Here is a 57671-nt window from a genome sequence, read left to right on the forward strand (position 1 = left end):
CTGCCAAGGGCTACGGGGATATTTCGCTAAATTTCAATTTACAATATAATTACATTCGCGCATTTCACATCATTGGCGAGGTCGTACACTTTGCCGGTGGTGAGACCCAGAACTTTGGGGCGCAGCACCGCATTGGGAACGTTCTCCACAATACGGGCGGTCTCTCCGTTGCTCAATGCCACATCTGTGCCTACCGGATAGAGAATAACGCTCTCCAGGAAGCACCGCATAACTGTAATATCCAGCTCTTCCGTCATGGACATGATCATTTCCACGGCATCTCTGGGAGAAAACGGCTTCTTATACGGCCGCTCCGTCACCAATGCATCATAAATATCCGACACAGAGATCAGTCTGGCAAACAGGTCGATCTTGTCCCCTGTGATCCCCATAGGATATCCTTTTCCGTTCATTTTTTCATGATGCTGTAACACACCCAGCTTGATCTCCATGGACAGATCTTCCTTAGACTGCAGAATACGATATCCGTACACGGAATGCTGCTTCATAATGGCAAACTCTTCATCCGTCAGCCGCGCCGCCTTATTCAGGATCTCATTGGGTATTTTTGATTTTCCGATATCATGTAAAAGTCCTGCGATTCCGATCTCGTAGACCTGCTTGTCATCCAGTCCGTATTTCTGCGCCACGATCATGGACATCGTTGCCACATCCACACTATGTTTGAAAGTGTACTCATCACTGATCTTCAATGCACCGATATCCACGGCTACTGCATCATTATCCTCAATAGCCCGCAGCAGGTCATCCGTAATACTCCGGGAAGCATTGGTAAAATCCGGTGACTGCGTATCCTGATACAAATACTGCACTCCCTGTGCCACGCGGCTTCGCACGCTCTCTGAGATCTGTACCTTGGCAGGATCCTTCACCTTCACCTGTTCATATTTTTTCTGTAATGGTTCCGGCAGTTCCTGCGGCTTGTCCGCATCCGCCGGCTTCACATCCTCTGTACCCTCACAGGTATAGATTCCTGTAACCCCCATTTTCTTCAGCGCATCGATATGGAAATCCTCCAGTCGGGTACGTCTGGCGATCAGTACACGGCCTGCACGGTCTATGATTGCCTGATCGATCATCATCCCCGGCTGCACAATGCGCAGCGGAACATATTTTCTCCTGATCATCGGTCTCTTCCCCTTTCCGAATGATTTTGGTCCATGCTTTATTGTAACATATCTTCATGAATTCTTAAAGATATCTGTCAAAAAGCTTAAAACTGCTTAAAAGACTTTTTATGGGACAATCCTTTATACTCTTCTATAGAAAAGACGGTTATTTTGTCAAAAAAGGTTCTAACGGGAGGGATTTCTATGAATGCAAATGCAGCTTATCAGGTTCCGGTGCAACAACGCCGCCGCAGAATTTCCAGGCAGGAGATGCTCCGCAGGAAGCGGGCGATCCGCAGAAGAAAACGCATAGTCTGCTTCCTCCGGGTCTCATTTGCCATCGTGTTGCTCCTGACCGCAGTCTCTTTCTGGCAGGATTACGGCCATGAGATTCTTCCTGCCGTCAATCATCTGTATTATCAGCTGACTGCCCGGTATGATCTGCCGGTTGTCCAATATGATTTTGCTGCACTGCGGGAAGAAAATGAATCTGACGCTGCCGGAAGTCTCTCTACCACCGCAGATACCGTAAGCATCACGGAAGCACTGGCCGATCTTGCCCAAAATAATGCCGAAGCCGCGGATTTCGTAGCAGACTACCCCAACAGACAAAATTATCTGGGACGGTCCATCGATCTTGCTTCCGATGTTCTCATTGGACAGGTGCCTCTGCTCCTGCAATGGGACAAGCGCTGGGGCTACGAGTCCTACGGTGATAGCATCATCGGTCTCGCCGGCTGTGGTCCCACCTGTCTGTCCATGGCCTATGTTTATTTCACCCACGATTTGAACGGCACCCCGAGAGAGATTGCCTCCTACTGTGAAAAGAACGGTTATTATACGGAAAATGGCACCAGCTGGTCCCTGTGGACCGAAGGGCTTCCTGCCCTCGGCCTGTCCGGCAAGGAACTTCCCCTGGGTGAAAACAACATGAAAACAGCCCTGGATCAGGGCAAACTTATCGTATGCAGCATGCGACCGGGGGATTTCACCACCTCCGGCCACTATATCCTGCTCTATGATTATGATGACACAGGCTTTTGCGTCAAAGATCCCAATCGGGTAAGCAATTCTTCCCGCACCTGGGATTATGACACGCTGTCTCCGCAGATCAAAAATCTGTGGGCCGTCAGCCCCACTGGTTTTTAACAATGTCTGCCAGAATCTTTGCTGTGCCGTCGATGCCGAATCGGCTGCTGTCGATCATGAGATCCTTATGGTCGAAAACGCTCTGCCAGCCGGGAATATAGGCTTTGTGGTAACGATTTCTGGCAGCATCCACATCCCGCATCATTTTCTTTGCCGTCTGGGGATCCATCTGCAGGTTCTCCACACAGTTTTTCAGCCTTGCCTCATCGGGGGCATAGACATACACATTCAGATGATTCGGGATATCCTCCAGAATATAGTCCGCACAGCGTCCCACAATGATGCAGGATCCCTTGGCTGCGAAATCCCGGATGATATTTTTCTGGGTAAGAAAGATCTCATCCTTGAGGCTGGACATTCCCATTCCGAGCGGATACTGCCTCCGGAAGAAAGTAGACTTCATACTCTCTTCTTCATCGCTGATGACAGATACCGGAAGGCCCATGCGCTTCGCCGTAGCCTCCACAATATCTCTGTCCAGGAATTCTATTCCCAGTATTTCGGACAGTTCCCTGGCAATGGAACGTCCCATACTTCCGAATTGTCTTGAAATCGTGATCACATACTGTTCCATGGATATCCTCTTTTCTTTTCTCGTTTAATCTGCGGTCACACGTACCGGTCTCTTCCGCCGTTTCTGCATGGTACGTACCACGCAGGACAGTGTGTAGTTGATGATAAAATAGATCAATGCAGCTACACCAAACAGCACAAATACATCCGATACGTTTACATTGCCAGTACCATTGTAACGGCTGGCTGCGGAAAGCAGCTGTTTGGTCCGGGCCATCAGTTCGATGGTCGCCACATTTGCCAGATAGGAAGAGTCCTTGATGGTGGTGATTACCTGACTCAACAGGGTAGGAATGACATTGCGGTAAGCCTGCGGCAGAATAATATAGATCATGACCTGTACCACATTGAATCCCTGTGCGTGACCGGCTTCAAACTGTCCATGTGCGATGGAATTCAGTCCTCCGCGGATGATCTCCGCAATAACGGAAGAGGTAAACAGGATCAGAGCAACTGCTGCCTTGAACAACAGCTTGGTCTCTACTGTGGTCAGCCCGAACAGTTTCCGGTTGAACAGCTCCGGACAGGGGCAGAATACCAGGCATATGAAGATCCACAGCAGCAACGGTGTATTTCGAAATACTTCTATGTATACGGTGGCAATCGTGCCAAATATTTTCGTCTTTTTGCTTGTGCAGTAGTTTCTGCACAGGGCCAGTACCGAACCGATGACGATTCCCAGCACAACAGCGATCAGGGCAATGATCAGAGTGAATACCGTACCTTTGAGAATGTAGGCCATAACACCTTTCTGTCCCAGTATGGAAAAGCTTGCTTCCAGGTTACTCATTGTCCGTCACCGTCCCTTCTGTTCTCTGAAATGTCACCCGCTGGTCTCTTTTCTTCAGATGGATCTCCCAGACACTGGCTGTCTTGGAGAGGGGATAACATATAACGAAAAATAACAGTCCACTGACCAGATAGGCCGGAGCATAGGCTCCACCGGTATTTTCACCGGTGACAAAGCTGTAAGTCAGCGAGATCAGATCCGCTCCGCCGATAATATACAGGCAGGAGGTATTTTTGATCAGGTTTACGATCTGGTTCACCATGGGCGGCAGAATGATCTTGATGCTCTGGGGCAGGATAATATAATACATCCGCTCCACATAAGTGAATCCCTGGGACACAGCCGCCTCGAACTGTCCCTTAGGGACGGCCTCGATGCCCGCGCGCACCACCTCGGCCATATAGGCTCCGGTGTATACGCCCAGTGCAACGATACCTGTCGGCAGGATTCCGATACTGTGACCGGAAAAAGCCAGCGCATAGTAGAAGAAACACAGCTGAAGCAAAATCGGTGTATTCTGCATGATCTCCACATAGACTCTGCTGATGATCTGCAATACCTTTTTTCCGCTGGTAGCCATCAGGCCAAAGATCACACCCAGTGCCAGCGATAACAGGATCGCAAAAAATGCTGTCTCCACAGTATTCAGAAGTCCTAACAGGAATGTGCTCCTGTACGCCCAGACCTTGCCCCAGGCTCTTGCTGAAATAATACCAGACATAGTGTTTCCTCCCAGTTACTTTTTTCTTTTTTACTCTAATCCGTTCTCTGTAATCAGGCTGTCAATGGTACCGTCTGCCAGCCATCCCTGTACCAGTTCATCCACGTATGCAGAGAAGCCGGAACCCTTGGTGGTAGCCACGCCATATTCCTGAGGGGAGAACTTGTCGTCGATGTAGGAACGTCCGTCAGTCTTGTAAATAGCCAGAATGGACTTGTCTACACAGAAGGCATCTACTTCACCGGCACTCAGTGCGGTGGAGATTGCAGGGTAGTCATCATACTGCTGGAAAGAGATTCCGGTAGTCCACAGTGCGGGATCAAAGGTATCTGCATCAAAGCCGCTGCCATCGATCAGGCCTGCATCGATCATAGCCTTTACCAGTGCCTTTGCGGAAGTGGATCCGGAGGATACACCGACCTTCTTGTCTACCAGGTCTGCCAGGGAGCTGATGCCGCTCTTATCCTCTACCAGTACGGTTACATAGTCTGTAAAATAAGGAGTGGAGAAATCCCAGCTCTGCTTTCTCTCATCGGTGATGGTGAAAGTAGCCAGTACACAGTCAATATCGCCGGAATCCAGAAGCTCGGTTCTTGTAGCTGCGGTTACGGCGGTGAACTCTACATCCACGCCAAGGCTCTCTGCGATCTTCTCAGCCAGGCTGATCTCCAGTCCGGAATACTCACCGGTCAGGGTATCCTGGAAGCCAAAGCCTACTACTGCATTTTTAACGCCGACTCTCAATACACCACGGTCTACGATTGCCTGTACGTCTGCTGCCAGCTCGCCGTCTGCTGCAGGAGCTTCCGCTCCTGTTTCTGTGGTTGCTGCTGCGGTACTTTCCGCTGCAGGTGCTGTTGCCCCGGAAGCGGGGGCATCAGTGCTGCCGCATCCGGTAAATAAAGTTGCAGTCATTGCCATGACTGCTGCCAATGCAGTCCATTTCTTAAGATTTTTCATAACATTCTCCTCCTTTTATTTTGCATGATCTCTAACTATTCCCGCCGGATCTGTAAAAAGCATCCGTGATGGCTGTATCGCTCTGAATAGTTATATATCTAAACACGAAGCCTTCTGACTGACACGCTGCGAATTTTGGCTCCGTGGTCAGACCGTTGAAAATGAATACGGGAAGCTTCCCGCTGTCCCTTCCGGATGTCCTAACGAATGATCTTACCCAGAAACTGTTTTACACGTTCGTTGGAAGGATTGTCGAAGAAATGATCCGGCGTGCCTTCCTCAATGATCTGTCCGTCTGCCATGAATACGATACGGTCTGCCACCTGTCTGGCAAATCCCATCTCGTGAGTAACCACTACCATGGTGATGTTTTCCTTAGCCAGCTTGATCATAACATCCAGTACTTCCTGGATTGTCTCCGGATCCAGTGCGGAAGTCGGTTCATCGAAGAGAATAATCTTCGTCTGTGCACACAGGGCTCTCGCTATGGCGATTCTCTGCTGCTGTCCACCGGAAAGTGTTGTGGGATACACATGAGCCTTATCCCTAAGTCCTACCACATCCAGATAATGATAAGCCAGATCCTCGGCTTCCTTTTTGCTCTTGTGATGCAGCTTCATGGGTGCTATGGTCAGATTCTTCAATACCGTCATATGCGGATACAGGTTGAACTGCTGGAATACCATGGATATGGACTCCCGGATGATCTTGGTCTTGTTCGCATGGGTCAGCTTCTGTCCGTCTATGTACACATTTCCGCTAGTGGGCTCCTCCAGGAAATTCATGCATCGCACGGTGGTGGATTTACCGGAACCGGAGGGTCCGATGATAACCAGTTTCTCGCCTTCTTTTACTTCCAGATTTACATTTTTCAGTACCTGGAGATCTCCGAAATTCTTACATACATTTTCCAGTCTGATCATTTTGCTCCTCCATTCTACGTTCCGGGCAGGAATTTTTGATAATAGAAAAAGGCGCTTTTACCGATCCGGTAAAAACGCCTTTGTTTTTATGGGTTACATATTATACAGTTTTGTGCGCTTTGTCAAGACTTTTATTTCATTAATTCTTTCAGGACCTCTTTTGCCTTCTCCAGCTGATTGTCCACCGGATCATCACTGTTGTAGTATGCTTCCCCGTCAAACTCGCATTCCACATCCGGTTCAATACCGGTTCCGTGGATATTGCGGCCATTGGGAGTATAGTAAGCGCTGATGGTGATCTTGATGGCGGATCCGTCGGTGAAGGGCATGATCTGCTGTACGATTCCTTTACCGAAGGTCGTGGTACCTACCAGGGTTCCAACGCCGTAGTCCTGGATTGCTCCGGCCAGAATCTCGGAGGCACTGGCACTGTTCATATCCACCAGTACCACCAGAGGTACTTCCAGAGGAGTCTTGCCGTCACAGGTATACTCTGTGCGCTTGCCTGCCTTGTCCTCGGTATATACGATCATGCCTTCCGGGAGCAGCTTTCTGGCAATTTTAACCACTGCATCCAGACTTCCACCGGGATTGCCCCGCAGATCCAGGATCAGGCCTTCCATGCCGGAGCCCTTCACGGTTGCCAGTGCATCGGTAAACTGGTCTATGGTCACATCGTCGAATTCCACGATCTGGATATATGCCATATTGTCATCCAACATTTCGTATTTTACGGTGGGACTCTCTACCTTGGCTCTCTCCACGGTGACGTGCAGATAATCCCCGGCGCCCTGTCTGACAATGGTCAGATCCACTGTGGTCCCGGCTTCTCCGCGGATCATATTCACCGCTTCCGTCAACGTCTTACCTGCAGTGGAGACACCGTCCACTTCATAGATAATATCGTTGGCACGCAAATCCACATCAGCTGCCGGTGCTCCTTCGATCACGCCGCTGATCTTGGGCAGATTGGTCTCGGAATCCATGCTGACATAGGCACCGATGCCAAAGTAAATGCCCTGTGTCTGTTCCGTCAGTTCATTCAGCTCCTCTGCGGTATAGTACTCGGAATACGGGTCATCCAGAGAGTCCATCAGGCCACGGAACATACCGTCTTCCAGCTGTTCATTGGTGACCTCACTCAGATAAAAGTTCTCCTTCACAGTGTCTTCCAGCAATTGCAGTTTTTTAATGGTCTGTGCATTGACCGCGGAATCTTCTCCATAGAATACCTGTGCTGCCACATCATCCTTCATGGTCATGATGTTGTGGATCTGAAAAGCGATAAAGATACCGCCCACGATCAGCAACGTGGCCGCAAAGCCAACGATAAGGCCACTGAGAAATAAGCCTTTTTTCTCGCCATTATTTGCCGCCGGAGTTACAGAAGCCTGTTCTTCGGTGGTGGTTTCCAGTTCCTTATTTTCCTCCATAAATGCTCTCCTTTATTTCCAAGATATTGTCGCAACACGTCCTGCTTCTTGTCGCAACACGCATTTCTCCGTGCTTCGCACTCTCGAAATGCTGCATACATTCGCATTCCGGGCTATCGACGCTTCTCCACATTGGTTTGCCGCAACACGCATTTCTCCGTGCTTCGCACTCTCGAAATGCTGCATACATTCGCATTCCGGGCTATCGACGCTTCTCCACATTGGTTTGTCGCAACACGCATTTCTCCGTGCTCCGCACTCCCGAAATGCTGCATACATTCGCATTCCGGGCTATCGACGCTTCTCCACATTGGTTTGTCGCAACACGCATTTCTCCGTGCTCCGCACTCCCGAAATGCTGCATACATTCGCATTCCGGGCTATCGCCCTACTTGCTCATGTATGTTTGATTGTCTAATAGACAGATCACTTAGCCTGCAAGCAGTCACGTGATTCTGTCTATTGACAATCTATTGCGACAGGTAGTTCCAGGGGGATGTGTAAGCTCCATCCTTACGCACGCTGAAGTGCAGATGGTTGCCGGTGGAACGTCCGGTGGAGCCCACTGCGGCTATCGTCTCTCCTCTGACCACAATATCGTCCTTGGATACATATAATGCCGAGGCATGCATATAGATCGTATACAGTCCACCACCATGGTCGATCATCACGTAGTTGCCCATGGTGTTGCTGTAAGTGGCTGCCACCACCTGTCCGTCATAGGCCGCATAAATAGCCGTGCCCTTGGGCGCCGCGAAATCCACGCCGTTGTGGAACTGTTCGATTCCCAGTGTCGGATGGATACGGTTGCCGTAATCATCCGAGATCCGGGTATAGGTTGCCAGCGGGAACTTAAAGGTACCGCCATCGTAAGTCAGCACAGTACCACTGGCCTCCAGGATCTTTTTTTTCTCTGCGGCAATGGCAGCCTCCAGGGCTGCAATCTCCGCATCCTGATCCGCAATGGACTGCTTGTATTCCTTGATGGCCTGTTCCTTGTTGGTAATATCGGATTCGTAAGCGGTGATATCCCGGTTCTTCTGGTCGATCAGAGCCTCCATATTGGCCTGCTCCTGTTCCACGCCGGCCTTGGCCTCATCCAGAATGGCTTTCTCCGCTTCCAGTTCCTCTTTGCAGAGTTCAATATATTTGCGGTTCTCCATGAAGTCTTTCCATTGCTGTCTGTCATAAGCCATGATCAGATCCATGAAATCCGCCCGGTTCAGGAAATCGCTGAAGCTTTCTGCTTTCAACATCATATCGAGGATGTAGGAATCCCCTTTCTCATACATAATTCTTATGCGGCGGATCATGGCATCTTTCTGATTTTCTTCTCTCTCCAGTGCCGCATCCAGTTCCGCCTGGGTCTTTGCAATTTCTTCTTCTTTTGCTGTGATCTTATTTTTCAGATCCGCAATATTCTGTTCGATCTGGCTCAGATTCTGATCCAGCTGGGTTACATAATTTTTCAGATTGGTCTTCTGTGTCTCCAGGTCTTTCTTGATCTGCTCCAAATTGCTCAGATTGCTTTTCATCTGTTCACGTTCTTTTTCCGCCTGTTTGATCTGATCCTGTTTGTTCCGGATACTGTCAGAGGTAATGGATGACATATTGGTCGCATTTACCCGCAATCCCTGCATGCCGAAGGAAACCGTCAGGATCAGGCACAGTGCCAGGCACAGAAAGCCTTTTTTCTTTTTATTCAATTTGATTTAGTCTCCATTCTTAAAATGTCATGATGCAGTGCAGAGCCACACTCCGCACACATCATGACAAATAGGATCCGGGTTATCTGCTGGAATTGTATTTACACGTGCAGATGCTTTCTTACAGTAGCGATACTTCCCAGGAAACCGATACCCACACCGACACCCAGAGATACCGGGATCAGGAAATGGAATATCTCGTCCACAGACAGGAAATTCAGGAAGCCGCTGAGTACCATAAAACGGTTGATCACATAGTTCAACGCATAATTGTAAAGGGAATAGATCAGTCCCAGCGGTACTGCTGCACCGATCAGACCGATCAGCATACCTTCCAGCACAAAGGGCGCACGCACGAAAAAGTCGGTAGCGCCGATATATTTCATAATATTGATCTCCGCAGAACGGACAGAAATACCGATAGCTACGGTATTGCTGATCAGGAAGATGCTGACTGCCAGCAGGATCACGATGATTCCCATGGACACGTAGGCGATCAGAAGGTTCAGACCGCTCAGTGTGTTGGCTGTCATTTCGGAATAGTTGACCTTGCGCACCTCTGGAATGGACTGCAGCCAGGTCACCAGTGCATCCTGCATGGAGACATCACTCAGGAAAATCTCATAAGTATCCTCTCCTGCCAGTGGATTCTCGGGGAATCCTTCTGCATAATCCTCACCGAAATAATCCGGTCCGAAGGTTGCCCATGCATCATCTGCAGACTGGAACTGTACCTCGGATACCTCTGCACGCTTGGCAATCTCCTGTCCGATCTCTTCCAGGCGCTGTTCGGACGGGATCTGTCCGTCTACATGACTCTCACAGTTATCCATATCACTGTGGAAAAATACCGTAACGGATACACCTTCTTCTGCAGTCTTCAGGATATTCTGAAAGTTGGACACGATGCAATAGAACAGTCCAAACAGAAACAGACATGCGGATATCGTGGCAATGGATGCCAGAGAATACCATTTATTCCGGAAAATATTGGCAAATCCCTGCTTGATCGTATAAAAAAGTGTACTAATCTTCATCGATATACCCACCCTTCTCTTCGTCACTGATGATCACACCTTTTTTCATGGTAATCACTCGTTTCTGCATGGCATTGACGATTTCGCGGTTATGGGTGACCACGACTACCGTGGTGCCGCTCTCATTGATCTCCTCCAGCAATTTCATGATCTCCCAGGAATTATTGGGATCCAGATTACCGGTGGGCTCATCTGCCAGCAGTACGGAAGGATTGTTCACCAGCGCTCTGGCCAGTGCAACACGCTGCTGCTCACCGCCGGAGAGCTGTTTGGTCTTGGCCTTATATTTGCCTGCCAGTCCCACAGTTGCCAGAATCGCAGGAACATTTCTGCGGATCTCACTGACGGGAGTCTCTACGATACGCTGTGCGAATGCTACATTTTCATAGACATTGCGGTCATTCAGCAGTCGGAAATCCTGAAATACGACACCCAGGTTACGACGAAAACGGGGGATCTGCCTGTGCTTTAATTTCGCCAGATCATTTCCCATAACATAAACACTGCCGCTGGTCGCTGTAAGCTCCCGCAGCAGTAATTTGATCAACGTGGATTTACCGGATCCGCTGTCACCTACAATAAATACAAATTCCCCTCTTCCGATGCTTAACGACACACCATTCAGTGCCGGAGAACCTGAGGAATAAGACTTGCTGACGTTGTCCAGGAAAATGATTCCGTTTTCCTCAATGATCCGCTCTCTTTTCAGCCTTTGTGTTTCTTTTCTTGTCATTTTATGATCATGCCTTTCTATTGCCCGTAAGATCCCACCCTGCGGACAGTTGCTGCCTTTGTGCTACCATATTGATCCCTATTCAGAGCCTCATTCGCAAAATCGCATCTACGATGCTCTTCTAAACAACAAGTTAACTTGTTGTTTGCTTATTTGAGGCTTTCTCGCCAAAGAAATAACGTCAAATGTTCTTACGAATGCAAGCATTCGACGCATACTTTCCGTTATTTCGTGTCTCCGCAAGAAATCAATACTCATAAGTTTCCATATACTTCATGTATTTTACGACCATCAGTGCGATCTTGAAGGTGATGGCATCTTCAAATACCCGCAGATCCAGCCCTGTACTCTTCTGTAACTTATCCAGGCGATATACCAGCGTATTTCTGTGAATAAACAGCTGTCTGGAGGTCTCTGACACATTCAGGCTGTTCTCGAAGAACTTGTAAATGGTCGTCAGGGTCTCCTCGTCAAAATCATCCGGGCTCTTGCCTCCGAAGATCTCACGGATAAACATTTTGCACAGAGGAATGGGCAGCTGATAGATCAGACGGCCGATTCCCAGTTCACTGTATGCGATAATATCTCTCTCGTCAAAGAAGATCTTACCTACATCCAGAGCCATCTTTGCTTCCTTGTAGGAACGGCTGACTTCTTTGATCTCATGTACAATGGTACCGTATGCAATACGGATCTCACGGATACCCTCCTTCAGGAGAGCCGCTTCCAGTGCTCTTGCCGATTTTTCAATTTCTTTGCCGGTATCGGTCTCTGTGAATTCCTTCACCACGATCACGTTGCTCTCGTCTACCGCAGTGATAAAATCCTTGCTGTTGCTGCCAAAATGAGTTCTGGCCAGTTCCAGGACATTATTATCCTTGCCTCCCGCAGATTCCACGATCATGACCACTCTGGGCACGTCTGTCTGAATATGCAGCTTCTTGGAACGGCTGTAAATATCCACCAGCAGCAGATTATCCAGCAGCAGATTCTTGATGAAATTGTCCTTATCAAATCTCTCCTTATAGGCCACCAGCAGATTCTGGATCTGAAACGCAACCATTTTGCCGATCATATAGACATCCTCACCGGTACCTCCGGCTACGAGAATATACTCCAGCTGCTGCTCATCATAGATCTTGAAATACTGATATCCCTGGATCTCCTGGGAGTCCGCCGGTGATGCCGCGAATTCCACCGCGGGCTTGGAACAGTTGCCCATATCCATGGTGGCCGCTACTTCCTTGCCATCCACATCCATGACACACAATTCCACTCTGGCGATTCCTTTCAATCCTTCAATGGTGTTCTGTAAAATCTGATTTGATATCATCTTCTGCTCCTTCAGTCCCCAAACATACTTCTCTTTTGCTATAACCCCGAAAAATAATATGAGAGTCCATATCATATATAAATTTACAGAAAAACTGGTAAAAATGCAATAGTTTTTTATGCATTTTTTAGTAAAAATGCCTTTTTCTTTTAAATATGCGCAAAAAAAGAATTCGGAAAACTAATATTCCGAACTCTTTTTGTCTTAGCGTTTATTATGTATTATTTCTGCGCTAAATCCGCAGATCGATATTCGCACCAAGTTCCGGTGTTACGCTACGTTCCATAGCAGCGGAATCAATCATCTGGACGATTCCCTGTCCCAGTGCTTCGTTCGTATCCATCGCCTTGCTCAGCACAGCTGTTCCGATTTTCGTCTGCAGATTATTTGAAGCCATTGACATTGATAATCCTGCGATATCCATGATAACACCTCCTGTATCTGTTCATATCTCTCAGATTACGTTCTTACTATAGCACACTTTTTTTGTTTTTTCCACACTATCCACGCACCCTGCGAATATTTTTCTCCGTGATCTGGATCTTGCCTTCTTTTAACAGATGTCCTACCGCGCGCTTGAACTCGTTCTTGCTCATGCCGGTCTCATGGGCAATGACCTCCGGCGCCGCCTTATCATTAAACGGCAGAGAACCTTCATAGCTGTCCAGCAGTCTCTCGATCTTCTCCGCATCCTTCTGAATCTGCAGATAGGCTTTTTCCCGGACACTCAGTGTCAGCTTACCGTCTTCCAACACTTTTACCACTCTGGCAGTGACCTGATCGCCAATCCTGAGCTCGGTATCTCCGAACAGTTCTTTTTTCGGGATCAGTCCGGAAAAGCAGTTATCCACTGCCACAAACGCACCGAAATTCTTGCTGATCTCATAGATCCGGCCGGTTACCTTATCGTCTTTTTTGTACGGGCTGTCCGTGCGCAGATGTTCATAGACATTCATGGTCGCACACAGTCTGCCGCTCTTGTCGATATAGAGAGCTGCCAGCACCTGTTCTCCGGTCTTTACCTTGCGGGTCTGCTGCTTAAAGGGCAGGAGCAGATCCTTCTCCAGTCCCCAGTCCAGGAAAGCACCTACTTTCCCTACCTGTACTACAGTGAGCAGAGCCACCTGTCCCATACACAGCTTCGGGGTTCTCGTCGTAGAGATCAGACGGTCACTGGAATCCCGGTACAGGAATACTTCCAGTTCATCTCCGACCTTTGCTCCTTCCGGCACCTGCTTCGCCGGCAGCAGCACTTTATCCTCCGGTGCTTCCTTCGTTGCCAGATACACTCCGAATTCTACTTTTTTCACTATTACCAGCGTCTGTTTTTCGCCTAATCTCAATTCCACGTTCTCTCCTGTTCTGACAGCATAGGATTACTGTCCCTGAAATTCCACTGATACATAAGGTTTCCCGGCTTCGTCCTGCAGGCAGATGACGTAGCCATTCTCTATAGACACTACATACGGATGCAATACATCATCCAGGAATGCCTGTTTCTTGTATTCCGCCCGCATCTGACGGATCACAAAATCATCCGGCAGATACTCCATGGCAATATTTATATACTGCCCATTGTTTACATGATGGTTGGTGTCCAGGTGGTGTTTTTTCACCACGATGGGTTCCAACAGTTCTCCACCTTCCGGCACGGCAATTTTGCGGGGGGCATACTCCATGTCCAGCTTTTCGTCTATTTCGTAGCCCTTATGCATGGCTTCGTTCACCATTACCGGTTTGCCGGTGCCGACATCCAGCAGACTCCATAAGGAGTTGGCTTTCGCCAGATATTCTCCCTGTTCATCCAGCATGGCAAAATTACGGTATCCCAAAAATACTTTTAGCTCATAGGGCAGCGTCACGATCTTTACTTTTTCCCCTAATTTCGGATAACGGTTCACCACGATCTGCCAGGAGGAAAGGACCCAGACCTGACCAATCTCCTTCATATAACCGATTCCCAGCCCCACATCCTCCGAATGGAAAGTGGAACAATCCTGAAAATAATTCAGTAATGCGTCCAGCGTAAGATACCCTTCACTGTCTGTCTCGCTGTAACGTATTCTACTGTCAAATGCGTACATAACTTCCGATCTCCTTTGCGGCGATGTTCTGCCGCAGCCGTTCTTTTTACAGATTTCCCGTAATTGCCGTAACAATCTCCGGGAACATCTGGATAATGATCATGGCGATCCAGAAAATACAGTAGCATATCATTCCCGGATTGCCGATCACGGTCTTGAATCTCCGTCCCTTTGCAATCTGTCCCGGCTCTAATTTCAGCTTCTTACGATATACAATGAACAATACAATTCCCGTAACCAATACTGCCAGAATAAACAATACATAGATCATATAGCCGATCCAGCCCGGCAGGTACTTCATCATGTAGTCCATGACAGCCTGTGAATCTGCCCCGTTCATAATGACTTCCTGGTATTCCTCCAGATGGATTGCTTTCAATAACAGTACACTGACTACGGCACCCATAAAATTAATGCACATGTGCAAGCCAATGGTCACTTTCAGTTCTCCGGTCTTCACATACAGAAATGCCAGAAACATTCCCAGTAAAAATGCGTAGGCAAACTGATTCAGGTTGCCATGGAACAATCCGAACATCAGACCGGACAGAACAACAGCTACTCCCTGTCCGTATCTTACGGTACGATCCACGATCAGTTTCCGGAAAATATATTCCTCAAGGATTGGCGCGCAGATCACCATATAGAGAAATGTCACGATCATATTGGATCCGGTGGCATAGGTCATCAGTGCATTGTCCACTGCGGAGCCTTTTAATGCCCCTACGACAGTGGTGATCAGCGTTCCCACCAGATTACCACAATACATCAGTGCAAAACACATGATCAGCGCCAGAACAAACTGTCCCGGTGTAATGCTTTTCTTCGCGGGTGCTTCCCCGGGCATCCGCTTTACCACAGCGATCAGAACCGGCATACCCACAAGATACAGTGGTAATACTGCCAGGATCAGGCTTATGGTGGTGTCCTGCAGCCATTCCGGCTTCACCGCACCTACGATGGCCATTACTCCCATCTGCACTGCGTAGATGACCAGTGTTCCGATCAGGAATCGGAAACCTAAGCTGGAAAAACTTTTCTTCATGCTTTTTTCTTCCATTTATTTTTCTCTCCCTCATGTACTATAAACTATTCAGAATCACATTTTCTAAATCCGCTCTGAATAGTTACAGCATAGCATAAATCCTTTGAGTATGAAACTATTTTTTCCATGGCTCAAGACAGTTCCATAGGAAAAGGCTGCGCATCTTCAATATGCACAGCCTCTGTAATGTTCCTCTATGACGATCCTGTTATTCTCCCAGACCGTTCTCTACGGCTTCTACCAGGGTCTTCAGGGCTTCTGCCTCGTCCTCACCCTCACATACGAATTCGATCTCATCCCCACATTTTACGCAAGCGCCCAATACACTGAGTACGCTCTTGGCATTTGCAGTATTTTCACGAAATTTGAAGGTGATCAATGACTTGAACTGCATTGCCTCCTTGCACAGAATTCCGGCGGGGCGCAGATGCAGACCCGTAGGATTCTTGATTACGACTTTCTGACTTACCATATAATAAACCCTCCAATATCTATATTATTCTGCATTATTTTCTCTAGTGTTTATGATTTTACTTTTCATTTACATTTCTATCATAGCATGAATGAAAAGCATTCACAAGGGCTTTTACCAGACAACTTTCGGAATCTGTCTGCTAGAACATGATATCCTGTATCAGGTTGGCAAGCTTCTGTGCTTCTTCCCGGATCACCTGCTGATCCTTTCCTTCGATCATGACTCTTACCAGCGGTTCGGTTCCGGAAGGACGGATCAGGACACGGCCCTCTCCGGCGAATTTTTCTTCCAGTTTCCCAATGGCTGCTGCAATCTCCGGATATTCCATATATTTCTCTTTTTTGTGATTGGCCACTTTGGCATTTACCAGTGCCTGGGGCAGTACTTCCATCACCTTAGCCAGTTCTGACAGAGGCTTTCCGGTATCCACCATGACCTGCAGCAGATGCAGTGCACTGAGCAGTCCGTCTCCGGTGGTATTCTCATCCAGGAAAATAATGTGACCGGACTGTTCGCCGCCGAGGCTGGCGCCGATCTCCTTCATGCGCTCCAGTACATAGCGGTCACCCACCTTGGTCTTCTCCATATGGATGGCATTCTTCTCTGCCATCAGGAAGAATCCCAGATTACTCATAATGGTTGCCACGATGGTATCCCTCTTCAGAGTACCCTTGCTCTTCATGTAGTTGCCTACGATTGCCATGATCTGGTCACCATCGACGATATTACCGTTCTCATCCACAGCCAGCAGTCTGTCTGCGTCTCCATCGAAGGCCAGACCGACATTGGCCTTTTCATAGACCACTCTGGCCTGCAGTTCTTCCATATGGGTGGAACCACAGTTGGCATTGATATTGGTACCGTCCGGATTGTTGTGGATGGCCACCACGCTGCCGCCCAGTTCTTTCAGGCATTCTACGGATGTATAGAAAGAGGCACCCTCTGCACAATCCACCACGATCTTCAGTCCGGTCAGATCCACATTGACCGCTCTCATGGCATGATTGATGTACTCTTCTCTGGCATCGGTACGGTACTTGATCTTGCCGACTCCGGGACCGATGGGAAATTTGATACCGGGCATATTGTTACGGATCAATGCCTCGATCTCATCTTCCATGGCATCGGGAAGCTTATAGCCGTTACCGTCAAAGAATTTAATACCATTGAACTCTACCGGATTGTGGGATGCGGAGATCACAACGCCGGCATCTACTTTGTATTTCTTGGTCAGATAAGCAACCGCAGGAGTGGGAATCACACCTACGTAGACACAGTTGGCTCCTACGGAGCAGGCTCCTGCCATCAACGCATTCGCCAGCATATCTCCGGAAATTCTGGTATCACAACCCACCATGATCGTGGGTTTGTGCTCATTTTCCTTCGTAAGTACATAGGCTCCTGCCTGCCCCAGTTGCATGGCAAGCAACGGAGTCAGTTCCTCGTTGGCAATTCCTCGTACACCATCTGTTCCAAACATTCTAGCCATGATAAAAAACCTCTCATTCTATCTTTTAATTATTCGTATCCTGATTCTTCAGTCGGATGTGGATATTGACATCATTTTCTACCATGATATCCTCCGACAGGTTAAACGTCACAGGGATCGTGTAATTTCCCGGTGTCAGTTCTTCTACATTGTTGTCATCCATCCATTTCTCCAGATCCAGTACTCCCGTCACCGTATCATCCCGCAGAATACTGATATCTCTGTCCAGGCCGGATACCGTGATATCATAAGTCTCCGCCTCTGTAGTGATCTCTGCCTCCATTCCCTCCGGCACACCGCTGATCGTAATGTTCTCTGCCGGTACGGACAGGTCCTTGGTCGCGATCGGTTCAATGTATACCGTTGCAGTGATCTTGCCGTCAAAGCTCTTATCCGCCAGTCTGACGTTAGCGGGCAGGTACTCCTTCAGATTAATGATATCCACCAGATCGCTGGACTGTCCGGTAATATTCATACGATCCTCCGGTACGGTAATGGCAGATACTCCCAACAGTGCTGATGCCGTTCCGGCGATCTTCACTGTAGACCTGCTACTCTCTACTTCACCGGTAGCCATATAACCGTCCTCAGGTACACCCATATATTCAATCTCTACCGGTACTTCCTTCGTTGCCAGCACTTCTACTGTCATATGCGCAGAATCCACGTTTTTCTTGACAGTTTCCAGAGATAGTTCATTGTCGTCCGCATCATACAGCTTAATGTCCACATTAGCCGACAGACTGCTGGTGGAATCTGCTACATTGATGTCCACTCCGGCATGATCGATCTGTGAGATCGCTGATTTAGGTCCGGTTACTTCGATGTTGGTCTGATCCAACGTTACATTGCCGATCATATAACCGGATGCCACCTCTCCCAGCGTGGTGCTCTCCAGTTTGATCCATTTGCTGGTCTTGTCTTCCACATTCAGGCGCACGGAATCGTGATTACCCCTGATCTCCACGGAATCGTTGCTGATATTCTCACAATAATAAGTGATGGCGATCGTATTGATATCTGTCAGTTTGCTCATATCCGCTTCCGCTACAATATCGTTTCTGCGCAATTCGGATTTTACAATACTCTGGGGGCCTGTTACCGTTACTCTTACCAAATTACTGTTGTCCAGCACCTCATATACTTTTCCTTCTTGCTCCAGCAGATCTGTGTTAATCAGTCTGACCTGGATATTATTGAAGGTTACCGTGTCCTTCGGATCATAAATCTGTGCCACCAGAAACCACAATACAAAGGCCAGCACCAGAGAAGCAAGCTTCAGTCCAAGATTACGTGTCAGTAATTTTTTCATTTCTTCTCACGGCTCCTTCCCTTCCAGATTCGCAGATTTTTGTGTTCCTCTCCGGTATTGTTCAGGATCTTATGCATTCTGTCGCGAAGAGTCTCCGCATCCAGATTCCGCTCCAGCTTTCCTTCGTATGCAACGCTGATCTTACCCGTCTCTTCGGATACGATCACCGTCAGGGAATCTGTCACCTCCGAGATACCCACACCGGCACGATGTCTGGTACCCAGTTCCTTGCTCAGTCCCAGGTTATCCGACAGCGGCAGATAACAGGTGGCAGAGGCTACCCGGTTCCCCCGTACGATCACAGCACCGTCATGCAGCGGGGTGTTGTGCTCGAAAATATTGATCAGCAGCTGGCTGGTCACGATACCATCCACATCGATTCCCGTTCTCTCATAATCCCGCAGGGAAACCTTCTGTTCGATAACGATCAGGGCACCGGTCTTGACCTTGCCCATCTCCACACAGGCTTTGGTGATCTCATTAATGGTCTTCTCGGAAAATCCCTCGTCCACACGATGATTGTTGTCAAAAGGTAATACAGAACTGATAATATTCTTCTTGCCCAGTTCCTCCAATGCCTTTCTCAATTCCGGCTGTAGCACCACTATGAGGGCTGTCACCGCAAATCCCAGGACATTCTGGGCCATCCACAGGATGGTAGTCATACGGAAAAAATAAGCCAACAGCAAAAAAATGAGGATGACAACCAGACCCTTGAGCAATACCCATGCCCGGGTCGTCTTCATCCACACTAACGCATAATACAGTAGTACCGCAATGATCAGGATCTCGGCCACATCGCCGAAATCCATGGTTGTGCGGTAACTGCTGAAATTTTTAATATATTCTGCCAGCTTATCCCCTAATTGCATTTTCCATTAATCCCTTCAGAACAATTCTTCATAATCATCGGAGTCATCCTGAGGATTCGTGTGATTGCCGCCTATGGTGACACTTCTGCCACCGGACATCTCGTGTCCGCGGTAACCGCCCTGCTGTCCGTAAGGAACTCCGTTTCCGGCGGGGGTACGTTCTGTCACAACACTTCGGCCTGTTCCTTCTGAGGGCCTGCCGGTATGTGCCGTACTTCTGTAGGTCTGGCCTGCAGATCTCGTACCCTGTCCGGAGGTTCTGGTCTGCTGACCTGCCGGACGTCGCTGTGTATTGATTTTCTTCACTGTATTGGTGGGCGCCGCAACTGTCATTTTGGGCACTGCCTTTACATAGTAATAATACTCGTCATCTTCAAACTGTACTTTCTCCGTTCTGCTATAGTCCAGACAGAATCGGAAAAATTCTATGATCTTGCAGGCGATCAGCGTAACAACGGCACCTAACAGTGCGCTGACGATGGAGAGATTGGTATCGTACATCAGATCTCCCACCAGCAGGATCATCACTTCGATCATAACGCCGGCAACCATGGCAATGGTCCAGGAGTGATCCACACTCATTCTCCGGATCAGATACACCACGATCACGGTAATGGCAAATGCTGCGATCATCACCAGCATTGCCTTGTTCCCCAGCATTCCGTCAATCAGCAGGCGCAGTTTGGCAGTGGCTTCCTCTGCTCCCATGGAGTTGATGGTCGGAGCATTGGTGATCACCGTCTGGAGCAGATAATACACCACAACACCGCAGCCTACAGATACGCAGGACGCCGGGGTTCCGATCAGTCCCATTGCCACAGGCATCACATAGGGCAGCTTCAGCATACAAAGCACCGGGGTCAGTACCACTACCAGTGCTTCCTTCGCGGTAAATCTGAGAAACAGCAGATACAGCAACAGGAAAACAACCAGCCCAACCGCCGCGGTTTCAATAGAGAGTGCATACATATGAAGCACTGCAAACATCATTGCAAAAAAAGCCATAAATCCGGTGGGCAGGAAAGAACACAGCAGCGATACGATCAGCACGATGGCCATGTTATCCAGCTTTGTCATATATCCCATTTTGCCGTTTATGATGCTCAGCACGATAACGCCGAGTAAAAACTTGATCACCGGCAGAATAAAAGCTTCATTTCTGCTGTAGATCTTCTTGAGATTCTCTCTTAATTCCAGTAAAGCAGTCATATTTCCTCCAGGTCAATCTGTGTAGGCCGTTTACTCATTGTAAATGGAATTCAACTTCTTCAGATTGTTATAATAGCATTTCAGGCTCTTTTTCGCCCGTGCATAGCGCAGAGAGCAGATCAGATAAGATGCCACTCCATACACTACAACCGTTATTCCATAGTACAGCAGAACATTTTTTCCAAAACCGATCAGGTCCATCTTGTAAATATCCTGCATGAAATTCTCAAAATCATAGAACACAAACAACGCAAAGCAGACTCCATACGCGATCGTCGCACACAGAATGGACTTCAACACCTGTATGGCGATGTAGTCACTGCGGAAATAACGGCCGATGGCCATATTCTTTTTGCCTTCATTCTCTTCATAAGATGCCATTTGCGTCATCAGTATGACTTTTTCTTCGTTCAGCATAATTCCTCCGCTTACAAATGCTTACAGAAAACGCATTCTTTCTCCGTCTCTGGATGTTCTGGGGCTCTGCTGGGGCGCAGTCGGCTTCTTCGGCAGTACACTCTGCAGATCCATGGCCATATCATATTTGCACTTTTCGCAAAATCTTCCGCTGCGGATCGGTGCTCCGCATTTCTCACAGTTCAGCAGAATACTGGATCCTTCTGTCAGTTCCAGTCTCTCTTCTCTCAGCCACTGCTGGATCTGGGACGGCTCCACGTCACAGTTCTCCGATACATCCTGAATACTTACACCGGGGTTATTACGGATGTATTCCTTTACCTCCTGGAACTTGGCTTCCATCTTCTCACGGCAATGCGGGCACAGAAACGGTCCTGCCACATAGTTAAAAATATGTCCGCACATTCTGCAATTTCTTATATTCATAGTATCTCACACCTTCCTGATCATACACCAGACCCACAGGCCAATGTCACGCAATACACTTTTGACACTCCGTGCTCTTTTAACAGTGCTGCGATCTCATCCAGGGTCGTACCTGTTGTATAAATATCATCCACCAGAATAATCCGGTCATATAATTTTACATCATTTCTGCCTATAATAAAAGCCTTTTTCAAATTATTTTGCCGTTCTGTGGGATTTAAATGCTTCATCGGTGCTGTATTTCTCACCCGTTTTACCAGTTTCTCATCTACCGGCAGTTCCAGGCTTCTGCCCAAAGCCCTTGCCAGACATGCTGCCTGGTTATATCCTCTTTTCCGCAGTTTCCCACGGTACAGCGGCACCGGAACTATAACGTCCGGACGCACCCGGCCGATAAAATCTCCCAACAGACGCGCCATTTCTTCTCCGAAAAAATCGCCGTATTCCTGCCGTCCACTATACTTAAAACGATATATTGACGGAGCCACATCCCTGTATTCGTATAAAGTTCTGGCTCTGTCGTATTTATGTTCCCGGTGCATACAATCACCGCAATACTCCCGTTCCTCCGCCAGTTTCTTTCCGCAACGCATACACCACGGAGCCGTCACCGGCTTTAATTTAGGCAGACATTCCGGGCAGATTTTTCTGCCAAAAGGACGGACGATCCCGTCACAGACCGGGCATCTTCCGGGAAACAGCAGCTGTAATCCCGTTTCCTTTATTTTGCTTATGGTTTTTCTGATCTCTTTCTGCAATCTCAGGCTCCCGTTTTGTTTTCCGTCTACGGTGTATCATTTTCCGGCAGACAGCAGATCTCCCGGATCCGCTGCTCCAATCCCGTATATCTGCGATTCTCGCTGACATTCTCGATCATGTTTCGCACGGTCTCACTGCTTCCCAGAATGGTGACACAGTTCCTGGCACGGGTAATTCCGGTGTACAGAAGGTTGCGGTTGAACAGCATTCTGGGGCCGCCCAACAGTGGCAGGATCACCGCAGGATATTCGCTTCCCTGGGACTTATGGATCGTAATGGCATAAGAGAGTTCCAGTTCCTCCAATGCCGAGAAAGGATAGTTGACCCGTCTTCCGTCATCGAATTCCACCAGCAGTGTGGACATGGTATCATTGATTTCCTTAACCCTTCCCATATCTCCGTTGAATACGCCCATTCCCTTGTCGATGGGAATATTGTATCTCCCGACGATCTCCCATTCGATCTGGTAATTGTTTTTGATCTGCATGACCTTATCGCCTTCCCGGAAAACGGTATTGCCATAGGCATGCTCCTTTTTATGAGGATCCGCTGGATTCAGATAACGCTGTAAGATCTCATTCAACGTCTCACAGCCCAGACTTCCCTTCCTCATAGGGGTCAGTACCTGAATATCAAAGGAGGTGGCTCCCACATATCTGGGTAGCATATCCTGAATCAGCTGGATCATGTGCTTATATATGACATTTACGTCATTTCTTTCCAGTAAAAAGAAATCCTTTGACTTATTGTCCAGAGTGATCTGCTCTCCTCTGTTAATCCGATGGGCATTGACGACAATGTCACTTTGTCCGGCCTGCCGGAAGATCTTCTCCAGAGTTACCATGGGGAACGCCCGGCTGTTCATGAGGTCCCGCAATACCTGTCCGGGTCCCACACTGGGCAGCTGGTCCACATCTCCCACCAGGATCAGTCGTGTTCCCGGAAGAATTGCTTTCAGAAGCGCCTGAAACAGTTGAATATCCACCATGGACATTTCATCAATGATCACTACATCCGCCTCTAAGGGGTTCTCCTGGTTCCGCTCGAAATTTGCCTTTCTGGTGTCGTCTTCCGACAGGGCACTGTTCAGTTCCAACAGACGATGAATGGTCTTCGCCTCAAATCCGGTGGCTTCCGTCATTCTCTTGGCTGCTCTGCCCGTAGGTGCTGCCAGAAAAATGTCCATGCCTTCCGATTCAAAGAATCGGATGATCATATTAATGGTGGTGGTTTTTCCGGTGCCGGGACCTCCGGACAGGATAAACAGGCCATTTTTGATACTTTCCTCCACCGCTTTCAGCTGCAGTTCATCCAGTTCCATGGACAGATTTTCCGCCATGCGTTCCAGACGTTTGCGGATCGCTGCATCCTGGGAGGGAAGATTTTCTGCCTCCACCATAGGGATATTCAGATTCCTGAGCATATTGGCACAATTCAACTCCGCATAGTAATAAGAGGAAGCAAATACTGCTTCTCCCTTTGCCACAAGCTTTCGGTCCATGATAAGGTTATCCACCTGAGGACGGATATTTTCCTCTGATACCCCCAATAGTTCGGAAGCTCTGCGCAGCAGAAGATCCAACGGCAGATAACAATGACCTTCTCCCACCGCCTGCAGCAGGGTATACAGAATGCCACTGCGGATGCGGTAATCCGAGTCGGTATGAATGCCGATCTTCCCCGCGATCTCGTCCGCGATACGGAATCCCACACCACTGACATCCTCTGCCAGGCGATAGGGATTCTCCCGCATAACGCTGTACATTTCCATACCATAGGTATTATATATTTTTACGGCAAGAGTATTACTGATTCCGTATTGCTGTAAATAGACCAGTGCTTCCCGGAGATCCTTTTTTTCTTCCATCTGGATAGCGATCTCCTGTGCCTTGCGTTCGCTGATCCCCTTTACCTCAGCCAGACGCTCCGGCTCCTCCTCGATGATGCGGAAAGTATCGTCTCCGAATTTTTTTACGATTCTGGCTGCCAGTGCCTCACCGACTCCCCGGATTGCTCCGGAACCCAGATACCGTTCCATTCCCACACGGTCGGTCGGTGTTACGGTCTCGTAGCTCTGGATCTTGAACTGTCGGCCGTATACGGGATGTTCTATGTATTCTCCCTCGGCGGAAATATTTTCTCCCTGGGTCAGTCCTTTGCACATACCGACACAGGTCATCTCTTCCCCTTCTGTCGACAGGATCATTACCGTATATCCGTTTTCACTGTTTTGAAACACAATATGGTCTACAAAACCTGTAATCGTCTCCATTTTTAGTCCTCATACTATCTGTCTGTTGATTTGTGGGTTTCAAGGCTGTTCTCTCCGAATTGGGAAGAGGTCACCGCGGTGGCGGCGTAAGATAAAAAAGATCAGGGCTGCCAGAAATGGCAGCCCGAAGTCGCTACTCAAGATTGTAATTACGCTTCATCTGCTCATATAGCATCTGTGCCAATCCCAGACTGTTCTGCTCCGTAGAGTCGGATGCGATCTGCTGTACCATCTCATCCTTATAGTAATCCATAAGCTGGGAGTTGGAAGAAGAAGTCTCATCGCTCTCAGGGATGGTCTTCATCATTTCCTTGAACATCTGCTCCAGGAAATAAGCCTCGAACTGCTTGCAGGCATCCATCAGTTCATCGTCTGTTGCTTTGGTGTAATCCGAACCGTTTAACTGGTTCTGCAATTTGGAAGCCGTCTGGTTCGCCGCATTGGTGTATGCGGTGCTGTCCAGAGCGGAACTGCCGTATATAGAAGAGATATCCATAATTTATCCTTTCTAAATTCCACGGTAATGCGACGGGCATTCGCCCTATCAAACCGTAATCTGACGTTTCCGCCTGCAAGCAGGCGAATCGTCCCTACGGTAATGAGCAATGCATCTCGTAAACGCTTCGCGTTTCCTTCGATGTCGGGCATTCGCCCTATCAAACCGTAATCTGACGTCTCTGCCTGCAAGCAGGCGAATCGTCCCTACGGTAATGAGCAATGCATCTCGTAAACGCTTCGCGTTTCCTTCGATGTCGGGCATTCGCCCTATCAAACCGCAATCTGACGTTTCCGCCTGCAAGCAGGCGAATCGTCATCTTACGGTTTGACATTTCTCATTACCTACGCAGGTTGTTGGCCTGCTGTAGCATCTCATCGGATGCTGTGATGGCTTTGGAGTTGAGTTCGTAGGCACGCTGTGCAACGATCATGTTGACCATCTCGTCTACGACCTGTACATTGGAGCTTTCCAGATATCCCTGGATAATACTGCTCTTCTCTACATTATTATTTCTTGCTTCGTTGATAGCCTGTCCGCTGGCTGCGGTCTGCTGATACAGGCTGTCTGCCAGTCTTTCCAGTCCGTTCGGATTATTGAACTGGAAAACACCTATTGTGATGCCGATAGGCTGAGGTTTGTTCTTTGCATCGGGATAACACAGACTTCCGTCCTTGCTGACTGTAATATTGCTCATCACATAATTGCTGCCCAGAACAATTGCTTTACCCTGTGTATCCAGTACCGGAAGTCCATCAGAAGTAGCCAGCATATTGCCGCCGTTGGCTGCAAGAGTAAACTTCAGATTACCGTTTCTGGTGTAGTAGGTATTGCCGTCCGCTCCTCTTACTGCAAAGAAACCCTTGCCATCAATTGCAAATGCGGTGTCGCTGTCGGATGCTGTCAGACTTCCTTCCTTAAATACGGAACTGATGGAAGCATTTCTTACACCGAGACCTACCTGCGCACTGCCGGGCTTGGTATCTCCGTTTGCGGAAGTTGTCTTCGTCTGGATGTTCTGGTATAACAGGCTCTTGAATTCATTCACCTGTGTTTTGTAACCTGTGGTGTTTACGTTTGCCAGATTATTGGCAATCGTATCCACATTTGTCTGCTGTGCGATCATGCCGGTCGCTGCTGTCCATAAGCTTCTGACCATATGTAGTCTCCTCTCACAATGTCCCTTATGTCATCCATGACCTGATTTTTATCCTGAAAATATTCTATAATCAGTTATCGGCTGTCCCAGCCGAATTCATTACTACAGTTTACCAATCTGGTTCGCTGCTACATCCAGAGTGCCATCAATGGTCTGGACCACCTTCTGGTTGGATTCATATGCTCTGGTAATGGAGATCAGATTTACCATCTCGGATACAATCTGTACATTTGCCATCTCCAGATAGCCTGACTTCACCTGTGCATCTGCCGTAGTCGTTTTGGCCCCTTCAATGGGCTGATAATAGGTCTCTCCATATTTTTCCAGGTAATCATAATCTTCAAAGTCCGTCACCTGAATTCTGGCAACTGCCTGATCGTTCTGATAAATCGTACCGTCATCGGTGATCTTGGAATCCAGCAGTGTGTTCAGGCGGATCCTCCTGTTCTGGGTATCCAGAACATAGTCACCCTCTTCCGTTACCAGATATCCATCCTTATTCAGTGTAAACTGTCCTGCACGGGTGTATTTGGTGTCGGTCTCTCCTGCCTTATTGGTAAATTCAATGGCAAAAAAGCCATCTCCGGCTAATGCCAGATCATAGGTATTATCCGTAATGCGGAAAGATCCCTGCGTATAATCGGTATAATTCTCTCCGATCTTCACTCCGGGATTTTTGATACCGATCCTCTGGACATTTCTCATGCCTACCGACTGGTCCTTGATCTTGACCGTCAGCACATCATTAAAGGACTGGCTGGTGGATCCTTCCTTTTTATATCCGACGGTAGATGCATTGGCCAGATTGTTGGTCATGATATCCATTCTGTTCTGTTCGTTTACCATACCGGTGTAAGCGGTATACAAGCCTTTAACCATTCATATCCTCCATTTGCGGCTGCGATCCTTCGACAAATGTACGGCATCCTGCCTTAGTCTATCTTTTCCGGTTCCCCGGAGCTGTCTGTGTTACTCTCTGTAGCCTGCCAGGAACTCTACGTATTTACCGGTTCCAATGGCCACTGCTGTCATGGGATCCTCTGCTGTCATGGTGTTGATACCTGTCTTGGCAGAGATCAGATCTTCCAGACCGCGCAGCAGGCTTCCACCTCCGGTCAGTACGATTCCTCTGTCTGCAATATCGGCTGCCAGCTCAGGGGGAGTCTTCTCCAGTACGCTGTGAATGGTCTCCACGATCTGTGCGGTAGTCTCGCGCAATGCCTCCTCGGTCTCCTCGGAAGACACCTTAACAGTCTTGGGCAGACCGGTCACGAGGTTACGTCCTCTGACATCCATATAATCCACTTCCGCTCTCTTGTAGCAGGAACCGATCTTGATCTTCAGATCCTCTGCGGTTCTCTCACCGATGAGCAGATTATGTTTTTTACGCATATAACGCACAATGGCTTCATCAAAATCATCGCCTGCGATCTTGATGGAAGCACTGACTACAGTACCTCCCAGAGATATGACTGCGATATCGGAAGTACCGCCGCCGATATCTACGATCATATTACCGCAAGGCTTGGAAATATCAATACCCGCACCGATAGCAGCTGCGATGGGTTCCTCAATAATGGAAACCTCTCTGGCACCTGCCTGGTAGGTAGCATCTTCTACTGCCTTCTTCTCTACCTCTGTAACGCCGCTGGGAACACAGACAGCGATACGGGGCTTACGGAAAGTTCTCTTCCCCAGCGCTTTCTGGATAAAGTATTTCATCATTTTCTCGGTTACGGTATAATCAGAGATAACACCCTGACGTAACGGTCTTACGGCTACGATGTTGCCGGGAGTTCTTCCCAGCATCAGTCTTGCATCCTCACCGATGGCTTTAATCTTATTTGTATCTCTATCAAAAGCTACAACAGAGGGCTCCTTTAATACAACGCCCTTTCCTCTGATGTATACCAGAATGCTGGCGGTACCTAAATCAATTCCGATATCTGTGCACTGCATCTTTTTTATTACCCCTTTCCGATGGTATCTATCTATAAGTCTTGACTCTACACGCTATTTTAGTCATATACATCATATTATAACTGAATTTTTTCCATTTTCATAGAGGGTAATTCTTAAAATTTGATAACTATTCAGAATCAGGGAGCCATGAAAGAGCGTTTTGCGAATGGGGGGCTGAATAGTTATCGTAGTTTCTTGTCCTTCTCCAGCATCTTTTTCACATAGTAACCGGTGTAGGATTTTTTCACCTTGACGATCTCTTCCGGGGTTCCCTTGGCGATCACTGTACCACCGCGGTCTCCGCCTTCCGGTCCCATATCGATGATATAATCCGCGGTCTTGATCACATCCAGATTATGCTCGATGACAACCACCGTGTTGCCGCCGTCCGCCAGTCTGTGCAGGATCTCCACCAGCTTATGGACATCCTCAAAATGCAGTCCTGTGGTAGGCTCATCCAGGATATAGATGGTCCTGCCGGTACTTCTTCTGGAAAGCTCCGTGGCCAGCTTGATACGCTGTGCCTCACCACCGGACAGGGTAGTGGAAGGCTGTCCCAGCTTTACATAGGAAAGTCCCACATCATACAGGGTCTCGATCTTTCTGCGGATAAACGGTACATTTTCGAAGAAAGGCAATGCTTCTTCCACCGTCATATCCAACACATCAAAAATACTCTTGCCTTTGTATTTTACATCCAGTGTCTCACGGTTGTATCTCTTACCGCCGCAGACCTCACAGGGCACATAGACATCCGGCAGGAAATGCATCTCGATCTTGATGATACCATCGCCACCGCAGGCTTCACATCTTCCGCCCTTGACATTGAAGCTGAATCGTCCCTTGCTGTAACCCTTGGCCTTTGCGTCCGCCGTAGAAGCAAACAGATCGCGGATCAGATCAAATACTCCGGTATAAGTAGCGGGGTTGGATCTGGGAGTCCGTCCGATGGGAGACTGGTCAATGTTGATGACTTTGTCCAGCTGTTCCACACCTTCGATACCCTTGTGTCTGCCGGGAATGCAGCGGGCACGGTTCAATTCTCTCGCCAGATGCTTGTAGAGGATCTCATTCACCAGTGAACTTTTTCCGGAACCGGAGACACCGGTGACACAGGTCATCACACCCAGAGGAATTTCTACATCTACGTTTTTCAGGTTGTTTTCCTGAGCTCCCAGTACTTTGATCCAGCCGGTGGGAGTCCTTCTGGTCTCCGGTACGGGAATCCGCTTTTTGCCGCTGAGGTACTGTCCCGTAATGGATTCCGGAATCTGCATGATCTCTTCCGCTGTGCCGCAGGCAATGACCTCTCCGCCGTGGGAACCGGCTCCCGGACCAATGTCCACGATATAATCCGCTGCCAGCATGGTGTCTTCATCATGCTCTACCACTACCAGAGTGTTCCCCAGATCCCGCAGGTTCTTCAGAGTATTCAGCAGTTTGTCATTGTCTCTCTGGTGCAGGCCGATGCTGGGCTCGTCCAGAATATAGCATACACCCACCAGTCCGGAACCGATCTGGGTAGCCAGACGGATACGCTGTGCTTCACCGCCGGACAGGGTAGCCGTAGCTCTGGCCAGGGACAAATATTCCAGTCCCACATCCACCAGAAATCCTACTCTTGCGCGGATCTCCTTCAGCACACGTTCACCGATGAACTGCTGCTGTTTCGTCAGCGTCATGGTATCCAGGAATTTCTGCAGATCACGGATGGACATGGATGTGATCTCATAAATATTCTTGTCGCATACGGTAACCGCCAGAGATTCCTTCTTCAGTCGCATGCCCTTACATTCTTTACAGGGAGTGATGCGCATGAAGGTCTCATATTCCTGTTTGCTGCTCTCGGAAGCGGTCTCACGATAGCGGCGCTCCACATTTTTGATCAGGCCTTCAAAGGCTACTGGATACACACCACTGCCGCGCTGGCCGGTATAATGCACCAGGACCTCTTTACCGTTGGTGCCGTGGAGCAGAATGTCATGAATCTTCTGGGGATAATCCTGGAAGGGAGTATCCAGATCAAAATTATATTCCTTCGCCAGTGCCCGCAGAATAGCATTGGTAAAGCTGGACTTGTCCGCACAGGACTGCCAGCCCATGACCGTGATGGCTCCCTCATTGATGCTGAGTCTCTTGTCCGGGATCATCAGATCCTCGTCGAATTCCATCTTATATCCCAGGCCGAAGCATACCGGGCAGGCACCGAAAGGATTGTTGAAGGAAAAGCTTCTGGGTTCCACTTCGCTGACACTGATACCACAGTCCGGACAGGAAAAGCTCTGGCTGAAAGTCACCGGTTCGCCGCCGATCACATCCACCACCAGCAGCCCCTCTGCCAGTTCCAGTACATTTTCAATAGAGTCTGTCAGACGGCGCTGAATACCATCCTTTACCACCAGACGATCTACCACGATGTCGATATTGTGCTTGATATTTTTATCCAGTTTGATCTCTTCCGTCAGTTCATACATGCTGCCGTCGATCCGTACCCGGACATAACCGCTTCTCTTGGCACGCTCCAGCACTTTGGCATGCTCGCCCTTGCGGCCTCTGACCACGGGGGCCAGCAACTGGATCTTCGTGCCTTCTCCCATGTTCATGATCTGATCCACCATCTGATCTACAGTCTGCTTGGCAATCTCTCTGCCACACTTCGGGCAGTGGGGAATACCGATTCTCGCATACAGCAGACGGAAATAGTCATAAATCTCTGTTACCGTACCTACGGTAGAACGAGGGTTACGGTTGGTGGATTTCTGGTCAATGGAGATAGCGGGGGACAGTCCTTCGATGCTTTCCACATTAGGCTTCTCCATCTGGCCCAGGAACTGTCTCGCATATGAGGACAGGGATTCCATGTAGCGTCTCTGTCCCTCTGCATAGATCGTGTCGAATGCCAGAGAGGACTTACCGGAACCGGACATACCGGTCAATACCACCAGCTCGTTTCTGGGAATGTCCACATTAATGTTTTTCAGGTTATGTTCATTGGCACCCCGGATCTTAATGTACTCCCGGGGACGCATCTTCTTTGCTTCTTCCATTGTCTTGCCTTTCTTAAATAAAATATCGTTCTCCAATTATTCAGAGCCCCATTCGCAAAATCGCATCTTTGATGCTTTACTTTTATTCCATATCATTTAATTGTTTCTTTAATTCAAGCATTTTATCTCTAAGTTCTGCTGCCGCTTCGAAATTCAGGTCTGCCGCTGCTTTCTGCATCTTCTTCTGGATCTCGCCGATCAGCTTCTCCAGTTCCTTCTTCGTCATGGATTCGGGATCCTTCTCAAAGCGTACCTCTTCCTTGGCGATTACCTTGGAGATGCTGATAAGATCACGCACCGCCTTTTTGATCGTCTGGGGGGTGATACCATGTTCTTCATTATATTTCATCTGGATCTCACGACGTCTGTTGGTCTCATCCAGTGCTTCCCGCATGGAGTCCGTGATGGTGTCCGCATACATGATGACATGGCCTTCCGCATTACGGGCCGCACGGCCGATGGTCTGGATCAGGGAAGTCGCACTTCTAAGGAATCCTTCCTTATCCGCATCCAGAATGGCCACCAGAGTGATCTCCGGAATATCCAGACCCTCTCGCAACAGGTTGATACCTACCAGTACATCGAACACATCCAGACGCATATCCCGGATGATCTGGGCACGCTCCAGCGTATCAATGTCAGAATGCAGATATTTCACCCGAATACCGACTTCCTTCATATAATCCGTAAGATCCTCTGCCATCCGCTTGGTCAGTGTGGTGATCAGTACCTTATGATGCTGTGCGATCTCCTTGTTGACCTCTCCGATCAGGTCATCGATCTGTCCCTCTACCGGGCGCACCTGTACTTCCGGATCCAGCAGACCTGTGGGACGAATGATCTGCTCTGTCCGCAGCAGTTCATGATCCTTCTCATAATCGGAAGGAGTGGCGGATACGAACATCATCTGGTCGATATGCGCCTCGAATTCCTCAAAGTTCAACGGTCTATTATCCAGTGCCGAGGGCAGACGGAAACCGTAGTCCACCAGTGTCTGCTTTCGCGAGCGGTCCCCGGCATACATACCGCGGATCTGTGGGATCGTCATATGGGACTCGTCCACGATAATCAGGAAATCATCCGGGAAAAAGTCCAACAGCGTCATGGGCGGTGCTCCCGCAGGAAGTCCGTTCAGATGTCTGGAATAGTTCTCGATACCGGAACAGAAACCGGTCTCCCGGAGCATCTCAATATCGAAATTCGTCCGTTCCGCAATCCGCTGGGCCTCGATCAGCTTGTCTTCGCCCTTGAAAAACTGTACCCGTTCCTTCATCTCTTCTTCGATATTGTCACATGCTGCCTTGATCTTCTCCTGAGATACCACATAATGGGATGCCGGGAAGATCGCCACATGATTCAGCTCTGCATGAATTTTCCCTGTAAGGGGCTCTACCTCTGCGATCCGGTCGATCTCATCCCCGAAGAATTCGATACGGATGAGATAATCGCCGCCCTGTGCCGGATATACTTCCACCACATCTCCCCTGACACGGAAAGTGGCACGCTGAATATCCATATCGTTGCGGTTGTACTGAATATCGATCAGTTCCCGCAATACCTCGTCACGATCCTTCACCATACCGGGACGCAGAGATACGATCAGATCCTGATATTCGTCGGGGCTTCCCAGACCATAGATACAGGACACGCTGGCCACTACCACCACGTCTCTGCGCTCCGCCAGAGAGGCCGTCGCTGACAGCCGCAGCTTGTCGATCTCATCATTGATGGAAGAATCCTTGGCAATATAGGTATCCGAAGACGGCACATAAGCCTCCGGCTGATAATAATCGTAATAAGAAACAAAATATTCCACCGCATTTTCCGGGAAAAATTCCTTCATTTCCCCGTAAAGCTGCCCCGCCAGTGTCTTGTTGTGGGCAATGATCAGCGTCGGCTTATTCAATGCCTGGATCACATTGGCCATGGTAAAGGTCTTACCGGAACCGGTAACACCCAGCAGTGTCTCAAACTGATTGCCCTGCCGGAAGCCTTCCACCAGCTCCGCAATGGCCTGCGGCTGGTCTCCGGTAGGCTGATATTCGGAATGTAATTTGAATTGTGAGGGTTCGTTCGATGGATTCATGATGCCTCTCCGTGCAAATATGTTACTGGAATAACACAGTTCGTGAACGTATTCGGCCACTAAAATCATACAGGCATGATTCTGTTCCCGGATACGTTCACAACTGAACTATTATCTATTTTTTCACGTTACGCACAGATTATAGCAGAATTTTTTTGAAAAGTACAGATGAATTCGAAAATATGTTCGGTTTGTTGTTTCCTCTCCACATCACAGCGTACAGACGTTTTCCGGCTTTCCGTTCAGATAAGCGTACACATTGGAAAACTCGATTTCCGCTCTGCGTACCATGGCTTCCTCCGACAGGAATGCCACGTGCGGTGTCAACAATGTATTTTTCGCATGAAGCAGCGGTTCCTCTGTGGGAATGGGCGGCTCACAGTCAAATACATCCACCGCAGCTCCTGCGATCCGTCCTTCGTTCAAAGCCTGTGCCAGTGCCTTGCTGTCTACGATAAGGCCTCTTGCACAGTTGATAAAAATGGCTGATTTCTTCATCAGTGCGATCTTCTCCGCACTGATCATTCCTCTGGTCTCCTTGTTGTTCGGCGTATGCAGGGAAATAATATCACACTCTCTCAACAGGTCATCCAGCGGTTTGTATGCAATTCCTGCTGCCTTCACTTCTTCTCTTTCGTGTCTGGCATAGGCATAGACTTCCGCACCGAATGCCCGGAAAAGCTTCGCTGTCATGAAACCGATCTGACCGCAGCCGATGATTCCCACCTTTTTGCCCCGGATCTCTCTGCCACACAGTCCTACGCTGGTACCGCCGTTTCTCACCGCCTGATCCGCCTGCTGCAGATAACGCAAAAAAAGCATTCGTATCACTACAAATGCTTCTTTGCATGAATGATAATATTTTTCGTTTATTTCTTGTTGTGGCTTATAGTATCACTTAACTTTTTACTTTTCAAGTGCTTTTTGCACAATTTTATATTTTTCTTCCTGTGCATGATGCACATTCTCTACACGATAAAGTGTTCCACATTTTGCTGAAGTTTGTCCGCAGCAATTCTTGCAGCCTCCGCTTTTTCCTTGATCTCGTTGGCTCTTTCTACGATTACCCCCGTCTTATCCGCAATATCCGTAGTTCCCGAAGCCCCTTCGGTAGCTGCCTTGCTGACTTCGTTGATTGCCTCCATGACACCGCTGATAGATGCCAGCAGTTCTTCGGAGGAGGCAGAGAAATCTGTTACCAGTCCATCGATCTGACCGGCATCATTACTGTAAGAATCCGCCATACCGGAAAATGCTGCAAAGCTGTCCACCACATCTGTTCCGACAAATCCCAACAGCTTCTGTGTTCCTTCTGCCAGATTGTTTACAGCATCCATCACATTGTTGGTCACATCCTGGATATGAGAGACGGCTGCCTTGGACTGTTCTGCCAGCACACGAATTTCCTCCGCCACCACAGCAAATCCTTTTCCGGCTTCTCCCGCACGTGCTGCCTCAATGGATGCATTCAGTGCCAACAGATTCGTCTGTCCCGTGATCTGCATAATAGATTCTGCCAGAACTCCAATCTGGTTGACTACTTTAATTTCCTCCAGTGCCCTGGTCAGTCCTTCGTTGATCTCTTCATGAATGGCTTTGGTACGCTGATCATTTTGTGTAATATCCTTCTTGATTCCTACCGCACGCTCACGGATCGCATCTGCTTCGGTGGCACCATCCTGAGAACGTGTCGCAATATTCTTCGCTGCACTCTCAATCTCATGAGACATAGCATTGATCTCTTCAGAAGATGCCGCTGTCTCTTCCATTCCGGCTGCCAGTTCCTCTGTGGTAGCGGACACATCCTCGATCTGTTCATCCAGAGCCTGAATACTGTTATCAATATTCTGTACCATATTGTTGATCTCTGCAGCCTGCTCTTTGACTTCACCGATCAGTCCACTCATCTCTGTCCTCATAGACTCCAGAGAGACTGCCAGCCGTCCGAAATCATCACGGCGTTTTAAAAGCTTATCTCCCATAGATTTTGAGAAATCTCCCTGTTCCATCACGCCGATGGATGCCACACATTTTTTGAGCGGCTGGACGATGCTGATAATAATGAAAACCAGAAGGGCGATCACGATTGCACCTTCTATAAGTGTCGATGCAATGAACATCGTCAGTCTTCCTGTCACATAACCGGAAAATTCATCACCTACCGTGACAATCTTATCATCAATATAGTCGGTGTAATTTCCTGTGCCGATGACCCACTGGAACGGTTCAAACGCTTTGCTGTAGGAACGTTTGGGAGAGGATTCCGTCTCTCCTTCCTTTGGGAACACATAATCTACATAACCACCATCCGGCTCCTGTCCCATGCGGATGATTTCCTTTACCATCTGGTACCCGTTAGCATCCTTGGTCTCCATACGGTTTGTACCTTCTGTTGCACTTCCCAGCAGTACCACATTGGTTCCGTCATACTGATCCACCCAGAAATATCCCGAATCTCCGTAGCGAAGCTGGCGGATTTCATCCGCCGCAAGTTTCCTGGCCTCTGCTTCGGTATAGACACCAGCCTGATACTGATCATAAATGGTCTGGCAGAGCGAGATCACATTATCTACCTGCTGCTTGATCTGTTCATCGTAGGCTTCCCGCTCATCAGTCTCCATGGTATCTAATGCTTTGGACTGCAATTCTTTCATGCTTTGTGCTGAAAAGATAGTACACAACAACAGTGCAGCCATCGTTGCCAGTATTACTATGATCATTTTCGTCTGTACTTTTATATTGTTCATAAGATTCCCCTTTTCTGTTTGTCCGTTTTTGCAGATCTCCTACCTTAATTTTATGTTTATCTTATCACATTTTATAATTCTCTTCAACTTTGTGTGGCTTTTTTGTGTATTATTGCCAACTTTTATTCACAATCAGGGGAATTTCACCATGAATATCTGAGATATTTCCGGACAACAAAAAACCTCAGTAGATTTCTCTACTGAGGTTCCTATTCGCAGGTCAACTCCTGCTTCGCAGGGCTACAAGGATTCGAACCTTGAAATGACGGAGTCAGAGTCCGTTGCCTTACCGTTTGGCGATAGCCCTATGTCGTTTACTTGATGAAGTATACACTATCTGTTCCCATTTTGCAATACCCAATTTAAAAAAATTTTAAAAAATATATGAAATTAGAACAATTTCCGTAAAATCATCGCGTAAACACCGTGATATAGGGATAGTCCTTCCTTTCTGCCGGCTGGAAATCCTCCATCAACCAGTTCCAGATAAAGCTGTTCTCTCCTTCCTGGGCAATATCTCCATAACAGCTTTCAAACACCACCACATCCGGATATCTGTCCGGATTGATCTTCCAGTAGTCCAACAGACGCTCATCATAGATCATAGAGCAGATCGTATCAGGGGATGCCTGCTTATGTTCTCCGAGCATACAATAGAACTGGGACGGTCCCACATAAAGCACGGTACTGCCGTCCGGCACGGCCTCCGGCCATACAGCCAGATTATTGTTGTAACGGTATGCAGTCATATAATCCGTGAGGATTCCGGCGCGTAATCCCTCTCTGTTGATGCCACGCACATTTTGAATCACATAGGCATGATATTCCTGGGATCCCAGAATCAGCCAGGTATAGGAAAATGCATTCCCAAGCACAAGGATCAGGCACAGGATCTGAATCGCCTTCTTTCCTGCGGTGTTTTCCTTCTGCCAGTAGTCTCCCAGACATACCAGTCCGGCCACTGCTCCCATAATGAGATAGGTGACCAGCAGCATCGGTCCCCAGTTAGACAACAGAAGTACCGAAAAATAATTGACAAATGCCAGCAGGATCAGTTCATAGAACAGCTTTTCCGTCTTGTCTCTGCGCAGATAGGTATAACATCCCGTCAGGGATACTGCCATCAGCAAAAGCTGCGGGTAAATTGCATTAAAGGAACTGAACAGCCAGAACCAGATCTGGATCAGAAATACAATTACGAAAAACAGCATGCCCGGAAGCTGCAGCAGTCCGGGAAGTTTTTTCTTCCATACCTTCTCTATAAACCATCGGATCCCCAGAGACAGCAGCAGGGCACACAGAAGGATCATGGCCATCTCGCCCAGGCTTGACCCCCATCCCAACAATTTTTCTCCCACAGTAGTCTGATGGGACCCCTCTCCCAGGATCTCGCCTGCCATCTCCAACATTTTCTGCGGTGTCATATAACTCAGAAGATATGTAAACATTACTGCCGCACTTGCCACACAGGGCAGTACATAAGCACAGAGTTCTTTCCATTTTTTCTCTGATCTGCGCACCAGCAGAAATACCAGGCAGCACAAAAATACCAGTACCATACTGGGATAAGCCAGCACATCACAGGTCATGAATATACCTGCCAGCACCAGCCACCGCAGCTCTCCTGCTGTCTGTCTGCCCTCGGAGTCCTTCGCTCCGAAGTATCTCAGAAGGCACAGCACCATAAGTGCAAAGAACCAGTTATGAAGATTGGAATACTCCGGAATAAAAATGGACTTGGGTGTTGTCACATAGTAGAGAAGCCCCATCAGTGCTGCCACATTCTCATCCATCTGCGGCACCGTCCTGCGGATCGTCTTATATAGAAAGACGCTGACGCACGCCTGGATTGGGAAAAATACGAGCCGTAAAAATAGATTCAGATAATTCACTCCACCGGTCAGCATCACAAACAGCCTGATAAAAACTGCCGTAAAAATGGCGGAAGTCTGGTGTGGCTCCCACATTTCAAGCAGCAGCCGGTCTCCCATGGCAAGACGATAGCCCACCATAATACCATAGCCTTCGTCCGTATCAGCACCAATAAATAAATTTTTTGCTGTATATGCAATGATTGCAAGAATACAGATAATTTTCCAGAATTTCTTATTTTTCAGTATATTTTTCATCATGCAGTTATCATAACACAGGATTTTCCCCATAGCAATGACAAGAAACATACATAACTGCAAAACGAGGCCCACCGTCCTGCGGCAAGCCCCGTTTTTATTCAACACAATGAGAGAAACGTATGATGGTATTTTACAATGCTGTTTATACTTCAAAGATCAGATCACCATAGGCAGGTACTGGCCATACCTTCTTGTCAACCATCATCTCCAGTTCATCTACGGGAGTTCTCAGGTCATCCATTGCGGTATGTACCACATCTTTATAGAAGAAAGCAAGCTTCTTGGGATCTTCGATGCCTGCTGCCTCAGCCAGCTTATCCTCCAGAGCAGTTTCTGCAGCCTGTGCCTCAGCCAGCTTCTCGGAAATGCTCTTCAGTACAGTGGTCTGTACGGTTGCATCCGCACCTGCACTCTTAACAGCCAGTACGGTATCCGCCAGAGTCCTGGTGTATTCCATAACTGCGGGAATGTACTGCTTCTTCGCCATATCTACCATGGTCAGGGCTTCAATATTGATGGTCTTGGAGTAGGTTTCATACAGAACCTCCTCACGGGATCTTAACTCTGCCTCGGTGAAAATACCGAACTTCTCAAACAGCTTAATGGACTTCTCGGTGGTCAGGGTCTCGGAAGCCTCTACCATGGACTTGATGTTGGGAAGTCCTCTTCTGGCTGCCTCTTCTACCCACTCCTCAGAATAGCCGTTGCCGTTGAAGATGATTCTCTGATGCTCGGTCAGGTACTTCTTGATCAGATCGTGTACGGCAATATCGAAATCGTCTGCTTTCTCCAGAATGTCTGCTGCCTCGCAGAAAGCTTCTGCAACGATAGCGTTCAGAGTGGTGTTGGGGCTGGCGATGGAGTCTGCACTACCTACCATACGGAACTCAAACTTGTTGCCAGTGAAAGCAAACGGTGAAGTTCTGTTACGGTCGGTGGCATCCTTATCCAGATCCGGCAGAGTGGATACGCCGGTCAACAGTTTACCGCCCTGGATGGAATGAGTAGCATCACCGGTCTCCACCAGCTGCTTTACCACATCCTCCAGCTGCTCGCCCAGGAATACGGAAATGATGGCAGGGGGTGCCTCGTTAGCTCCCAGTCTGTGATCGTTGCCGACATCGGATGCACTCTGACGAAGCAGATCTGCATGGGTATCTACGGCTTTCAGGATACATGCCAGTACTAACAGGAACTGGATGTTCTCGTTAGGAGTATCGCCGGGATCCAACAGGTTGACACCGTTATCGGTTCCCAGGGACCAGTTGTTATGCTTACCGGAACCGTTCACTCCGGCGAAAGGCTTCTCGTGCAGCAGGCAGGTCATACCGTGACGTCCTGCTACTTTCTTCATGGTCTCCATAACCAGCTGGTTATGATCTACCGCAATGTTGGCGGTCTCATAAATAGGAGCCAGCTCGTGCTGTGCGGGAGCCACTTCGTTATGCTGTGTCTTGGCGGTTACGCCCAGCTTCCACAGTTCAATGTTCAGATCCTTCATGAAGGAACCGATTCTCTCGCGGATAGTACCGAAGTAATGATCCTCCAGCTCCTGTCCCTTGGGTGCGGGTGCACCGAACAGGGTACGTCCTGCGAAGATCAGGTCTTCACGCTTTAAGTATTTGTCTCTGTCTACCAGGAAATATTCCTGCTCCGGTCCCACGCTAGCTACGACCTTGGTAGCTTCGGTATTGCCGAACAGTCTTACGATACGCAGTGCCTGTGTGCTGACTGCTTCCATGGAACGAAGAAGCGGTGTCTTCTTATCCAGTGCCTCACCCTTGTAAGAACAGAATGCAGTGGGAATGCAGAGGATCACGCCGGTTGCATCCTCTTTCAGGAATGCGGGAGAGGTGATATCCCATGCAGTATAGCCTCTTGCCTCGAAGGTAGCTCGTAAGCCTCCGGAGGGGAAGGAAGATGCATCGGGCTCGCCCTTGATCAGCTCCTTACCGGAGAACTCCATGATCATCTTGCCGTACTCATCGGGATGGGTTACGAATGCATCGTGCTTCTCTGCGGTGATTCCGGTCAGAGGCTGGAACCAGTGGGTATAATGGGTGGCACCGTTCTCGATGGCCCAATCCTTCATTGCCTTTGCTACAACATCAGCGGTGGCCAGAGACAGCTCTCCGCCGTGATCAATGATCTTCTTCACTTCTTTGTATACGCTCTTGGGTAATCTTTCCCTCATCTTACCCAGAGTGAATACCTTACTGCCAAAGATTTCTTCCACGTTTAATACTTCACTCATCTTCGTTTCCTCCTTATTCTTGCTATTTTCCATGCTTCCTGCGACTATTCCGTGCTGACTATTCAGAACCTCCATTCGCAAAATCGTCTCTACGAGACTTTCCTGAACAACAAGTTTACTTGTTGTTTGCTCATTTGAGGTTACTTCGCCGAATAAATATTGACACATATTTTTACGAATGCAAGCATTTGACAAATATGTTCAATATTTACGGCTCTGAATAGTCACAAAAAAAGGCGCTACACTTCCTAGTGTAAACGCCTTCGTTTCGCATTGAAAAATATTAACTTGTGAGGATCGCTCCTCTATGGCTCATTACTATACAACAGATTTTTTTTGAATGCAATACCTTTTTTGAAAAAATTGTAACTATTCAGAACTCCATTCGCAAAATCGCCTCTACGAGGCTTTACTTTTGCATCCGAAGCGATCTCTGAAGTGCTCTATACCTCAAACAACAGATCCGCATAGGTCGGGAACGGCCAGTACTTCTTGTCTACCAGCTTTTCCAGTTCATCCGCAGGTTTTCTCAGTGCGTTCATTGCCACCATGACTTCATCATGATAACAGAATGCCTGCTCCTTGCCTCTCTCCATGGCGGATGCCTTTTTCTCCACCTCGAGAAGTGCCTCGGATGCCTTTTCCATCTCTGTCAGCTTCTGTGTGATCTGCTGCAACATACGGGTAGGCACATAGGTGTCTCCGCCAGCTTCCGTAATAGCAATAACAGCATCTGCCAGCGACTTGCTGTATTTCATGACTGCAGGAATGATCTGCTTGTTTGCCATATCCACCATAGTCAGTGCCTCGATATTGATGGTCTTTGCATAGGTCTCGTACAGTACCTCCGCGCGGGAACGCAGCTCTGCCTCGGTGAAAATACCGAACTTTTCAAACAGATGGATAGCCTTGGGAGTAGTCAGAGTATCTACTGCTGCTACCATGGAAGGAATATTGGGCAATCCTCTTCTGGCTGCTTCCTCTTCCCATTCCCTGGCATAACCGTTGCCATTGAAAATAATACGCTGGTGCTCCGTCATATATTCCTTGATCAGATCATGGACTGCCATATCGAAATCTTCCGCACCTTCCAGACGGTCTGCAGCTTCGCAGAACGCCTCTGCCACAATGGCATTCAGGGTGGTGTTGGGGCTTCCGATGGAATCCTCGCTTCCCACCATACGGAATTCGAATTTATTTCCTGTAAAGGCAAACGGTGAAGTACGGTTTCTGTCGGTAGCATCCTTTACAAAATCCGGCAATGTGGATACACCGGTGCGAAGTACACCGCCTTCTTTCAGATTGTCTGCTTTACCGGTCTCCACCAGCTGTGCCACCACATCCTCCAGCTGTTCGCCCAGGAAGATCGAAATAATGGCAGGGGGTGCCTCGTAACCGCCCAGTCTGTGATCGTTACCTACATTGGACGCACTCTGACGCAGCAGATCCGCATGGGTATCTACAGCTTTCATGATACATGCCAGTACCAGCAGGAACTGAATATTTTCATTGGGGGTCTGGCCGGGCTCCAGAAGGTTTACACCATTGTCCGTAGTGATGGACCAGTTGTTATGCTTACCGGAACCGTTTACTCCGGCAAAAGGCTTCTCATGCAGCATGCAGCGCAGACCGTGCTTGCCTGCCACACGCTTCAGAGTCTCCATTACCAGCTGGTTGTGATCCACTGCCACATTGGCAGACTCGTAGATGGGCGCCACTTCATGCTGTGCGGGAGCCGCCTCATTATGCTGGGTCTTGGATGTTACACCCAGCTTCCACAGCTCGATATTGACATCATGCATGAAACCACCGATACGCTCACGGATAACACCGAAATAGTGGTCATCCATCTCCTGTCCCTTGGGGGCGGGAGCACCGAACAGGGTTCGTCCGGCGAAAATAATATCTTCACGCTGCAAAGCCTTGGCAGAATCTACCAGGAAATATTCCTGCTCCGCGCCAACGGAAGGCAGTACTTTGGTAGCTTCTGTATTGCCGAACAGGCGGACGATACGGATCGCCTGCTTGCTCAGAGCCTCCATGGAACGAAGTAACGGTGTCTTCTTATCCAGTGCTTCGCCTTTATAAGAACAGAATGCTGTAGGGATACAAAGGGTCGGACCGGTAGCGGTCTCTTTGATAAATGCGGGGGAGGTGATGTCCCATGTAGTGTAACCTCTTGCCTCAAAGGTAGCACGTAAGCCTCCGGAAGGGAAAGAAGATGCATCGGGCTCTCCCTTGATCAGTTCTTTGCCGGAAAATTCCATGATCATCCGGCCATCCTCATCAGGATGTGTCACAAAAGCATCATGTTTCTCTGCGGTAATGCCGGTCAACGGCTGGAACCAGTGGGTATAATGAGTGGCACCGTTCTCGATGGCCCAATCCTTCATGGCACTTGCCACTACATCCGCAGTTGCCAGGGAAAGTTCTCCTCCCTGATCCATGACCTTCTTCACTTCTTTGTAAGTACTCTTGGGGAGCCTCTCTTTCATCTTGCCCAGGGTAAACACCTTGCTGGCAAAAAGCTCCTCTACATTCAATTCTTCGCGCATGTCCCTACTTCCCTTCGGTATACAATAGAATAATATCGAATACAGTGTACAACATGTGCGTTATAATGGTCAATTATTATTTTCGAGGTTTTAGTGATAAGTTTTTCCAAAAATACTCTATACTCAGAACACTTCCCAGCAGGATTCCGGGCATCTGATTGTACATCTGTCTTCCACTGGCTTCCCAGAACATTAAAAAAACAACGATACCGATAAATCCCAACTGACAGATCATCAACATTACAGGTGGTTTCTGATCTCTGATAATATTGCGAAGGCTGAGGATCATTCCGATCAGTAACAGCACATACATGGACACCAGATAGCAGAAACAATACTGACAGGTGCGCCAGTAATATTTTCCCCAGGGCGAAAACATTTCCCAGAGCAAGGTTCCATCGCTGTACTCCACGTTTAAAAATGCACTGGCCCCCAGATTTCCGTTGGCAAAATTATAGCTTGCCTTTTTGCGCAAATGTACGGGATTCCAGAATTCCGATCTGTTTTCACGAATATATTCCATACTGTATTGCTGTTTTTCCTGTCTGGTGGAAAACTCATACATATGATCCACAAACTCTGTGTTGTTGGTCCAGGAACCGTCTTCCTTCATTCCCAGTGCCACCCAGCTGATCACAGGATTGGCTGTTTCAGATGCTTCCTTTGTGATCTCGTAGGAATTGGCCCAGAGCTGCAGAGCCACTCCCAGAATCACGACAAAACCTCCAAACAGCAATGTCACTCGACGGTCCACCGACACTCTCTGCCACAAGAGGATCACAGCGCATGCGATCAGCGGTATGATCACTGTGATCTTCCATGTGCCTGCCAGTACTGCCACACCGGCCGCAAGCAGCGCCCACAGGATCTGCCGGCGCTTCCCCCTGGATGTTGCCGCCAATTTCAGGAAAGCCAGTCCCAGGATTCCCATACCGAAACTCATGGAATCCGTATAAAACACGGCAGTCATCTCCCACATCGGAAGCAGAAATACAAAGGCAAGCAGGATCGGAAATCTCCAGCAAGTATCCCCATTCCGTTCCGCAAGATAACCACAGGCACATGCCACTAGCATCACCAGAATTACATTCCGCAGCAAAACAAAATAAAACGGGGACACATCCATCAGCAATGCCATCCGAAACAGAACGGAAAGCAAAAGCATCGGCTTCAGATTATTCGAATAGGTCAAAAAATAATTGGTGTCTTCCAGTTCTCTCCCGTTCGCCAGATTCAGGGCATCCCGATAGACATAGGTGTAATCCAGCAGAGTATTCTCATTCCCCTGCCGGCTCAATGAAACCACATAAAGCAGCACCCCAAACAATACCAGCGCTACGGCATACAGCGAATTTTTCCGGCCTGTCACCGTATATATTTTGTTCCATGCCGCACCGGCCGCCAGCAGCAACACTGTAGCAGCCGCCACCCCCAGAGCCATCTGCCATGGGATCAGATGATTCCCCGGATACCTGAGTACTGTCCACAACAGCAACAGCATAAAAGCGATGAGAATACTATAGGCACCTATGGACACTCCTTTATGAATTCTGCCTTCCCTTTTCATAAGGCGTTACCTCCGGTCACTCTTTCTCAATCAGCATTTTTCTGACGCAGCAAATCAAATGCCTGCGGCGGCATGGATAACTTTATCCACAGCACCTGCTTGGGATGGGGTGCACTGTCCACACTTTCTCCCTCCTCGGTGTACATAGCTTCCACCGTGACCGGTACATTGGTGCCGTCAGGCTTCATGATTTCTATGGAATCGCCCACGCAGAATTTGTTCCGCTGCTCGATCCGGCACAGAGAATCCTTTACTGCCTCCACAATTCCCAGATAAATATATTCGTTCACGTAAGTGTTATTATCATAGATCTGCGTATTTTCATCCGGCTTGCCGAAATAGAACCCCGTCGTAAACTGACGATAGGTGCACTTGGAGATCTCTGCCTTATACCAGTCCATATTTTTCTCGTACAGCTCCGGATCGGCAAAATAATCATCAATGGCCTTCCGGTAGGTTCTGGCTACCGTTGCCACATACAATGCGGTCTTCATACGCCCCTCGATCTTGAGACTGTCGATTCCTGCCTCCACCAGCTCCGGAATATGTTCGATCATGCACAGATCCTTGGAGTTGAAAATATATGTCCCCCGCTCATTCTCGTAGACCGGCAGATATTCTCCGGGACGAGTCTCCTCCACCACCGCATATTTCCAGCGGCAGGGATGTGTGCAGGCACCTCTGTTGGCATCTCTTCCGGTAAAGAAATTGCTCAGCAGACATCTGCCGGAATAAGAGATACACATTGCCCCGTGCACAAAACTCTCAATCTCCATTTCCGTAGGAATCTTCTCCCGGATTCCCTTGATCTCTACCAGTGACAGTTCTCTGGCAGACACCACTCTTTTGGCTCCCAGCTTCCACCAGAACAGATATGTCTCATAATTGGTATTGTTGGCCTGCGTGGAAATATGCACCTCCACCTGGGGCCAGACTTCTTTGGCGATCATGAACATTCCCGGATCGGAAATGATCAGCGCATCCGGCTGCTCCGGCTTCATATCCCGCAGCTCGGCAAAATATTTTCTGGCTCCCTCGAGATCATAATTGTGCGCCAGAATATTGGCCGTCACATAAACCTTCACTCCATGTGCATGGGCGAATGCAACTCCTTCCGCCATTTCTTCACTGCTGAAATTTTTTGCCTTGGCCCGCAGTCCAAAAGCTTCTCCGCCGATATAAACAGCATCCGCGCCAAAAATAACAGCCGTTTTTAATACTTCCAGGCTGCTGGCCGGGATTAAAAGTTCCGGTTTTTTATATGTCATTTTATTTCTCCTCTTTTTCTGCAACAGATTCTCTTTCCTGATAAGCACACCATGTCAGATTTAGCGGAAGCATTATCATCACCGGCAGCATATAGCGCAGTTCTCCGTTGACCGGGGAAAGAATGCATACCGCAAACACCAGCAGTGTGGGTACTATCAGCAAAATCCGCTTTCCCTTTTTCGATCCCAGCAGATACACCACATATCCCAGCAGCAGGTATCCGTGAAATCCCGCATTATACAACAGGGAGATCAGCGGGAAAAGTGGGATGATAATCCCACGATATGCGAATATTGGGTAGGATTGTGGGAGTGCGTAGCACGGAACAATCCGTAGGCATCAAAGTCGGGGGCTTTTGACCCCGACATCATAATATATAAGGATACACGAGATGAAGAATTTATGCAAACAAAACTGGTATCAGATCACATTACTTTTTCTGTTTTGTGTCACAGTATTTTTAAGATTCTATAAACTGACCGTTTTACCGGATGTTTTACATATAGACGAAGCCGCTCTTGGATATAACTCCTGGTGTCTGGCCAATTACGGTACCGATCGTTATCTCAATGTGCTGCCTTTCTATCCGCAGAATTTTTACGGTGGCCAAAGCCCTCTCTATACTTACCTTGTCGTATTGCTGATCAAGTTTTTCGGGAAGGGGAATCTGTCCGTTTTTCTGGTAAGATTTCCTGCTGCCTTTGCCAGTCTTCTTCTGTGGATCACCGGCACCAGGAGCATGTCCCTTATCTTTGATAATAAAAAAATCACCCTCGCTGCTGCTCTTTTTCTGTGTTTCTGCCCGTATTTTGTGATGTCCGGACGTTATGCCCTGGACTGCAATCTGATGTTGTGCTGCATTTCCTGTTCTGTTCTTGTACTGCTTTTGTATCTGAAAACAGGAAAACTGCATACTTTACTTCTGTCCGGAGTCTGCTTCGGTATCAGCTTGTACTCTTATGCATTGAGTTATCTGATCATACCTATTTTTCTGGTTCTGATCTCTCTTTACATGCTTTACCATAAAAAAATCACGTTTCCCAGAATACTGTTGTGGGCGGTCAGTGTCTGCATTACGGCATTGCCCGTGATCCTTTTTGCCTACACACTTCTCTTCCATGCAGAGCCTATTCAGTTTCTCGGCTTTACAATTTCTCCTATTTCCGGCAACCGCATGGATGAAATTTCTTTTTCCTCATTGGGTGCAAATCTGTGGAACAATCTTAAGATCACTCTGACATACAGTATTTATCCTATGGATTCCGTGGATAAATTCTATACCTTATACCCGGTTTCCATCCCTTTTATCCTGTTGGGAATGTTATGTTCCGTTTATGACTTCGGAAATTCCTTCCGGACACGCTGTTTTCATTCCGGCACAGTATATCTGTTCTATTTCATCAGCTGCTCCTTTGTGGTTGCTCTGACACCTACAGATCATCTATATCGTGCCAACAGCATCTATATCTGTTATCTGTTCTTTTTTCTCCGTGGTATCCGGGCATGTTGCGATTTTCTTACCGTTTACCGGAAAGCATTTCTGCGCATTCTGGCTTATGGCTATGTGCTGTGGATTGCTTCGTTTATGCGTTACTATTACACTATATATTCCGTGCTGGATCTGCATACCTATGCAAATTCCTTCTATTTTGCCGATATTTCCGACATTGTCACCTATATTGACGAAAATCTCGGGGATAAAGAAATCTATGCGGACTGCGTTGATGTAGAGGAGTTTTTGTATTTTTATTATCCTATTTCTCCTTATGAGCGCGTTCCCCTGTCCGCCCGGGAAGAAGACGATGAAATTCCCAAGCATTATATACTGAATGCTTCCACTCCGCTCTCTCCTTCCGCAGCCTACATTGTCCGCAAAGAAAATCAGGAATTTATTTCTTATCTGAACGATTCCGGACTTTCCTGCCATACGGTAGAATTTTCACCGTATTACTTATTTTATTTTGATTGATTGCGAGGTATCCACAAATGAAGGATCTGAAATCTCTGGTGAAAAAATACTGGTATTCCGCAGCCATCCTGCTGTTGTTTCTCATTGCGGTCTTCCTGCGCGTTTATCGTCTGGAAAGCCTGCCTGACGTTCTTCATATCGATGAAGCAGGACTGGGTTATAATGCCTGGTGTCTGGTTCATTACGGAACCGACCGGTATCTCAATGTACGCCCTTTTTACCCTCAGAATTTTTATGGTGGTCAGAGTCCTCTTTATACCTACTTACTGGCTCTGCTGATCCGGACAGTCGGACAGGGCAACCTGTCTCTTACGCTTCTCAAAATTCCCGCCGTCCTTGCAAGCCTGTTGCTGTTTTTTGTCGGAACCAAAAGTATCCGTCTGGTGTTCGATGATCAAAAATGGAGTATTGCTGCTGCTTTCCTGTTGGCAGTCTGCCCCTATTATATCATGTCCGCCCGTTTTGCCCTGGACTGTAATCTTATGTTGTGCTGCTCAGCTGTAGCATTGCTGTTTCTCATCCGTTTCACACAGACTAAGACCCTTCGGAACCTTATATTATCCGGAGTCTTTTTTGGTATCACGATGTATTCGTATGCACTGAGTTACTTCCTGATCCCTATTTTTCTGATCTGCATTTCCCTGTATCTGCTATACACGAAAGAAATATCCTTCCGCCGGGTTCTGCTCTGGGCTGCATGTGTATGTATTACAGCTCTGCCCGTAATATTATTTGTATGCTCCCTGTTATTCCACTGGGAAACCATTCATTTTCTGGGGCTTACCATATCTCCCATCGCCTCCGAGCGCATGTCCGATGTGGGAGTCACTTCTTTCTGGGAAAATATAAAAGATATCATAAAGATTACCTTGACATGTGGTTCCTACCGTTTAGATGCCGTACCTAAATTTTACACGCTTTATCCCTTATCCATTCCTTTTATTGTTCTGGGATTTATCGGTGCAGTTTACAGTTTTCTTGTCTCTCTGTACAAGCGGACTTTTCAGGCCGACAGTATCTATCTGCTGTTCTTTCTCAGCGGTCTCATCACCATTGGTCTGTCCGGATCCGGCTATGTCTACCGGGCTAACAGTTTCTTTATCTGTTATCTCTTCTTCCTGATAAAAGGACTTTTCCTTTGCTGCCGTTTCCTGTCCTCTTATCACGCAGGCTTTATGCTCCTTTTGTCCGCCGGTTATCTCTTATGGTGCATCTCTTTCTGCAGCTTTTATTTCCGGGTCTATACCATGACCGACGTCTGCCCGAATTATCTGTATTCCATCTCCTTCCGGGAGTGTGTGGATGATGTGAATCTCAACCTGGATTATGCGGATCTCTATGTGGATCTGGTCAACATGAAGGAGTTTTTCTTCTTTTATTATCCCGCATCTCCTTATGATACTCAGGATGAAGAAACCTTTACCGACGGTATACACACTTATCATTTTCTCACAGACTATTCCACGAAGATCAGTCCTTCTTCCGTCTATGTGGTATACAAAAAGAACAATGAATTCCTGCAGAATCTGTCAGAGTCCGGACTGGCTTACCAGACCTGGGAATACCCGTATTATTATGTTATCTATTTTGAGTAACTGTGCTTTCCTCTTTCTTCGTACTCAGTGTCACTCCATCACCTACCGGCAGGATCACCGTCTCCAGTTCCGGATGATGTTTCAATTCATACAGATATTCCCGCATCCTTGCATGAATGGTCCGGTTCCTTCTGGTTACGGCAAAACGGGATTCTATGATATCACCGTCCTGTAATACGTTGTCGGAGATCAACAGTCCGCCGGGGGGCAACAGGCGTAAGATATCCGGCAGGAAATGAATGTACTGTCCCTTCGCCGCATCCATAAAGATCACATCATAGGTGCCTTCCAGTTCCCGCAGGATCTCCGTAGCATCACCCTCCAGCAGAGTGATCCGGTCTTCCCTGCCTGCCTTACGGAAGTTCTCTTTTGCGATAGGAATTCTTTTCTCATATTTTTCGATCGTCGTGATATGACAATCCCCCGGTGCATATTCACTCATCAGTAACGCAGAAAAGCCGATAGCAGTCCCAACTTCCAGGATGCTCTTCGGCTTTGTAAATTTCAGCAAAAATTTCAGCAGACTTTGCATGGATCTGCGTATGATGGGAACCTGTGTCTCCAGAGCGAATTTTTCAATCTCATTCAGCCACGCCGGATTCCCGCTGTCCAGGGAATCGATAAACGCGGACATTCTCTCGTCTATGATCATACTGTCCCTCATTTCACACTTTACTGTGCAACTGCAGTGGTATCCTGTGTCTCACCGGTAATCGCACTGCCGTTGTCTATAGTCTCCACTGTCTCTTCCGTTGCGCTTTCCGTCTGTCCGGCCATGACTTCCATCATTTCCTCTGCGGTCATGGCAGTACTCAGCTCATAAGTTCCGGGCTGCCAGTCCTTCTTATTCTCAGATAACAGATACTGTAATGCGAACAGTCTGCTGTCACGTGTCAGGCCCTTTTCCTGCATAATTGTGCCAATCTCCGTTGCGGACATGTCCGAGGTCAGGGTTACTGTGATCTTACGTCCCTCTCCGGCAGAGACCGCCGGTTCTGTGAAAATACGATAACCATAGTCGTAGCATGTAGACGCTCCGGTGTACACCAGATATACCACGATCACTGCAAATGCCACTTTTAAGATAGCGCCCAATACGGCACCTGCCAAATTTGCTGCCTTCATGTGTTCTGTCCTTTCTTATCCAAGTAATCCGCATTTCGATCCATACATTCGCAAAATCGTCTCTTCGAGACTTTCCTTTTGCTCACTCAAAATGCATCTGATCGGTAACGTAAAGTCCGATCCCCTGCATCATACGGCAAAATGCCAGCTCCGCCGCCAGAAAATCCGACACCAGTGGATTCTCCCGGAAAGCTTCGTTTTCTCTGGTAAACTGATCCAGCTTATCAAAGTTGGTGTCCTTGCTGGTCTGCAATTCAAAATTTCTGGTCCGGAATTCATCGATCTGTCTCTTAAGTTCCGGTTGCTCCTTCACGCGGGCCAGCTGCTTCTGATATTCCAGATAAGCGTCGGTATTACGAATCGCCTGTACCATCTGCTCTACAGCCTGATTTACATTTTCGTCCGATGTAATCTTCATCTGCTTACGACCTTTCCAGCAATCGCTGCTATTACACTTCCATAATGATCGGAAGGATCATGGGACGTCTCTTGGTCTTCTTCCATACATAATCGCCGAGGACATCCTTGGTGGTGGTCTTCAGTTTACCCCAGTCCGTAATTCCCTTATCCAGACATGCCTGCAGCGCATCATCCACGGTGCGTCTGGCTTCCTCGATAAGTTCATCGGATTCCTTCACATATACAAAACCTCTGGATACAATGTCGGGACCTGCTACCAGTTCTCCACTGGCCTTGTCCAGACTCATGACCACGATCATAATACCATCTTCTGCCAGATGCTGTCTATCTCTCAATACTACATTTCCGACATCACCGACACCCAGACCGTCCACCAGAATAGCTCCTACGGGTACTCTGCCATTGACCTTGGCCTGTTCCTCGCTGACTTCCAATACATCTCCGGAGGACAGGATGAAGATATTGTCCTTACTGATGCCCAGACTCTCTGCAATCTTGGCCTGTGCCTTCAGATGCTTGTATTCACCATGCACGGGTACTGCGTACTTCGGATGGATCAGGGTATAGATCAGCTTGATCTCTTCCTGGCAGGCATGTCCGGATACATGAGCATCCTGGAAAATAACATCTGCGCCTTTGCGGAGCAGCTCGTTGATGATCTTGGTGACGGACTTTTCATTGCCCGGGATGGGGTTGGAGGAGAAGATTACGGTATCCCCCGCACCGATCGTGATCTTACGGTGCATATTGTTGGCCATACGGGACAGGGCTGCCATACTTTCGCCCTGGCTTCCGGTGGTGATAATCACCTGCTGCTCATCGGGATAATTCTTCATCTGATCCAGATCCACCAGTGTATTCTCGGGGATATTGATGCACTCCAGCTTGATGGCGGTATCCAGGATATTCACCATACTGCGGCCTTCCACAGCTACTTTACGGCCGAATTTATAGGCCGTGTTGATGATCTGCTGTACACGATCCACATTGGATGCGAAAGTCGCCACAAAAATTCTGGTATTTTTATGTTCTTCAAATAAGGTATCAAATGTCTTACCTACGGTCTTCTCGGAAGGGGTAAAACCGGGACGCTCGGCATTGGTGGAATCGCACATCAGTGCCAGTACACCCTTTTTACCGATCTCGGCAAAACGCTGTAAATCAATGGCATCTCCATAGACCGGAGTATAGTCTACCTTGAAGTCTCCGGTGTGTACCACGATACCGGCAGGGGAATAAATTGCCAGTGCTGCGGCATCTACGATGCTGTGATTCGTCTTGATGAATTCCACACGGAAATCACCCAGATTGATGGACTGACCGAACTTCACCACTTTGCGTTTGGTCTTCTTCATGAGGTTATGCTCTGTCAGCTTGTTCTCAATGATCCCCATGGTCAGGCGGGTTGCGTAGATGGGCACATTGATATCACGCAGCACATAGGGCAGTGCTCCGATATGATCCTCATGTCCATGAGTGATGACAAATCCCTTTACCTTATCGATATTATCCTTCAGATATGTTACATCGGGAATGACCAGATCGATTCCCAGCATATCATCCGCAGGGAAAGACAGTCCGCAGTCCACCACAATAATACTGTCCTCGTACTGGAAGGCAGTAATGTTCATACCGATCTGCTCCAGGCCTCCCAAAGGAATGATCTTCAGACCTGAAACGTTACTATTCTCTTTTTTCTTTTTCAACGAAATTACCTCCAAATTCTATACGTCTATACAACTGTTCTTAGTGTATGTATCCCGGCGTTAGAACGGATTGTTATGCTCTGCAAACAAAGATCTGTGATTTCACGCCTGCTCCTTCCGGCTCTCTTCTCAAAGACTCCCGTGGAGATCAGACATCCCAGATCTTACGATTCCATCAAAATAACGGCATCTCTCATGCCCTTCGTGTATTCCCTGTCACTTTTAGCACAAAACCATTATATGCTGAAACCGGCAAAGCCTCCAATATCCCTCTCTGCCAATCATACAAATCATATATAAATATAAGACCGTCCTTCTCGCAGAACTGCCTGTATTTATCATATATCAAGGTCATAAGCCTGAAAACACAACGTGCTTGCACGGGAGTGATTTTATGGCTTAATGACCCGCCCCAATATGAGCATAAAAGCGGAGCGAATGCTTCGCAATATGGTGATATTGGAACGGATTGTGTGAGTGCATGGCACGGAACAATCCATAGGATATGATCTAAATTAAATCAACATCCTCTAACATATCCGCAAATACTCCGGATACCGCTTCCAGTTCTTCATCATCGGAGACTACATCATAAATGCTCTCTTCTTCACCATCCTGAGACATATCCTTCAGGATCAGGGCATCTCCATCGCCCTCTTCCACATCAGTCACCAGGATGTAATTGTGTCCTCCGATCCTGGTCTGTTCCAGTACATAAAATTCTACAGGTTCTTCGCCTTCGGGGCGAAATGTAATCTTTTCCAATTTACTCATTCTGTTTCCTTTTTCTTCTCATTGTTCCTGCGATCCAGATAGCCCTGCAGGATCAGAGTAGCTGCGATCATATCCACGTAATCCTTACGGTTCTCACGGCGGATTCCCGCTTCCATCATGGCTTTGTCCGCTGCCACAGTCGTCAGTCTCTCATCCCAGAAATATACCGGGAGACCGGTCCTGCGCTCCAGCTTGTCCTTGAACTCTTTGGTCAGTTCCACGCGGACACCTTCGGTATCGTTCATGTTCTTGGGAAGTCCCAGTACGATCTCTTCCACTTCATTCTCCACGATCAGTTCTTCGATCCGGGCCAGCGTCTGTCGTAATTTATTCTCTTCTTTGCGGCGAATGATCTCCACACCCTGCGCTGTTAAGAGCAGACTGTCACTGATCGCCACGCCCACGGTACGTGAGCCGAAATCCAAACCCATGATACGCATGTGGGTCCTCCTGATAACTGTAATTATTTCCAGTGTTTTGTCCTGATATACTCCGTGAGCAGTTCTTCCACCAGTTCGTCACGCTCTACCTTCATGATGAGGCTGCGGGCATTTTTGTGACTGGTAATATAAGTAGGGTCCCCGCTCATGATGTAACCTACGATCTGGTTCACCGGGTTGTATCCCTTTTCCGTCAGTGCCTCATATACGGTAGAAAGCACCAGCTTCACACCGGTCTCAGGTTCTGTCTCTACCTTGAAGTATTGTGTATTTCCTAAGTCCTGCATACGATCCTCTTTTTCTGCCATAGGGCAAATCTTTCCGTTATGCCTTATATTACCGCATTTACTTTGAAAATTCAAGGGGTGATAGTAATAGGATTTCATCCGTCAAAAACCCCTGTACCCTGCCGCATATCACGGTATTTGCAACATTTTTTTTATTTTCCTTCACAGAGACAGCCAGTTTGACATAATCTCTCGTGTGTCCCAGCAGATATTCCATTCCGCCGATCTCCTTGGTCTCCTCCAGAAGCACCTCCGCCTCCCGTCCCACATAGTGGGTCCGGAACTGCTTCGACTGTTCCTTCTCCATAGCCAGAAGTTCCGCACTTCTGGTGGTCTTCACGGGATCCGGCACCTGATGAGACATCACGGCCGCTCTGGTGCCTGCCCGTTTGGAATACTTGAAAATATGCATCTCGAAGAATTGAATCCGGTCTAAAAATTCCTTTGTCTGCGCAAACTCTTCCTCAGTCTCCCCCGGGAAACCCACAATGACATCTGTGGTGATGGCTGGATGGTCAAATACCTTACGAAGCAGCGCAACACTCTCCGCATATTCTTCGGAAGTATATTTACGGTTCATACGGCGTAGCGTGGCATCACAGCCGCTCTGCAAGGACAGATGGAAATGGGGACACAGCTTCGGCAGTGCCGCCATTCTGGCTGCCGTCTCCTCCGTAATAATGCGGGGTTCCAGGGAACCGATACGGATCCGCTCAATACCTTCAATATCATGGATCCGTTCCAGCAGATCGATCAGCTTACTGCTGCCGGAATAATCTCTTCTCTCCTCATCTTCTTTTAATACGGAGACACTTTCTCCCCGCTTCCAGGCCTCCTCGTCGAAATCAATGCCATAAGAACTGATATGGATACCTGTCAGTACGATCTCCCGGTATCCGTTCTGTGCCATGCCGGTGATCTCCCGGATGATATCTTCCGCCCTGCGGCTGCGGACTCTGCCTCTGGCATAGGGGATAACACAGTAAGAGCAGAACTGATTGCATCCGTCCTGAATTTTAATATAGGCTCGGGTGTGCTCTGCCGTCTGTTTCAGAGTCATTTCTTCATATTCCGCGGTATGGTTAATATCTATGACAGTAGTGTCATGCAGAGTCTTGTCCACACCATGCCCGGCATTTTCTGCATTCTCTGCCACCGCATCTTCCTGTTCCAGATCCTGCAAATATTCCTCCAGAATGGACGCCAGGTCCTTCTTGCGGTTGTTGCCGATCGCCAGATCGATGCAGGGATCCTGCTCCACATCTTCCCTTCCGGTCTGCACGTAGCATCCCACAGCCACCACCAGTGCCGCCGGATTTTTCTGCTTCGCACGATGAAGCATCTGTCTGCTTTTCCGGTCTGCAATATTGGTAACTGTGCAGGTATTTACAATATAAATATCTGCGGTTTCATCAAATGGTACAATAGTATAACCTTTTTCTTGTAACATTTGTTGCATTACTTCTATTTCATAGGAATTAACCTTACATCCGAGGTTGTGTAATGCTACACTTTTCATAGGATTCCTCACTTTTTTTGTATTGTTTTCGTCTTGACTTTTGAGCGTTCCCCCATTAATATAAAGTCAGAAGGTATGACACACATTAAGGAGGTAGTCAACATGAAGACAGTTCAGATTTCTTTAAATTCTATTGATAAGGTAAAATCTTTCGTAAACGATATTACTAAGTTCGATTATGATTTCGATCTTGTATCCGGCAGATACGTAATTGATGCAAAGTCCATCATGGGTATCTTCAGCCTGGATCTTTCCAAGCCTATCGACCTGAACATCCATGCAGAGGATGGCGCTGATGAGGTTCTGGAAGTATTAAAGCCTTATCTGGTATAAGTTACCGATTCGGAATTCCGAATACATAGTAAAACAGAGAACACCTTGAGAGACGCAATCCTCTTGAGGTGTTTTTTATATGCCATTCCAAAAAAGTAACTATTCAGTACCTCTGTTTCCCCGGTTCTGAATAGTTACTCTGCATTCGCACTTATGCTTCCGCAATGATCAGTTCTTTGGTCTCCAGTGCGGTCTTCACCAGTTCGTCGATCTTCTCATCCAGATTGTGTTCATGTCTGCGGATCACCTTCACGTTCGGTTTCGTCACGGGATGTTTTGCCACGAAGATGGTACAACAATCTTCATAGGGCAGAATGGAAGTCTCATAAGTCCCGATCTTCTCGGATACTTCTACGATCTCCTGCTTGTCAAATCCGATCAGCGGACGGTAGACCGGCAGCTCACAGACTTCATTGGTAGCGATCAGGGAATTCATGGTCTGGGATGCCACCTGTCCGATGCTCTCACCGGTGATCAGGCCCAGGCACTCAGTCTCTTTCGCGATCTGTTCCGCAATCCGCATCATATACCGGCGCATGATAATGGTCAGTTCCTCATGAGGACATTTCTCATAAATATATAACTGAATATCGGTAAAATTGATCACATGCAGATAGATCGGTCCGGTGTAACGGGCAACGATCTTCGCCAGATCCACTACTTTCTGCTTCGCACGCTCACTGGTGTAAGGCGGTGCATGGAAATATACCGCATCGATCTTGACGCCTCTCTTGGCGATCATATAACCTGCCACGGGAGAATCAATACCACCGGAGAGAAGCAGCATTCCCTTGCCACCGGTACCTACGGGCATTCCTCCGGGACCGGGCAGGATCACGGAGTAGATATAGATTTCTTCACGGATCTCAATGTTCAGCATAATATCGGGATGATGTACATCCACCTTCATATTGGGATAAGCCTTCAGGATAGCTTCTCCCATATCCATGTTGATGGTCATGGAATCCTTGGGGTAATTTTTCCGGGCACGTCTCGCTGCCACCTTGAACGTCTGATTGCAATCGGGATATACTTTTGCAATGTAGTCAATTACAGTCTCACACAGCTTCTCAAATCCTTCATCCTGTATATGCACTACCGGGCAGATTCCGGAGATTCCGAAGACTCTTTGTAAGTGTGCCACAACTTCATCGTAGTCAAATTCTGACTCTGCATCTACGAAGATACGGCCCTGTGTCTTGTGCACCAGGAATTCTCCCTCACACTTTTTCAGTGCATACTTAATCTGGCGTACCAGAGCATCTTCGAACAGGTAACGGTTCTTTCCCTTAATGCCGATCTCGGCATATTTTATCAAAAATGATGTAAACACGTTCGTTTCCTTTCTGAGTGTTTCTCAAATCGCTTATCTGCGACTGTA

The 57671-nt window shown here is 48.1% G+C and carries 52 protein-coding genes and 1 tRNA gene (1 of these 53 running past the window's edge); 4 read left to right on the forward strand and 49 right to left on the reverse strand.

Annotated features, from left to right (window positions below; genetic code table 11):
• Positions 1–38: 38 nt before the first annotated feature.
• Positions 39–1148: an HD-GYP domain-containing protein gene (locus DW835_RS06820; RefSeq protein WP_243037081.1), complete on the reverse strand. Its 1110-nt coding sequence runs from the start codon at positions 1146–1148 to the stop codon at positions 39–41.
• 186 nt (positions 1149–1334) lie between these two features.
• On the opposite strand from DW835_RS06820, the gene DW835_RS06825 reads away from it, so the two are divergent.
• Positions 1335–2279, forward strand: coding sequence for a C39 family peptidase (locus tag DW835_RS06825; protein ID WP_118730903.1), 945 nt, complete (start codon positions 1335–1337; stop codon positions 2277–2279).
• Here the strand turns inward: DW835_RS06825 and DW835_RS06830 are convergent.
• From DW835_RS06830 to DW835_RS07015, 38 genes are all read right to left on the reverse strand, one after another.
• The gene (locus DW835_RS06830) at positions 2260–2853 is read right to left on the reverse strand and encodes a cytidylate kinase-like family protein (RefSeq protein ID WP_022311908.1); all 594 of its coding nucleotides are present in this window, start codon (positions 2851–2853) and stop codon (positions 2260–2262) included. The two genes, DW835_RS06825 and DW835_RS06830, sit on opposite strands and share 20 nt — an antisense overlap.
• Before the next feature lie 24 nt (positions 2854–2877).
• A complete protein-coding gene (locus DW835_RS06835; RefSeq protein ID WP_118730904.1) occupies positions 2878–3642 on the reverse strand; it encodes an amino acid ABC transporter permease in 765 nt (254 codons plus the stop codon).
• Positions 3635–4363, reverse strand: a complete 729-nt coding sequence (locus DW835_RS06840; protein ID WP_022311910.1) for an amino acid ABC transporter permease — start codon at positions 4361–4363, stop codon at positions 3635–3637. Before DW835_RS06840 ends, DW835_RS06835 begins: the two co-directional genes overlap by 8 nt.
• A 30-nt stretch (positions 4364–4393) precedes the next feature.
• Positions 4394–5323: a transporter substrate-binding domain-containing protein gene (locus DW835_RS06845; RefSeq protein WP_227061699.1), complete on the reverse strand. Its 930-nt coding sequence runs from the start codon at positions 5321–5323 to the stop codon at positions 4394–4396.
• A gap of 200 nt (positions 5324–5523) precedes the next feature.
• On the reverse strand, positions 5524–6246 hold the full coding sequence (locus tag DW835_RS06850) for an amino acid ABC transporter ATP-binding protein (protein ID WP_118730905.1): 723 nt from the start codon (positions 6244–6246) through the stop codon (positions 5524–5526).
• A gap of 131 nt (positions 6247–6377) precedes the next feature.
• Positions 6378–7679, reverse strand: coding sequence for a S41 family peptidase (locus tag DW835_RS06855; RefSeq protein ID WP_118730906.1), 1302 nt, complete (start codon positions 7677–7679; stop codon positions 6378–6380).
• A 470-nt stretch (positions 7680–8149) separates the two neighbouring features.
• Complete coding sequence (locus DW835_RS06860; RefSeq protein WP_117465942.1) at positions 8150–9385, reverse strand: M23 family metallopeptidase; 1236 nt, start codon at positions 9383–9385, stop codon at positions 8150–8152.
• Between the two features lie 101 nt (positions 9386–9486).
• Complete coding sequence (gene ftsX / locus DW835_RS06865; protein WP_118730907.1) at positions 9487–10422, reverse strand: permease-like cell division protein FtsX; 936 nt, start codon at positions 10420–10422, stop codon at positions 9487–9489.
• Positions 10412–11098, reverse strand: a complete 687-nt coding sequence (gene ftsE, locus DW835_RS06870) for a cell division ATP-binding protein FtsE (protein ID WP_117466002.1) — start codon at positions 11096–11098, stop codon at positions 10412–10414. Before ftsE ends, ftsX begins: the two co-directional genes overlap by 11 nt.
• Positions 11099–11402: 304 nt before the next feature.
• On the reverse strand, positions 11403–12488 hold the full coding sequence (locus DW835_RS06875) for a helix-turn-helix domain-containing protein (protein WP_022311856.1): 1086 nt from the start codon (positions 12486–12488) through the stop codon (positions 11403–11405).
• A 232-nt stretch (positions 12489–12720) separates the two neighbouring features.
• Positions 12721–12912, reverse strand: a complete 192-nt coding sequence (locus DW835_RS06880; RefSeq protein ID WP_022311855.1) for a YjfB family protein — start codon at positions 12910–12912, stop codon at positions 12721–12723.
• Between the two features lie 76 nt (positions 12913–12988).
• Positions 12989–13831, reverse strand: a complete 843-nt coding sequence (locus DW835_RS06885; protein ID WP_117466003.1) for a S1-like domain-containing RNA-binding protein — start codon at positions 13829–13831, stop codon at positions 12989–12991.
• A 33-nt stretch (positions 13832–13864) separates the two neighbouring features.
• Positions 13865–14572 carry an acyl-ACP thioesterase domain-containing protein gene (locus DW835_RS06890; RefSeq protein WP_118730908.1) on the reverse strand — a complete coding sequence of 236 codons (708 nt, stop codon included), beginning with the start codon at positions 14570–14572 and terminating at the stop codon, positions 13865–13867.
• Positions 14573–14618: 46 nt separating this feature from the next.
• Complete coding sequence (locus DW835_RS06895; RefSeq protein ID WP_118730909.1) at positions 14619–15632, reverse strand: type II CAAX endopeptidase family protein; 1014 nt, start codon at positions 15630–15632, stop codon at positions 14619–14621.
• Between the two features lie 193 nt (positions 15633–15825).
• Positions 15826–16089 (reverse strand): HPr family phosphocarrier protein, encoded by a 264-nt coding sequence (locus DW835_RS06900; protein ID WP_022311851.1) that lies wholly within the window; start codon positions 16087–16089, stop codon positions 15826–15828.
• 142 nt (positions 16090–16231) lie between these two features.
• A complete protein-coding gene (gene glmM / locus DW835_RS06905) occupies positions 16232–17581 on the reverse strand; it encodes a phosphoglucosamine mutase (protein WP_118730910.1) in 1350 nt (449 codons plus the stop codon).
• A gap of 25 nt (positions 17582–17606) precedes the next feature.
• Positions 17607–18893: a CdaR family protein gene (locus DW835_RS06910; protein WP_117465947.1), complete on the reverse strand. Its 1287-nt coding sequence runs from the start codon at positions 18891–18893 to the stop codon at positions 17607–17609.
• Entirely contained in the window at positions 18890–19705 is an 816-nt protein-coding gene (gene cdaA / locus DW835_RS06915; RefSeq protein ID WP_117466004.1) for a diadenylate cyclase CdaA, read from the reverse strand. The genes DW835_RS06910 and cdaA overlap by 4 nt, the downstream gene beginning before the upstream one ends.
• A gap of 75 nt (positions 19706–19780) precedes the next feature.
• Positions 19781–20974, reverse strand: coding sequence for a hypothetical protein (locus tag DW835_RS06920; RefSeq protein ID WP_181968676.1), 1194 nt, complete (start codon positions 20972–20974; stop codon positions 19781–19783).
• 30 nt (positions 20975–21004) lie between these two features.
• Positions 21005–21391, reverse strand: coding sequence for a hypothetical protein (locus tag DW835_RS06925; RefSeq protein WP_022311846.1), 387 nt, complete (start codon positions 21389–21391; stop codon positions 21005–21007).
• A 21-nt stretch (positions 21392–21412) separates the two neighbouring features.
• Positions 21413–21817, reverse strand: a complete 405-nt coding sequence (locus DW835_RS06930) for a flagellar protein (RefSeq protein WP_117465948.1) — start codon at positions 21815–21817, stop codon at positions 21413–21415.
• A gap of 20 nt (positions 21818–21837) precedes the next feature.
• Complete coding sequence (locus DW835_RS06935) at positions 21838–22575, reverse strand: ComF family protein (protein WP_022311844.1); 738 nt, start codon at positions 22573–22575, stop codon at positions 21838–21840.
• A 26-nt stretch (positions 22576–22601) separates the two neighbouring features.
• On the reverse strand, positions 22602–24848 hold the full coding sequence (locus DW835_RS06940) for an ATP-dependent RecD-like DNA helicase (RefSeq protein WP_022311843.1): 2247 nt from the start codon (positions 24846–24848) through the stop codon (positions 22602–22604).
• A 133-nt stretch (positions 24849–24981) separates the two neighbouring features.
• Positions 24982–25344, reverse strand: a complete 363-nt coding sequence (locus DW835_RS06945) for a rod-binding protein (RefSeq protein ID WP_022311842.1) — start codon at positions 25342–25344, stop codon at positions 24982–24984.
• Between the two features lie 340 nt (positions 25345–25684).
• Positions 25685–26503, reverse strand: a complete 819-nt coding sequence (locus DW835_RS06950) for a flagellar hook-basal body protein (protein WP_117465950.1) — start codon at positions 26501–26503, stop codon at positions 25685–25687.
• Positions 26504–26605: 102 nt separating this feature from the next.
• On the reverse strand, positions 26606–27382 hold the full coding sequence (locus DW835_RS06955) for a flagellar hook-basal body protein (protein ID WP_118503103.1): 777 nt from the start codon (positions 27380–27382) through the stop codon (positions 26606–26608).
• Between the two features lie 90 nt (positions 27383–27472).
• Positions 27473–28462: a rod shape-determining protein gene (locus DW835_RS06960; protein WP_022312050.1), complete on the reverse strand. Its 990-nt coding sequence runs from the start codon at positions 28460–28462 to the stop codon at positions 27473–27475.
• 185 nt (positions 28463–28647) lie between these two features.
• Positions 28648–31512, reverse strand: a complete 2865-nt coding sequence (gene uvrA / locus DW835_RS06965) for an excinuclease ABC subunit UvrA (protein WP_181968677.1) — start codon at positions 31510–31512, stop codon at positions 28648–28650.
• Positions 31513–31594: 82 nt separating this feature from the next.
• Positions 31595–33598 (reverse strand): excinuclease ABC subunit UvrB, encoded by a 2004-nt coding sequence (gene uvrB, locus DW835_RS06970; protein ID WP_117465951.1) that lies wholly within the window; start codon positions 33596–33598, stop codon positions 31595–31597.
• Between the two features lie 210 nt (positions 33599–33808).
• Positions 33809–34420, reverse strand: a complete 612-nt coding sequence (locus tag DW835_RS06975; RefSeq protein WP_118730911.1) for an NAD(P)-dependent oxidoreductase — start codon at positions 34418–34420, stop codon at positions 33809–33811.
• A 146-nt stretch (positions 34421–34566) separates the two neighbouring features.
• Complete coding sequence (locus tag DW835_RS06980) at positions 34567–36345, reverse strand: methyl-accepting chemotaxis protein (RefSeq protein ID WP_117465952.1); 1779 nt, start codon at positions 36343–36345, stop codon at positions 34567–34569.
• A 235-nt stretch (positions 36346–36580) separates the two neighbouring features.
• Positions 36581–36652, reverse strand: a tRNA-Gln gene (locus tag DW835_RS06985).
• 103 nt (positions 36653–36755) lie between these two features.
• On the reverse strand, positions 36756–38507 hold the full coding sequence (locus tag DW835_RS06990; protein WP_207665416.1) for a hypothetical protein: 1752 nt from the start codon (positions 38505–38507) through the stop codon (positions 36756–36758).
• Between the two features lie 112 nt (positions 38508–38619).
• A complete protein-coding gene (locus DW835_RS06995) occupies positions 38620–40731 on the reverse strand; it encodes a glutamine synthetase III (RefSeq protein WP_118668630.1) in 2112 nt (703 codons plus the stop codon).
• A 443-nt stretch (positions 40732–41174) separates the two neighbouring features.
• Positions 41175–43286, reverse strand: a complete 2112-nt coding sequence (locus DW835_RS07000; RefSeq protein ID WP_118730913.1) for a glutamine synthetase III — start codon at positions 43284–43286, stop codon at positions 41175–41177.
• A 76-nt stretch (positions 43287–43362) separates the two neighbouring features.
• Positions 43363–44853 carry a hypothetical protein gene (locus DW835_RS07005; RefSeq protein ID WP_118730914.1) on the reverse strand — a complete coding sequence of 497 codons (1491 nt, stop codon included), beginning with the start codon at positions 44851–44853 and terminating at the stop codon, positions 43363–43365.
• A gap of 26 nt (positions 44854–44879) precedes the next feature.
• Complete coding sequence (locus tag DW835_RS07010) at positions 44880–46121, reverse strand: U32 family peptidase (protein ID WP_118668616.1); 1242 nt, start codon at positions 46119–46121, stop codon at positions 44880–44882.
• A 1-nt stretch (position 46122) separates the two neighbouring features.
• The gene (locus DW835_RS07015; RefSeq protein WP_347475429.1) at positions 46123–46452 is read right to left on the reverse strand and encodes a DUF6020 family protein; all 330 of its coding nucleotides are present in this window, start codon (positions 46450–46452) and stop codon (positions 46123–46125) included.
• A 61-nt stretch (positions 46453–46513) separates the two neighbouring features.
• Here DW835_RS07015 and DW835_RS07020 point away from each other — a divergent pair, with 61 nt between their 5' ends.
• Both DW835_RS07020 and DW835_RS07025 read left to right on the forward strand, forming a co-directional pair.
• Positions 46514–48091 (forward strand): glycosyltransferase family 39 protein, encoded by a 1578-nt coding sequence (locus DW835_RS07020; protein ID WP_118668615.1) that lies wholly within the window; start codon positions 46514–46516, stop codon positions 48089–48091.
• A 17-nt stretch (positions 48092–48108) separates the two neighbouring features.
• On the forward strand, positions 48109–49686 hold the full coding sequence (locus DW835_RS07025) for a glycosyltransferase family 39 protein (protein ID WP_118668614.1): 1578 nt from the start codon (positions 48109–48111) through the stop codon (positions 49684–49686).
• Here DW835_RS07025 and DW835_RS07030 read toward each other — a convergent pair.
• The 8 genes from DW835_RS07030 to DW835_RS07065 all read right to left on the reverse strand — a co-directional run bounded on the left by DW835_RS07030 (position 49670) and on the right by DW835_RS07065 (position 55957).
• On the reverse strand, positions 49670–50338 hold the full coding sequence (locus DW835_RS07030; RefSeq protein WP_118668613.1) for an O-methyltransferase: 669 nt from the start codon (positions 50336–50338) through the stop codon (positions 49670–49672). The genes DW835_RS07025 and DW835_RS07030 overlap by 17 nt on opposite strands.
• Positions 50339–50358: 20 nt before the next feature.
• Positions 50359–50811 carry an endolytic transglycosylase MltG gene (locus DW835_RS07035; RefSeq protein ID WP_117465963.1) on the reverse strand — a complete coding sequence of 151 codons (453 nt, stop codon included), beginning with the start codon at positions 50809–50811 and terminating at the stop codon, positions 50359–50361.
• A gap of 82 nt (positions 50812–50893) precedes the next feature.
• Entirely contained in the window at positions 50894–51229 is a 336-nt protein-coding gene (locus DW835_RS07040) for a YlbF family regulator (RefSeq protein ID WP_118503139.1), read from the reverse strand.
• Positions 51230–51260: 31 nt separating this feature from the next.
• A complete protein-coding gene (locus DW835_RS07045; RefSeq protein WP_022312134.1) occupies positions 51261–52937 on the reverse strand; it encodes a ribonuclease J in 1677 nt (558 codons plus the stop codon).
• Between the two features lie 510 nt (positions 52938–53447).
• Complete coding sequence (locus DW835_RS07050; protein ID WP_022312135.1) at positions 53448–53711, reverse strand: DUF1292 domain-containing protein; 264 nt, start codon at positions 53709–53711, stop codon at positions 53448–53450.
• A complete protein-coding gene (gene ruvX, locus DW835_RS07055; protein ID WP_022312136.1) occupies positions 53708–54151 on the reverse strand; it encodes a Holliday junction resolvase RuvX in 444 nt (147 codons plus the stop codon). Before ruvX ends, DW835_RS07050 begins: the two co-directional genes overlap by 4 nt.
• A 23-nt stretch (positions 54152–54174) precedes the next feature.
• Positions 54175–54438 (reverse strand): IreB family regulatory phosphoprotein, encoded by a 264-nt coding sequence (locus tag DW835_RS07060; protein WP_022152845.1) that lies wholly within the window; start codon positions 54436–54438, stop codon positions 54175–54177.
• 58 nt (positions 54439–54496) lie between these two features.
• Positions 54497–55957 (reverse strand): MiaB/RimO family radical SAM methylthiotransferase, encoded by a 1461-nt coding sequence (locus DW835_RS07065; RefSeq protein WP_118668612.1) that lies wholly within the window; start codon positions 55955–55957, stop codon positions 54497–54499.
• Positions 55958–56059: 102 nt separating this feature from the next.
• Here DW835_RS07065 and DW835_RS07070 point away from each other — a divergent pair, with 102 nt between their 5' ends.
• Positions 56060–56290: an HPr family phosphocarrier protein gene (locus DW835_RS07070; RefSeq protein ID WP_022152847.1), complete on the forward strand. Its 231-nt coding sequence runs from the start codon at positions 56060–56062 to the stop codon at positions 56288–56290.
• A gap of 151 nt (positions 56291–56441) precedes the next feature.
• Here DW835_RS07070 and thiI read toward each other — a convergent pair whose 3' ends face one another.
• Together thiI and DW835_RS07080 are read right to left on the reverse strand one after the other, a co-directional pair.
• Entirely contained in the window at positions 56442–57623 is a 1182-nt protein-coding gene (gene thiI, locus DW835_RS07075; protein ID WP_117465967.1) for a tRNA uracil 4-sulfurtransferase ThiI, read from the reverse strand.
• A gap of 33 nt (positions 57624–57656) precedes the next feature.
• Positions 57657–57671 carry the 3' end of a cysteine desulfurase family protein gene (locus DW835_RS07080; protein ID WP_118538165.1) on the reverse strand. 1155 nt of this gene lie beyond the right edge of the window, so only the last 15 of its 1170 coding nucleotides appear in the window; the start codon falls outside the window, past its right edge; it ends in the stop codon at positions 57657–57659.

The sequence above is a fragment of the Clostridium sp. AM34-9AC genome (assembly GCF_003480225.1).
Classification (GTDB): Bacteria; Bacillota; Clostridia; order Lachnospirales; family Lachnospiraceae; genus Acetatifactor; species Acetatifactor acetigignens.

Bases quoted from the DNA above. Each gene is read 5' to 3' on its own strand.
- ftsX (WP_118730907.1), bottom strand. From the start codon at position 10,422: ATGAAGATTAGTACACTTTTTTATACGATCAAGCAGGGATTTGCCAAT.
- uvrB (WP_117465951.1), bottom strand. From the start codon at position 33,598: ATGAATCCATCGAACGAACCCTCACAATTCAAATTACATTCCGAATAT.
- DW835_RS06900 (WP_022311851.1), bottom strand. From the start codon at position 16,089: ATGGTAAGTCAGAAAGTCGTAATCAAGAATCCTACGGGTCTGCATCTG.
- DW835_RS07025 (WP_118668614.1), top strand. From the start codon at position 48,109: ATGAAGGATCTGAAATCTCTGGTGAAAAAATACTGGTATTCCGCAGCC.
- DW835_RS07005 (WP_118730914.1), bottom strand. From the start codon at position 44,853: ATGAAAAGGGAAGGCAGAATTCATAAAGGAGTGTCCATAGGTGCCTAT.
- DW835_RS06930 (WP_117465948.1), bottom strand. From the start codon at position 21,817: ATGAATATAAGAAATTGCAGAATGTGCGGACATATTTTTAACTATGTG.
- DW835_RS06975 (WP_118730911.1), bottom strand. From the start codon at position 34,420: ATGCTTTTTTTGCGTTATCTGCAGCAGGCGGATCAGGCGGTGAGAAAC.
- DW835_RS07000 (WP_118730913.1), bottom strand. From the start codon at position 43,286: ATGCGCGAAGAATTGAATGTAGAGGAGCTTTTTGCCAGCAAGGTGTTT.
- DW835_RS06835 (WP_118730904.1), bottom strand. From the start codon at position 3,642: ATGAGTAACCTGGAAGCAAGCTTTTCCATACTGGGACAGAAAGGTGTT.
- DW835_RS06845 (WP_227061699.1), bottom strand. From the start codon at position 5,323: ATGAAAAATCTTAAGAAATGGACTGCATTGGCAGCAGTCATGGCAATG.
- DW835_RS06945 (WP_022311842.1), bottom strand. From the start codon at position 25,344: ATGGATATCTCTTCTATATACGGCAGTTCCGCTCTGGACAGCACCGCA.
- DW835_RS07050 (WP_022312135.1), bottom strand. From the start codon at position 53,711: ATGAGTAAATTGGAAAAGATTACATTTCGCCCCGAAGGCGAAGAACCT.
- DW835_RS06850 (WP_118730905.1), bottom strand. From the start codon at position 6,246: ATGATCAGACTGGAAAATGTATGTAAGAATTTCGGAGATCTCCAGGTA.
- DW835_RS06880 (WP_022311855.1), bottom strand. From the start codon at position 12,912: ATGGATATCGCAGGATTATCAATGTCAATGGCTTCAAATAATCTGCAG.
- DW835_RS07035 (WP_117465963.1), bottom strand. From the start codon at position 50,811: ATGAAGGCAGCAAATTTGGCAGGTGCCGTATTGGGCGCTATCTTAAAA.
- DW835_RS07070 (WP_022152847.1), top strand. From the start codon at position 56,060: ATGAAGACAGTTCAGATTTCTTTAAATTCTATTGATAAGGTAAAATCT.
- DW835_RS06955 (WP_118503103.1), bottom strand. From the start codon at position 27,382: ATGGTTAAAGGCTTGTATACCGCTTACACCGGTATGGTAAACGAACAG.
- DW835_RS06940 (WP_022311843.1), bottom strand. From the start codon at position 24,848: ATGGAGACGATTACAGGTTTTGTAGACCATATTGTGTTTCAAAACAGT.
- DW835_RS06995 (WP_118668630.1), bottom strand. From the start codon at position 40,731: ATGAGTGAAGTATTAAACGTGGAAGAAATCTTTGGCAGTAAGGTATTC.
- DW835_RS07010 (WP_118668616.1), bottom strand. From the start codon at position 46,121: ATGACATATAAAAAACCGGAACTTTTAATCCCGGCCAGCAGCCTGGAA.
- DW835_RS07065 (WP_118668612.1), bottom strand. From the start codon at position 55,957: ATGAAAAGTGTAGCATTACACAACCTCGGATGTAAGGTTAATTCCTAT.
- DW835_RS07020 (WP_118668615.1), top strand. From the start codon at position 46,514: ATGAAGAATTTATGCAAACAAAACTGGTATCAGATCACATTACTTTTT.
- DW835_RS06840 (WP_022311910.1), bottom strand. From the start codon at position 4,363: ATGTCTGGTATTATTTCAGCAAGAGCCTGGGGCAAGGTCTGGGCGTAC.
- DW835_RS06890 (WP_118730908.1), bottom strand. From the start codon at position 14,572: ATGTACGCATTTGACAGTAGAATACGTTACAGCGAGACAGACAGTGAA.
- DW835_RS06925 (WP_022311846.1), bottom strand. From the start codon at position 21,391: ATGCTGAACGAAGAAAAAGTCATACTGATGACGCAAATGGCATCTTAT.
- DW835_RS06830 (WP_022311908.1), bottom strand. From the start codon at position 2,853: ATGGAACAGTATGTGATCACGATTTCAAGACAATTCGGAAGTATGGGA.
- DW835_RS07060 (WP_022152845.1), bottom strand. From the start codon at position 54,438: ATGCAGGACTTAGGAAATACACAATACTTCAAGGTAGAGACAGAACCT.
- cdaA (WP_117466004.1), bottom strand. From the start codon at position 19,705: ATGGATTTCGGCGATGTGGCCGAGATCCTGATCATTGCGGTACTACTG.
- DW835_RS06855 (WP_118730906.1), bottom strand. From the start codon at position 7,679: ATGGAGGAAAATAAGGAACTGGAAACCACCACCGAAGAACAGGCTTCT.
- uvrA (WP_181968677.1), bottom strand. From the start codon at position 31,512: ATGGAAGAAGCAAAGAAGATGCGTCCCCGGGAGTACATTAAGATCCGG.
- DW835_RS07030 (WP_118668613.1), bottom strand. From the start codon at position 50,338: ATGATCATAGACGAGAGAATGTCCGCGTTTATCGATTCCCTGGACAGC.
- DW835_RS06895 (WP_118730909.1), bottom strand. From the start codon at position 15,632: ATGGAAGAAAAAAGCATGAAGAAAAGTTTTTCCAGCTTAGGTTTCCGA.
- DW835_RS06875 (WP_022311856.1), bottom strand. From the start codon at position 12,488: ATGATATCAAATCAGATTTTACAGAACACCATTGAAGGATTGAAAGGA.
- DW835_RS07040 (WP_118503139.1), bottom strand. From the start codon at position 51,229: ATGAAGATTACATCGGACGAAAATGTAAATCAGGCTGTAGAGCAGATG.
- DW835_RS06825 (WP_118730903.1), top strand. From the start codon at position 1,335: ATGAATGCAAATGCAGCTTATCAGGTTCCGGTGCAACAACGCCGCCGC.
- DW835_RS06990 (WP_207665416.1), bottom strand. From the start codon at position 38,507: ATGGGGAAAATCCTGTGTTATGATAACTGCATGATGAAAAATATACTG.
- ruvX (WP_022312136.1), bottom strand. From the start codon at position 54,151: ATGCGTATCATGGGTTTGGATTTCGGCTCACGTACCGTGGGCGTGGCG.
- DW835_RS06960 (WP_022312050.1), bottom strand. From the start codon at position 28,462: ATGCAGTGCACAGATATCGGAATTGATTTAGGTACCGCCAGCATTCTG.
- DW835_RS06980 (WP_117465952.1), bottom strand. From the start codon at position 36,345: ATGAACAATATAAAAGTACAGACGAAAATGATCATAGTAATACTGGCA.
- DW835_RS06920 (WP_181968676.1), bottom strand. From the start codon at position 20,974: ATGACTGCTTTACTGGAATTAAGAGAGAATCTCAAGAAGATCTACAGC.
- DW835_RS06820 (WP_243037081.1), bottom strand. From the start codon at position 1,148: ATGATCAGGAGAAAATATGTTCCGCTGCGCATTGTGCAGCCGGGGATG.
- DW835_RS06910 (WP_117465947.1), bottom strand. From the start codon at position 18,893: ATGAAAAAATTACTGACACGTAATCTTGGACTGAAGCTTGCTTCTCTG.
- glmM (WP_118730910.1), bottom strand. From the start codon at position 17,581: ATGGCTAGAATGTTTGGAACAGATGGTGTACGAGGAATTGCCAACGAG.
- DW835_RS06950 (WP_117465950.1), bottom strand. From the start codon at position 26,503: ATGGTCAGAAGCTTATGGACAGCAGCGACCGGCATGATCGCACAGCAG.